The sequence below is a fragment of the Nocardia alba NBRC 108234 genome, assembly GCF_001612665.1.
Classification (GTDB): domain Bacteria; phylum Actinomycetota; class Actinomycetes; order Mycobacteriales; family Mycobacteriaceae; genus Nocardia; species Nocardia alba.
Map to the genome: position 1 here is coordinate 1 of NZ_BDAX01000034.1, position 57,671 is coordinate 57,671.

50 protein-coding genes (1 of these 50 running past the window's edge) are annotated in these 57,671 nt (G+C 68.0%); 16 read left to right on the forward strand and 34 right to left on the reverse strand.

Annotation, left to right across the window (positions count from 1 at the left end; genetic code table 11):
* Positions 1 to 364 precede the first annotated feature (364 nt).
* The 6 genes from NA12_RS28710 to metH all read right to left on the reverse strand — a co-directional run bounded on the left by NA12_RS28710 (position 365) and on the right by metH (position 10,536).
* Positions 365 to 2,176 (reverse strand): choline/carnitine O-acyltransferase, encoded by a 1,812-nt coding sequence (locus NA12_RS28710; protein ID WP_067458377.1) that lies wholly within the window; start codon positions 2,174 to 2,176, stop codon positions 365 to 367.
* A gap of 9 nt (positions 2,177 to 2,185) precedes the next feature.
* Complete coding sequence (locus tag NA12_RS28715; RefSeq protein WP_067458380.1) at positions 2,186 to 3,001, reverse strand: class I SAM-dependent methyltransferase; 816 nt, start codon at positions 2,999 to 3,001, stop codon at positions 2,186 to 2,188.
* 12 nt (positions 3,002 to 3,013) lie between these two features.
* Entirely contained in the window at positions 3,014 to 3,877 is an 864-nt protein-coding gene (locus tag NA12_RS28720; protein ID WP_067458382.1) for a HalD/BesD family halogenase, read from the reverse strand.
* 179 nt (positions 3,878 to 4,056) lie between these two features.
* On the reverse strand, positions 4,057 to 4,728 hold the full coding sequence (locus tag NA12_RS28725) for an HAD family hydrolase (RefSeq protein ID WP_255284110.1): 672 nt from the start codon (positions 4,726 to 4,728) through the stop codon (positions 4,057 to 4,059).
* A gap of 81 nt (positions 4,729 to 4,809) precedes the next feature.
* Entirely contained in the window at positions 4,810 to 6,726 is a 1,917-nt protein-coding gene (locus tag NA12_RS33340; RefSeq protein ID WP_084473185.1) for a serine/threonine-protein kinase, read from the reverse strand.
* A gap of 213 nt (positions 6,727 to 6,939) precedes the next feature.
* Positions 6,940 to 10,536: a methionine synthase gene (gene metH, locus NA12_RS28735; RefSeq protein WP_067458385.1), complete on the reverse strand. Its 3,597-nt coding sequence runs from the start codon at positions 10,534 to 10,536 to the stop codon at positions 6,940 to 6,942.
* 192 nt (positions 10,537 to 10,728) lie between these two features.
* On the opposite strand from metH, the gene NA12_RS28740 reads away from it, so the two are divergent.
* The gene (locus NA12_RS28740) at positions 10,729 to 11,559 is read left to right on the forward strand and encodes a PAC2 family protein (RefSeq protein ID WP_243655026.1); all 831 of its coding nucleotides are present in this window, start codon (positions 10,729 to 10,731) and stop codon (positions 11,557 to 11,559) included.
* A gap of 182 nt (positions 11,560 to 11,741) precedes the next feature.
* Here NA12_RS28740 and NA12_RS28745 read toward each other — a convergent pair whose 3' ends face one another.
* Positions 11,742 to 12,047, reverse strand: a complete 306-nt coding sequence (locus NA12_RS28745; protein ID WP_067458654.1) for a recombinase family protein — start codon at positions 12,045 to 12,047, stop codon at positions 11,742 to 11,744.
* Between the two features lie 346 nt (positions 12,048 to 12,393).
* On the opposite strand from NA12_RS28745, the gene NA12_RS28750 reads away from it, so the two are divergent.
* The 4 genes from NA12_RS28750 (at position 12,394) to NA12_RS28765 (ending at position 21,021) form a co-directional block, all read left to right on the forward strand.
* Positions 12,394 to 13,533 (forward strand): NsdA family TPR-like regulatory protein, encoded by a 1,140-nt coding sequence (locus NA12_RS28750; protein ID WP_067458657.1) that lies wholly within the window; start codon positions 12,394 to 12,396, stop codon positions 13,531 to 13,533.
* A 75-nt stretch (positions 13,534 to 13,608) separates the two neighbouring features.
* Positions 13,609 to 15,168, forward strand: coding sequence for a TIGR02677 family protein (locus tag NA12_RS28755; protein WP_243654993.1), 1,560 nt, complete (start codon positions 13,609 to 13,611; stop codon positions 15,166 to 15,168).
* Positions 15,169 to 15,241: 73 nt separating this feature from the next.
* The gene (locus tag NA12_RS28760; protein ID WP_067458391.1) at positions 15,242 to 16,621 is read left to right on the forward strand and encodes a TIGR02678 family protein; all 1,380 of its coding nucleotides are present in this window, start codon (positions 15,242 to 15,244) and stop codon (positions 16,619 to 16,621) included.
* Between the two features lie 2 nt (positions 16,622 to 16,623).
* Entirely contained in the window at positions 16,624 to 21,021 is a 4,398-nt protein-coding gene (locus tag NA12_RS28765) for an SbcC/MukB-like Walker B domain-containing protein (protein ID WP_067458394.1), read from the forward strand.
* A gap of 25 nt (positions 21,022 to 21,046) precedes the next feature.
* Here the strand turns inward: NA12_RS28765 and NA12_RS28770 are convergent, their stop codons facing one another.
* The gene (locus tag NA12_RS28770) at positions 21,047 to 22,024 is read right to left on the reverse strand and encodes a helix-turn-helix transcriptional regulator (protein WP_067458397.1); all 978 of its coding nucleotides are present in this window, start codon (positions 22,022 to 22,024) and stop codon (positions 21,047 to 21,049) included.
* A 62-nt stretch (positions 22,025 to 22,086) separates the two neighbouring features.
* On the opposite strand from NA12_RS28770, the gene NA12_RS28775 reads away from it, so the two are divergent.
* The gene (locus NA12_RS28775) at positions 22,087 to 22,506 is read left to right on the forward strand and encodes a RidA family protein (protein WP_067458400.1); all 420 of its coding nucleotides are present in this window, start codon (positions 22,087 to 22,089) and stop codon (positions 22,504 to 22,506) included.
* Between the two features lie 279 nt (positions 22,507 to 22,785).
* Here the strand turns inward: NA12_RS28775 and NA12_RS33935 are convergent, their stop codons facing one another.
* From NA12_RS33935 to NA12_RS28800, 6 genes are all read right to left on the reverse strand, one after another.
* A complete protein-coding gene (locus NA12_RS33935; RefSeq protein WP_132370021.1) occupies positions 22,786 to 23,532 on the reverse strand; it encodes a hypothetical protein in 747 nt (248 codons plus the stop codon).
* Positions 23,533 to 23,750: 218 nt separating this feature from the next.
* Positions 23,751 to 24,389 carry a Fic/DOC family protein gene (locus NA12_RS28780; protein WP_067458403.1) on the reverse strand — a complete coding sequence of 213 codons (639 nt, stop codon included), beginning with the start codon at positions 24,387 to 24,389 and terminating at the stop codon, positions 23,751 to 23,753.
* 11 nt (positions 24,390 to 24,400) lie between these two features.
* Positions 24,401 to 24,583, reverse strand: coding sequence for an antitoxin VbhA family protein (locus tag NA12_RS28785; protein ID WP_067458406.1), 183 nt, complete (start codon positions 24,581 to 24,583; stop codon positions 24,401 to 24,403).
* A 134-nt stretch (positions 24,584 to 24,717) separates the two neighbouring features.
* Positions 24,718 to 25,227 (reverse strand): M15 family metallopeptidase, encoded by a 510-nt coding sequence (locus NA12_RS28790; protein WP_067458409.1) that lies wholly within the window; start codon positions 25,225 to 25,227, stop codon positions 24,718 to 24,720.
* A 9-nt stretch (positions 25,228 to 25,236) separates the two neighbouring features.
* A complete protein-coding gene (locus NA12_RS28795; RefSeq protein WP_067458412.1) occupies positions 25,237 to 26,634 on the reverse strand; it encodes an ABC1 kinase family protein in 1,398 nt (465 codons plus the stop codon).
* Between the two features lie 126 nt (positions 26,635 to 26,760).
* A complete protein-coding gene (locus NA12_RS28800) occupies positions 26,761 to 28,437 on the reverse strand; it encodes a fumarate hydratase (RefSeq protein ID WP_067458414.1) in 1,677 nt (558 codons plus the stop codon).
* Positions 28,438 to 28,694: 257 nt separating this feature from the next.
* Between NA12_RS28800 and NA12_RS28805 the strand changes: the two genes are divergently transcribed.
* A complete protein-coding gene (locus tag NA12_RS28805) occupies positions 28,695 to 29,204 on the forward strand; it encodes a MarR family winged helix-turn-helix transcriptional regulator (RefSeq protein ID WP_067458417.1) in 510 nt (169 codons plus the stop codon).
* Here NA12_RS28805 and NA12_RS33940 read toward each other — a convergent pair.
* Positions 29,201 to 29,470 (reverse strand): hypothetical protein, encoded by a 270-nt coding sequence (locus NA12_RS33940; protein WP_132370019.1) that lies wholly within the window; start codon positions 29,468 to 29,470, stop codon positions 29,201 to 29,203. The genes NA12_RS28805 and NA12_RS33940 overlap by 4 nt on opposite strands.
* Here NA12_RS33940 and NA12_RS33945 point away from each other — a divergent pair.
* Positions 29,463 to 29,654, forward strand: a complete 192-nt coding sequence (locus tag NA12_RS33945) for a hypothetical protein (protein ID WP_132370017.1) — start codon at positions 29,463 to 29,465, stop codon at positions 29,652 to 29,654. The genes NA12_RS33940 and NA12_RS33945 overlap by 8 nt on opposite strands.
* Positions 29,655 to 29,754: 100 nt before the next feature.
* Here the strand turns inward: NA12_RS33945 and mftD are convergent, their stop codons facing one another.
* Both mftD and mftE read right to left on the reverse strand, forming a co-directional pair.
* Positions 29,755 to 30,999, reverse strand: coding sequence for a pre-mycofactocin synthase MftD (mftD, locus tag NA12_RS28815; protein ID WP_243654992.1), 1,245 nt, complete (start codon positions 30,997 to 30,999; stop codon positions 29,755 to 29,757).
* Positions 30,996 to 31,697: a mycofactocin biosynthesis peptidyl-dipeptidase MftE gene (gene mftE, locus NA12_RS28820; protein WP_067458423.1), complete on the reverse strand. Its 702-nt coding sequence runs from the start codon at positions 31,695 to 31,697 to the stop codon at positions 30,996 to 30,998. Before mftE ends, mftD begins: the two co-directional genes overlap by 4 nt.
* A 76-nt stretch (positions 31,698 to 31,773) precedes the next feature.
* Between mftE and mftR the strand changes: the two genes are divergently transcribed.
* From mftR to NA12_RS28850, 6 genes are all read left to right on the forward strand, one after another.
* Positions 31,774 to 32,400: a mycofactocin system transcriptional regulator MftR gene (gene mftR, locus NA12_RS28825; protein ID WP_243654991.1), complete on the forward strand. Its 627-nt coding sequence runs from the start codon at positions 31,774 to 31,776 to the stop codon at positions 32,398 to 32,400.
* Between the two features lie 110 nt (positions 32,401 to 32,510).
* Entirely contained in the window at positions 32,511 to 33,416 is a 906-nt protein-coding gene (locus NA12_RS28830) for an STAS domain-containing protein (RefSeq protein ID WP_056809988.1), read from the forward strand.
* A gap of 10 nt (positions 33,417 to 33,426) precedes the next feature.
* Positions 33,427 to 33,807, forward strand: coding sequence for an STAS domain-containing protein (locus NA12_RS28835; protein WP_056809990.1), 381 nt, complete (start codon positions 33,427 to 33,429; stop codon positions 33,805 to 33,807).
* Positions 33,797 to 34,210, forward strand: coding sequence for an ATP-binding protein (locus tag NA12_RS28840; RefSeq protein WP_067458427.1), 414 nt, complete (start codon positions 33,797 to 33,799; stop codon positions 34,208 to 34,210). Before NA12_RS28835 ends, NA12_RS28840 begins: the two co-directional genes overlap by 11 nt.
* Positions 34,211 to 34,229: 19 nt before the next feature.
* Positions 34,230 to 34,823 carry a SpoIIE family protein phosphatase gene (locus NA12_RS28845; protein ID WP_165914833.1) on the forward strand — a complete coding sequence of 198 codons (594 nt, stop codon included), beginning with the start codon at positions 34,230 to 34,232 and terminating at the stop codon, positions 34,821 to 34,823.
* A gap of 52 nt (positions 34,824 to 34,875) precedes the next feature.
* Positions 34,876 to 37,233: a SpoIIE family protein phosphatase gene (locus NA12_RS28850; protein WP_067458666.1), complete on the forward strand. Its 2,358-nt coding sequence runs from the start codon at positions 34,876 to 34,878 to the stop codon at positions 37,231 to 37,233.
* Here the strand turns inward: NA12_RS28850 and NA12_RS28855 are convergent.
* The 14 genes from NA12_RS28855 to NA12_RS28920 form a co-directional block, all read right to left on the reverse strand.
* Positions 37,208 to 38,704 (reverse strand): flavin-containing monooxygenase, encoded by a 1,497-nt coding sequence (locus tag NA12_RS28855; RefSeq protein WP_067458433.1) that lies wholly within the window; start codon positions 38,702 to 38,704, stop codon positions 37,208 to 37,210. The genes NA12_RS28850 and NA12_RS28855 overlap by 26 nt on opposite strands.
* The gene (locus NA12_RS28860) at positions 38,701 to 40,182 is read right to left on the reverse strand and encodes a flavin-containing monooxygenase (RefSeq protein WP_067458436.1); all 1,482 of its coding nucleotides are present in this window, start codon (positions 40,180 to 40,182) and stop codon (positions 38,701 to 38,703) included. The genes NA12_RS28855 and NA12_RS28860 overlap by 4 nt, the downstream gene beginning before the upstream one ends.
* An 8-nt stretch (positions 40,183 to 40,190) precedes the next feature.
* Complete coding sequence (locus tag NA12_RS28865) at positions 40,191 to 41,363, reverse strand: hydroxymethylglutaryl-CoA synthase (RefSeq protein ID WP_067458440.1); 1,173 nt, start codon at positions 41,361 to 41,363, stop codon at positions 40,191 to 40,193.
* Complete coding sequence (locus NA12_RS28870; protein ID WP_084473186.1) at positions 41,360 to 42,418, reverse strand: hydroxymethylglutaryl-coenzyme A reductase family protein; 1,059 nt, start codon at positions 42,416 to 42,418, stop codon at positions 41,360 to 41,362. The genes NA12_RS28865 and NA12_RS28870 overlap by 4 nt, the downstream gene beginning before the upstream one ends.
* Positions 42,411 to 43,508 (reverse strand): type 2 isopentenyl-diphosphate Delta-isomerase, encoded by a 1,098-nt coding sequence (gene fni / locus NA12_RS28875; RefSeq protein WP_067458443.1) that lies wholly within the window; start codon positions 43,506 to 43,508, stop codon positions 42,411 to 42,413. The genes NA12_RS28870 and fni overlap by 8 nt, the downstream gene beginning before the upstream one ends.
* The gene (locus NA12_RS28880) at positions 43,505 to 44,587 is read right to left on the reverse strand and encodes a phosphomevalonate kinase (protein WP_067458446.1); all 1,083 of its coding nucleotides are present in this window, start codon (positions 44,585 to 44,587) and stop codon (positions 43,505 to 43,507) included. Before NA12_RS28880 ends, fni begins: the two co-directional genes overlap by 4 nt.
* A complete protein-coding gene (mvaD, locus tag NA12_RS28885; protein ID WP_067458449.1) occupies positions 44,584 to 45,720 on the reverse strand; it encodes a diphosphomevalonate decarboxylase in 1,137 nt (378 codons plus the stop codon). Before mvaD ends, NA12_RS28880 begins: the two co-directional genes overlap by 4 nt.
* A complete protein-coding gene (gene mvk / locus NA12_RS28890; RefSeq protein ID WP_067458452.1) occupies positions 45,717 to 46,763 on the reverse strand; it encodes a mevalonate kinase in 1,047 nt (348 codons plus the stop codon). Before mvk ends, mvaD begins: the two co-directional genes overlap by 4 nt.
* 36 nt (positions 46,764 to 46,799) lie before the next feature.
* Entirely contained in the window at positions 46,800 to 47,597 is a 798-nt protein-coding gene (locus tag NA12_RS28895; protein WP_067458455.1) for a methyltransferase family protein, read from the reverse strand.
* Entirely contained in the window at positions 47,588 to 48,583 is a 996-nt protein-coding gene (locus tag NA12_RS28900; protein WP_067458458.1) for a fatty acid desaturase, read from the reverse strand. The genes NA12_RS28895 and NA12_RS28900 overlap by 10 nt, the downstream gene beginning before the upstream one ends.
* A 50-nt stretch (positions 48,584 to 48,633) precedes the next feature.
* The gene (locus NA12_RS28905) at positions 48,634 to 49,896 is read right to left on the reverse strand and encodes a hypothetical protein (RefSeq protein WP_067458461.1); all 1,263 of its coding nucleotides are present in this window, start codon (positions 49,894 to 49,896) and stop codon (positions 48,634 to 48,636) included.
* The gene (locus tag NA12_RS28910) at positions 49,893 to 50,942 is read right to left on the reverse strand and encodes a polyprenyl synthetase family protein (protein WP_243654990.1); all 1,050 of its coding nucleotides are present in this window, start codon (positions 50,940 to 50,942) and stop codon (positions 49,893 to 49,895) included. The genes NA12_RS28905 and NA12_RS28910 overlap by 4 nt, the downstream gene beginning before the upstream one ends.
* A gap of 706 nt (positions 50,943 to 51,648) precedes the next feature.
* Complete coding sequence (locus NA12_RS28915; RefSeq protein ID WP_067458466.1) at positions 51,649 to 52,245, reverse strand: hypothetical protein; 597 nt, start codon at positions 52,243 to 52,245, stop codon at positions 51,649 to 51,651.
* 9 nt (positions 52,246 to 52,254) lie between these two features.
* Positions 52,255 to 52,506 (reverse strand): hypothetical protein, encoded by a 252-nt coding sequence (locus NA12_RS28920; RefSeq protein WP_067458469.1) that lies wholly within the window; start codon positions 52,504 to 52,506, stop codon positions 52,255 to 52,257.
* A 714-nt stretch (positions 52,507 to 53,220) separates the two neighbouring features.
* Between NA12_RS28920 and helR the strand changes: the two genes are divergently transcribed.
* Positions 53,221 to 55,413, forward strand: a complete 2,193-nt coding sequence (helR, locus tag NA12_RS28925) for an RNA polymerase recycling motor ATPase HelR (protein ID WP_067458472.1) — start codon at positions 53,221 to 53,223, stop codon at positions 55,411 to 55,413.
* Positions 55,414 to 55,432: 19 nt separating this feature from the next.
* Here helR and NA12_RS28930 read toward each other — a convergent pair whose 3' ends face one another.
* The 3 genes from NA12_RS28930 to NA12_RS28940 are packed head-to-tail and all read right to left on the reverse strand — an operon-like array spanning position 55,433 to position 57,493.
* Positions 55,433 to 56,716, reverse strand: a complete 1,284-nt coding sequence (locus NA12_RS28930; RefSeq protein ID WP_132370015.1) for an ArsB/NhaD family transporter — start codon at positions 56,714 to 56,716, stop codon at positions 55,433 to 55,435.
* A gap of 13 nt (positions 56,717 to 56,729) precedes the next feature.
* Positions 56,730 to 57,221, reverse strand: a complete 492-nt coding sequence (locus NA12_RS28935; RefSeq protein ID WP_243654989.1) for a CBS domain-containing protein — start codon at positions 57,219 to 57,221, stop codon at positions 56,730 to 56,732.
* On the reverse strand, positions 57,218 to 57,493 hold the full coding sequence (locus NA12_RS28940; protein ID WP_067458481.1) for a cation:proton antiporter regulatory subunit: 276 nt from the start codon (positions 57,491 to 57,493) through the stop codon (positions 57,218 to 57,220). Before NA12_RS28940 ends, NA12_RS28935 begins: the two co-directional genes overlap by 4 nt.
* Positions 57,494 to 57,669: 176 nt before the next feature.
* Between NA12_RS28940 and NA12_RS28945 the strand changes: the two genes are divergently transcribed.
* Positions 57,670 to 57,671 carry a 2-nt sliver of a sensor histidine kinase gene (locus tag NA12_RS28945; RefSeq protein ID WP_067458484.1) on the forward strand. The gene runs 1,015 nt beyond the window's last position, so a 2-nt sliver of its 1,017-nt coding sequence is all that appears in the window; only part of the start codon is in view: it crosses the right edge, with 2 bases visible at positions 57,670 to 57,671; the stop codon falls past the right edge of the window.

Below are 57,671 nucleotides of genomic sequence, written 5' to 3' on the forward strand. Positions count from 1 at the left end.
GCCGATCAGGGCTCGAAGCGCACGCGCCGCAGGCGCAAGTCTCGAGCCCTGATCGGCGGCCCCTCAGGGCCGCGGACACGCGCGCGCCAGCGCGCCGAAAACACAGCGTATACAGCCCGGGACTACCAAACCCCAGGCGCGAGCCCACGCACCCAACCCAGCCCCAGGTCCGAGCCCACGCACCCAACCCAGCCCCCAGGCGCACACCACACTCAACCCGGCCGCGAGCCACACCCAACCAAGTCGGCCCGGTCATGCCAGCACAACCAACTAACTCAGCCCGGGTACGCGCCTAACCAGACGCGTACCCGGCACAACCACCCAACTCACCTCGAGCACGCGCCTCACAAGACGCACACCCAACTCAGCCCAACAACTCCCGCAGATCCGCAACAGCCACACGCAAGTGATCAGCAAACGCATACATCTGATCAGCCACCGACTTCGGAGTAGCCAGATAGATGTTCCACCGATCCGGCAACAGCACATACGCGATACCGATGCAGCGCCCACTGGTCGACCCGAACCCGAAGTACCGGATGTACTGCGACGGCGCGGAGCTGGTCGAAAGGTAGTCGTCGCGCATGACAGTCCACCCCGGGCTGTCGAACAGCGCGATCCGCTCATCCGCGACCCCGAGCTGCTCACCGCGACGACGCTGGATCCACTCCAGTTCCCACAGGTGCTGCTCGGGCGCCTGCCCGGCCTGACATTCCTTGGCCCGCGCGACGTGGGCGGACGCGGCGGTACGCGCCGCGGCCAGCTTCGTCTCGGCATCGGTATCCGCGGACACCATCGCGTCGACGAACGCCACCATCTCCGGGGTCACCACACGCATGGCCTCGGTGCGCCCGTTGCGGAACTGCCTGGTGGCGATCGATTCATAGGTCGCGCCGGTCAGGCCCTTGCTGCGCCGGTGGGCGAGCTGGTAGCTCAGCTGCGCGAAGGCATCGGGTGAGATGCCCAGCTTCTTGGCTTCGCCGGTGCCGAAGTCGTCGAACGACACCAGCGAAGTGGCCGTTTCGGCGGCGAAGCGGGCGAAGTCGGCACCTGCCGCGGCGATGTCGGCGCGGGCGGCCGAGTCGAGTACGAACTCGATCGGCTCCACCGGGGGCAGCCCCTGTGACTGCGCGCCGCTGGTGGCCGCGTGGTCCTGGGCGGTCCGCTCGAGCAGCGCGTCGACGAACGACAGCACGGTGGTGCCGTCGAGTCCGCAGTGCTCGATATTGATGCCGGCCTGGCCGTCGGCGAAGACGATGAACGACACCGACTTGTCGAAGTAGCGGTTGCCGCTGTCGCCGTGCAGCAGCTGATCGCTGGCGTGCAGTTCGTCGCGCGGGGCGAAGTCTTCCAGACACACCGCGAACAGCGCCGTCTCCACGGCATCGAAGGCCTCGACATTGGCGGGTTCGGTGCGCAGGACTTCCCGGCTCCGTGCCCATGCCGCGCGGGCTTTGGTGGTGAGGTGGCCGACCGAGGTGTCGGTCGCGGCGGGCTTGGTCCCGCCCTTGATCACCGCGCGCAGCCCGTCGACGATGTCCTCGAACGCGTACGGAGCGCCGTCGGGCCCCACGACGTCCATCCGGAAGATGTTGCCGCGGTAGAAGACCGCGATGTGACGCGCGTCCGAGGGGCCCGGCCATTCCGGGCTGTAGGGCTTGCGGACACTGTCCTGGATCTCGCCCGGAATCCGGGTCTCGGAGAACAGGTACTTGTTCTGCCACATCGACAGCGCCTGGCCGCGCTGGGTCACCGGCGCGATCCGCTCCGCGTCCAGCGCCAGCTTGTAATCGACAGCCGCCCCGATGATCGCGGCCGCCCGCTCGGTCTGCCCGGCGACGGTCGACGCCGCGAGCGGGGTGTCGTCCCGGAACAGGAACATGAAGTTGGCGTTGATCGCGATCCGGTCCCGACGGCCCAGGTACCGGGACGGCCAGAATTCGTCGAGCCAGCTGCCGACGCCGGGGGTGGCGTCGTATTCGGCCAGCGCCGCGTGCAGGGTGCGCCCAGCCCCACCGGGGCGCAGCAGCTCGGCTACCGCGCTCTCGGTGGTGGCGTATTCCTCGGCGCCGAGCAGCGGCTGACACCACTGCAGGAACCGCGCGCCACTGTCTTCCAGACTCGGCAGTGGCGCCCGGGGCAGCGTGTCTTCGGCAGCGAACGTGGGTTGGTTCAATCCAAGTCCTCAGGTCTCGATGGGATGCGGGCGAGACAGGAACAGGTTGGCGTAGAGCCAGCCCTCGGCTTCGTGGTCGGTGGTGTCGATGCCCTTGGCCGCCAACGCATCCAGCACTTGTTCCCGTTCCTGCGCCGAGGCGAACCTCCGCTGCTGAAACATACCGGGACGTTGCTCGCTGCGATACCCCAACGCGGCCAGCTCCTCGGCGATGGGCCCGAAATCGAACATCCGCAACACGAAATGCGCCATCCACGGTCGCTTGCGCGGGTCCGCTTGGGCGACCCTGGACAGGGTTTTCTCGGTGATATAGCCGACACATCCGGTGGAGATCACGAGATCGGCGGAGGCGAGCACCCGGCGCTGCGCCTCGGTGGGCTCGGTGGCCTCGAGGTCGGCGTGCACGTAGTCGTGCAGGAATCCGGCGGCGTGGGCGTAGGTCAGCGCCGGGCGTGCGGCGTCCATCCCGATGAAACGGACGTCGGGCAGCAGATCGCCGCGCAACCGCTCCCGGTCCGCGGCGATCAGCCCGATCTTGTCGGTATCGGCGTGATCGCGGTAGTGCCCGGCCCATTCGTCGACGGTGGTGTCGCTGCGCAGCAGTGCCGCGTTCACCCCGTAGGAGCACCCGAGGTCGAGGACCGTCGGGATCCGATCCGGACGAGCGGCCCGCAGCTGGCGCAGCTGGTCGGCGAAGTGTGGCTTCGCCAGTTCCGGGATTCGATAGTCCAGCTCGTTCATCCGTGCGAAGTACGCACGGGGATCGGGACTTTCGTAGATGTCGTCGAAGGATGCTTTACCGGTGGTATCCAACGGAACGGACATGTTCGGTTCCTCTCAGTCGAGCAGTCGGTCACCTCGGACGGCGTCGGCCGCGGCAGCCACGTGGTCGGGCAGGACACGGCCGAACAATTGCCTGGTGCGCTCGACCGTGCCGATCACCCCTGGACGGTCCGTGTAGGCGAAAATCGCCGAATGTCGTTGTCCCGCACCGGCCACCTCGGTGACCCGATGCAGGGAGAAGCGGCCCTTGAACAGCTGCAGATCGCCGGGGCGCAGTTCCAGCGCGCGGACGAATCGGGTGCCCGCACCGGTGAGCACGGCGCGCACATCGTCGAGGTGCTCGGCGTGCGGGTCGCGGATATTGGGGCAGTACTCGAAGACGCCGCCGGCGTCGGGCTTGCGGGTGAGCATGCTGACGGTGAATTCGTTGGTGTCGAAGTGCCACGGGTGCGACATCCCCGGCTCGACCACGTTCACGCACAAACCGGCCAGCGGGTCGGCGAATTCGTACAGATCCTCGAGCTCGAAGCAATCGGCGACGAAGCGCTGGAACACCGGATCGGTGTAGAGGCGCTGGATCAGCGCCTCGGCGGGGATCCGGTCGCGGGCCACGAACGCGTTGCCTCGGTCGAGCACGATCCGCGCCGGATGGTCGGCGGGCAGATCGGCGTCGAGCGGAATGTTGTAGGCGTTGACCCGCTCCACCTTGTAATGCGCGTGGGGTGCGATCGCCTCGCCCTCGGCGCGCAGCGTCTCGAGCAGCTGCGGGCGGATGAACTCGCGCAGCACCGTGCAGCCGTCCTCGGCCAGCTCGGCGCGGGCGGCGTCGATCGCCGCCTGCCTGCCCGGACCACTGAGATCGGTGAGCGGATACCGTGCGATATCGACGATTTCGTCGAGCCCCCGAGTTCTCGTCATCTACCCATTTTGCGGGAATATCTCGGCCAGCGCCCGTGTTTCGACAAATCGGACCTATCCCGGGATGATCACAATCGGGCGAATTCAACTGTGCGGCAACAGTTTTCGTAGATTCAACCTGGGTTTCGATACTATCACGGTAGGGTACTACGCCCTATCACGTACCGCTGTCGCAAGATTCACGCGCGGGCGTCGAGCGCGGCGCGCAGATCCTCGACCGACAGACCCACCAGCGACTCCCGAAACACCCGGCCCGGTGCCTCGGGAACCGCGATCTCGCACGGAATCACCAGCAGACCGCAGCCCGCGCCCTGAGCGGCGAGCGAACCGGTCGGCGAGTCCTCGATGGCGACACAGTCTTTCGGGTCGACCCCCAGCAGTTGCGCGGCACGACGGTAGATGGCCGGGTCCGGCTTGCCGTGCGCCACCTCGTCTCCGCAGACGGAGGTGTCGAAGAAGTCGCGACCGAGGGTGTCGAGGCCGTATTCGGTGAGCGAGCGCTTGGTATTGGTCACCAGCGCGGACTTCATGCCCGCCGCGCGCACCATCGCCAGCGCGTCCTTGGCACCGGGTCGCCACGGGATCGGTCCGAGCATCAACTCGGTCACCCGGCGCTCCAGGAACTCCCCCGCCTCGACGATCGTGCCCGGCGACGGGTCGACGCCGATGCCGTCGAAGAGCATGCGCAGCGCGTTCGGACCGGAGGCGCCGATCAGGGCGTGGCGAACCTCGTCGGTCAGCTCGCGACCGTGTTCGCGGGCCAGTTCACGAACCGCGATGTCCCACAGCTTCTCCGAATCGAGCAGCGTGCCGTCCATGTCCCACAGCACCGCTGCCGGTCGCGCGCTCACCTGTAACTCGCCTCGTTCTCGTCACACATCACCGAAATCACCCGGCGCTCGCCGGACCCCGTTCAGGGTAACGGGTCCGCCTCAGACCCCCGATTCGGAGATCTGCAGGTTGCCCGCGTCGCCGGAGACTTGAATCCAGCGGTTCTCCGAGGTCACAGTGCCATTGGTGAGCTGATAGGTGAGCATGACGATCGCGCGGTTGGGTCCGCTGGGGGTGATCGAGCCGACAGTCACCGAACGCACCGACCCCCAGAACGACGAATACTGTGCGAACCCGCCGGTCTGTGCCTGGTAACCGGGCGCGAGCTGCGCCCACGCACCGCCGATATTGCCGGGCAGCATGCCGTAGTACCCGGCGATGAACTGGTTGATCCGGTCCGGGGTCGGCGGGCCGAACGGCGTGGTGGTGATGGTCGTGCTGCTCGGTTTCGCGGTGGTGGGGGTGGGCTTGGCCGAGGTACTCGTGGGGGTGGCACCGGCGCTCGACGCACCACTCGGCAGTGCCTGCGGCGGGGCCGACACGGTGATCGTTTCCTGCTCGGGCACGATGACCACGGTGCTCACCTTGCCGTCGACCATGGTGGTGACGGTGACCGGCGATGCCGGGACCTGTGCCTGTTGACCGGCCTCACCGCCTCGATCGCGGGTCACCACGAGCACCAACAGCATGACGGTGAAGGCGGCGACGGCCGCGGCCAGCAGCAGCACGGCACGGCTGTTCTTCGCGCGATCGGTGCGCGAGGGCGGGACGGGGAACGAGGGATGCAGGCCGGACCCGTCCGTCTGTCCGGTAGCGGCTCTGGCACGTGCCACACCGTCCGCGGTCGAGGGATCGGCATCGCGTGGCCGAACGAGGCCGGGATCACCTGCCGCGGCCTGCGCCACCGCTGGACCGACGTCCGGTCGGCCTGGCGCGCCGCTCGTCGGGTGGCCGACAGCGGCCGATCCCGTGCTCCCGCTCGGTGCCTGGGCGGCGCCCGAGGCCGCATCGGTCGCATTTCGACCCGAGATGGCCGAGCGGGCGGCCTTGGCCATCGCGAGACCGCTGCCGAACAACGCCGCCGCACCCGATTTCGCCGCCGCGCCGCCGTTCGCGGGCACGCCTGCCGACGGGATCACCGTCGTGGCCGCCTCACTCATCGGCAGAATCTTCGTGGCCGAACCGGGCAGTGCCGGAACACGGCCCGCCGCCACATCTTCCAGTGCCGCCCTGGCCTGCGCCATCGTCGGCCGGTCCTCGGCGGACGCGGTCAGCAGCCACATCAGGACCGGGGCGAGCGGGCCCGCGTTCTTCGGCTCGGGCACCACCCCGCGCGCGACGGCGTGCAACACCGCGAGGGGGTTGTCACCCTCACCGAACGGCGGCGCGCCTTCGGAGGCCGCGTACAGCGTCGAACCGAGGGCGAACACGTCGGCGGCGGGTTTCGGGCTGTCACCGCGCGCGATCTCGGGCGCCAGGTAGGCGGGAGTGCCTGCCAGGAAACCTGTGGCGGTGACGGTGACATCGCCGGTCGCGTGGGAGATGCCGAAGTCGGTGAGTTTGACCGTGCCGTCGTCACCGACGAGCAGATTGGCCGGTTTCACATCGCGGTGCATGATCCCGGCGTCGTGCGCGGCCGACAGCGCCGCGGCGGCCTGGGCACCGATTCCCGCCACCTCGATCGGCGGCAGTGTCACCCCGCCCGACAACTTCGCCGCCAGGCTCGGCGCGTTCATGTATTCCATGACCAGCCAGGGCTGGCCGTCCTCTTCGGCGACGTCGAAAACGGTGATGGCGTTGGGATGGTGCAGACGGGCCGCGATCCGGCCCTCCCGCATCGCGCGCAGTTTTCCTTCCAGCGCTTGCGTGCCGGTGAGCCCGGGCGCCAGCAGCACCTGCTTCACCGCGACGGTGCGCCGCAACCGAACATCGGTGGCGCGCCACACCACTCCCATCGCCCCGGAGCCGATCGGGTCGGTGAGTCGGTAGCGTCCCGCGATCAACCGATCCGATGTCATAGTGTGTGCCCTCCTGCTTACCGCCGAGTCGTCTCGCCCTCCGCGCCACAGCGGGATGAAACCTGCGAAAATTCTACGTGCTGAACTGCTTCGATCCTGTTGCGGGACAGTTCGGTCCATGGACCGGGCGCTACATCGTGATCAGACTCACACGCGCCGCGACGACCGGACCGGTCCGATCCGGGCGACGCCCGCGTGTGTGCCTGCAGTGTCTCAGGCGTTGAAGTATTTCGCTTCCGGATGCAGCAGCACGAACGCGTCCGTGGACTGTTCCGGGTGCAACTGCAGTTCCTCCGACAGCGTCACCCCGACCCGGCCCGCGTCGAGCAGATCGACCAACTTGGCGCGATCCTCCAGATCAGGGCAGGCGCCGTAGCCGAAGGAGTAACGCGCACCCCGGTAACCGAGCTTGAAGTAGTCCTGGACATCGGCGGGATCGTCGGCGGCGACGGACTTGCCGTCGACGGTCAGTTCCTCGCGCACCCGGCGATGCCAGTACTCGGCCAGTGCCTCGGTGAGCTGCACGCCGATTCCGTGCACCTCCAGATAGTCGCGGTAGTTGTCGGCGGCGAACAACGCGTTCGCGAAATCGGCGATCGGCTGCCCCATCGTCACCAGCTGGAACGGCAACACGTCCACCTGCCCGGTCTCGCGAGCCTGCTCGCGCGAGCGGATGAAGTCCGAGATGCACAGGAACCTGTCGCGTTGCTGTCGCGGGAAGGTGAACCGATACCGCTGCGGCGCATCAGGATTCGGCTCGGTCAACACGATGACGTCGTCGCCTTCCGACACCGCGGGGAAGTACCCGTAGACGAGGGCGGCGTGCTGCAGCACGCCTTCGGTGGCGAGCCGGTCGAGCCAGGCGCGCAACCGCGGTCGGCCCTCGGTCTCCACCAGATCCTCATAGGTCGGCCCGTCCCCGGCGCGCTGTCCGCGCAGACCCCACTGACCGAGGAACAGCGCCCGCTCGTCGAGCAGACCCGAGTACTCGGCCAGCGGCAGACCCTTGATCACCCTGGTCCCCCAGAACGGCGGCGTCGGCACGGGCAGATCAGTGGCCACATCGGAGCGTTCGGGCACCACGATCGGCACCTCGGCGGCCTTGCGCTCGGCCGCGATCCGCTGGGACCGCTCGTGGCGCGCCTTGCGCTCGGCGGCCTTCTCCTTGGCGGCGATCGCGTCCGGGCTGTCCGGGTCGAGCCCACCGCCCCGCTTGACGGTCATGATCTCGTCCATCAACCGCAGGCCCTCGAACGCGTCGCGGGCGTAGTACACGTCGCCGTCGTAGACCGCGGTGAGATCGTTCTCCACGTAGGAGCGGGTCAGCGCGGCGCCGCCGAGCAGCACCGGGAACTGTTCGGCCACACCCTTGGAGTTGAGTTCACCGAGGTTCTCCTTCATCACCACGGTGGACTTCACCAGCAGCCCCGACATGCCGATCACGTCGGCCTTCTTGTCCTGGGCGGCGTCGAGAATGGTCGCGATGGGCTGCTTGATGCCGAGGTTCACCACCTCGTAGCCGTTGTTGGACAGGATGATGTCGACCAGGTTCTTGCCGATGTCGTGGACATCGCCCTTCACCGTGGCCAGCACGATCCGGCCCTTACCCGCGTCGTCGGTGGCTTCCATGTGCGGTTCCAGGTGCGCGACAGCGGTTTTCATCACCTCGGCCGACTGCAACACGAACGGCAGCTGCATCTGACCCGAACCGAACAGCTCACCGACGGTCTTCATGCCCGAGAGCAGGGTCTCGTTGATGATCTGCAGTGGCGGCACCGTCTGCATCGCCTCGTCGAGATCGTCACCGAGGCCGTTGCGCTCACCGTCGACGATGCGCCGTTCCAGACGCTCGAACAGCGGCAGCAGGGCCATCTCCTCGGCGCGCGAGGCCTTCGACGACGCCGTCGAGACGCCCTCGAACAAGGCCATCAGCTTCTGCAGCGGGTCGTAGTCCTCGGTGCGGCGGTCATAGATCAGGTCGAGGGCGACCTGCTGCTGCTCCTCGGGGATCCGGCTCATCGGCAGGATCTTCGACGCGTGCACGATCGCCGAATCCAGCCCCGCTTCGACACATTCGTGCATGAACACCGAGTTGAGCACCTGCCGGGCGGCCGGATTCAAACCGAAGGAGATATTCGACAGGCCGAGGGTGGTCTGCACCTGCGGGCGGCGGCGCTTGAGCTCGCGAATGGCGTTGATCGTCTCCTCGCCGTCCTTGCGCGACTCCTCCTGTCCGGTGCCGAGGGTGAACGTCAGGGTGTCGATGATGATGTCGGACTCGGCCAGGCCCCAGTTGCCGGTGATGTCGTCGATGAGACGCTCGGCGATCGCGACCTTGTGATCGGCGGTGCGCGCCTGGCCCTCTTCGTCGATGGTCAGGGCGACGACGGCGGCGCCGTGCTCGGAAACCAGCCGCATGATCTGCTGGAATCGGGAATCCGGGCCCGCGCCGTCCTCGTAGTTCACCGAGTTCACCGCGCACCGGCCGCCCAGGTGCTGCAGACCCGCCCGCAACACCGGCACCTCGGTGGAGTCGAGCATGATCGGCAGCGTCGAGGCGGTGGCCAGCCGGGAGGCCAGCTCGTTCATGTCGTCGGCGCCGTCGCGACCGACGTAGTCGACGCACAGGTCGAGCATGTGCGCGCCGTCGCGGGTCTGGTCCTTGGCGATCTCGAGGCACCGCTGCCAGTCGGCGGCCAGCATCGCGTCACGAAATGCCTTGGAGCCGTTGGCATTCGTCCGCTCGCCGATCATCATGATCGACGCGTCCTGCTCGAACGGCACAGCCGTGTACATGCTCGACACGGCGGGCTCGTGCTCGGGGTGGCGGCGATCGGTGATCGGGGGCAGCGTCTTCTCCACCTCGCGCACCGCCTCGGCGACCTGACGGATGTGCTCGGGGGTAGTGCCACAGCAACCACCGACCAGCGAGAGGCCGAACTCGGAGACGAACCCGCTCAGCGCGACGGCGAGCTCCTCGGGGTCGAGTGGGTACTCGGCGCCGTTGGCACCGAGCACCGGCAGACCCGCGTTCGGCATCACCGACACCGGGATGTTCGCGTGCCGCGACAGGTGCCGCAGGTGCTCGCTCATCTCCGCGGGTCCGGTCGCGCAGTTCAGACCGATCATGTCGATGCCGAGCGGTTCCAGCGCGGTCAGCGCCGCGCCGATCTCACTACCGACCAGCATGGTGCCGGTGGTCTCCACCGTGACGTGGGTGATGATCGGGATCCGGCGGCCCGCCGCGATCATGGCCCGGCGACTGCCGGTGATCGCGGCCTTGACCTGCAGCAGGTCCTGGCAGGTCTCGATGAGGATGGCGTCGGCACCGCCGTCGAGCATGCCGAGCGCGGCTTCGGTGTAGGCGTCACGCAGCGACACGAACGGCGCGTGGCCCAGGGTCGGCAGCTTCGTGCCGGGGCCCATCGAGCCGAGGACATAGCGCGGGGTGCCGTCGGCGGAGGGACCCATCTCGTCGGCGACATCGCGGGCGATGCGGGTGCCGCGCTCGGACAGATCGCGGATCCGATCCTGGATGTCGTAGTCGGCGAGGTTGGGCAGGTTGCAGCCGAAGGTATTGGTCTCCACCGCGTCCGCGCCCGCGGCGAAGTAGGCGCGATGGATCTCGGCGAGCACGTCGGGACGGGTGTCGTTGAGGATCTCGTTACAGCCCTCGAGGCCGCGGAAGTCGTCGAGCGACAGATCAGCGGCCTGCAACATCGTGCCCATCGCGCCGTCGCCGATGACGACACGCCGCCGCAGCGTGTCGAGGAGCGTGGTATCGAACCCGGTGGGCAAGGACGCAGACATGATTCAAGACTAGTGGGCGCGTCCGACGGACAAGACCACTGCGGGTGAATCCAGTGGTCTGCGCCACTGTTCCCGGCGGAAACACGCAACACCGTCGGTCACCGCAAAACAATTCGCACAAGACACTAGGCTGACCGGGTGGATGCCAGTGAGACCCCCGAGACGGAACTGCCGACGTTGCGCAATCCCGTCATGGTTGCCGCCTTCGAGGGCTGGAACGACGCAGGCGATGCCGCCAGTGGCGCCATCGAGCATCTGGAGTTGATCTGGGATGCCGAGCCGCTGGCCGAACTCGACTCCGAGGACTACTACGACTACCAGGTGAACCGGCCGACAGTCCGGCAGGTCGACGGGGTGACCAGGGAGATCCAGTGGCCCTCGACGATGCTGTCGGTGTGCTCCCCGCCCGGTAGCGACCGCGATGTGGTGCTCCTGCGTGGCATCGAGCCGAACATGAAATGGCGCAGTTTCTGCGACGACCTGCTCGAGTTCATCGAGCAATTGGGCGTGGAGACGGTCGTCATCCTCGGTGCGCTGCTCGCCGACACCCCGCATACCCGGCCGGTGCCGGTGACCGGCTCGGCCTACAGTCCCGAGGCCGCCGAGCGATTCAATCTGGAACAGACCAGGTACGAGGGCCCGACCGGGATCACCGGCGTGCTGCAGGACCAGTGTGTGAAGGCCGGGGTGCCCGCGGTGTCGTTCTGGGCCGCCGTCCCGCACTATGTGTCGCAGCCGCCGAACCCGAAGGCGACGATCGCGTTGCTGCACCGGGTGGAGGACGTCCTCGATATCGAGGTTCCGCTGGGCGAGCTGCCGAAGCAGGCCGAGGAGTGGGAGGGCGCGGTCAACGAGATGACCCTCGGCGACGACGAGATCAGCGAGTACGTGCGCTCGCTCGAGGAGCGTGGCGACGCGGCGATCGATCTCAACGAGACCATGGCCAAGATCGACGGCGACGCCATCGCGGCGGAGTTCGAGAAGTACCTGCGTCGGCGTGGGCCGGGCAGCTTCGGCCTCTAGCGCTCGGCACCGGGCGTTCGCCGCTCCGGTCCTTATCACGCCGATGGCAGCTCGACTACCGCGGCTCGCGGAATACGTTGTTGCTCAACACCATTCCGGGTTCCGGCCGGGCGGTGACTCGCCCGGCCGCCGGAGCGATCGCTACCGAGAGGGTGGATCGGCGCAGGCATCGGATCCCATAGCTAGCGCTCCAGGGTGAGTACCTCGGCGGCCGCCTCGTGCGCCAGCTTCGCGATCAGCAGGTCACGCGGAATCGTCTGGCCGGCAAGGTGATCGAGTGACGGCACCACCACGTGGTGGGCGTCGGCCCGCTTCAATTCCTGGGTGAGTTCGGCGAACGCCGCACCGTCACCCGAGGGTCCTTCGTGGAACGTCGCGGCGAAACACATGCCCGCGGTCCGCGCGAGGCTGCGTAGCGCATCCTCCAATTGGTCGCTCTGACCATCGGCCAGATCGTCCCGCAAGTATCCATAGATCAACGCTTCCACCCGAACCTCCGTTGGATTGGGATCGCTGTTCTGTTGTCGGATCTGTTGTTCCGGTCCCCCCGCGTCGCGCGGGCGCGCCACACGGGGTACTGCGTTGCCCTGCAAGCTCTCTTGCACAGCCGGCGTCCGATTGTCGATCCGGGCACCTGCTTACATCATGAACAATCTTGGCCCCCGGCAGCAGATGTCAATCCGATGACATCTACATGCCCTATCCGTGACGCCGAACATTAACTGGTGGAATACTACCGCCGTGACCGCAACTGATGATCGACCCGTCTGGGCTGTTCGGATGCGCTCGGAACGTGACGCGAGGGGGTGGTCGCAAGGCGATGCCGTTCGCGCGATGCGTACCAAGTCCTCCCACAACCTGCCGACGGACAGTACCCTGCTGCGCAACTGGCGCCGTTGGGAATCCGGGGAATCACGACCTGACGAGTTCTACGCGCCGATCATCGCGGCCGCGTTCGACACCGTCACCGCCGCGTTCTTCCCGAAGTCCCGCCCCAACCGGGATGACGAGCTGTTATCGGCAACCGGTATGGACACACTGGAGTTCATCGGACGACTCAGGATGTCCGACGTCAACAGCGCGACCCTGGACGCGGTGCGGATCACCGCCGAAAGGCTGTGCTGTGAATACGCCTACGCCGAACCGTACGCACTGCACGCCGAGGGGACCGCGTGGCTGCGCCGGATCACCTCGCTGCTCGACGGCAGACTGACGCTGAGCCAGCATCGGGAAATCCTCGTCCTGGCAGGCTGGGTCGCGTTGCTGGTCGGTTGCGTCGATTACGATCTCGGCCGCCGGGGCGGCGCCGAAGCCACTCGCCGGGCCGCCGATTCGCTGGGCCGCGAGGCGGGCAATGCCGAGATCGTCGGCTGGGCCGCGGAGATGTCGGCGTGGTTCGCGTTGACACAGGGCAACTTTCGCGGCGCGATCGATGTCTCGGAGAAGGCCATGGCGGGCACCACCTCGTCGAGCGTGGGAGTGCAGCTGGCGGCGCAGCGCGCCAAGGGCTGGGCCCGGCTCGGCGACCGCCGCAATGTGCAGACCGCCCTCGACGAGGGCAGGGCGATCCTGTCGCGGATGGGCCATCCGGCCGATCTGGACAACCACTTCGTCGTCGACGCCACGAAATTCGACTTCTACGCGATGGACTGCTGCCGGGTGGCGGGCCAGGATCGACTGGCCGAGCGCTACGCCCAGCAGGTGATCCGCGATTCGACCCGACCGGACGGTTCGGTCCGCAATCCCATGCGGGTCTCGGAGGCGCGACTCACCCTGGCCGTCGTGGCCGTGCGCGATCGCGATCTCGAACGCGCGGTCGAGGAGGGCGTCGCGGCTTTCTCCCCGGGGCGCAAGTCGCTGCCGTCGCTGGCGTGGATCGCGGGCGAGGCGGCCAGGGAGATCATCGAACGGTACCCAGGAGATCAGCGCACGCAAACGTTCCTCGAGCAGCTGCGTACCCTCAATGTCGGGTGAGCTCGCGCGGCGCTGCCACGCCGATCCGGGACGGGTCCGGCGAAGCGCCCGGAGGCCACCACTAACCTGTCTACGGTGACCGACTCCGCCGACGGCCTGCCCAGCGCCGTACCCGCCCTGTGGGACGAGCGTCTGCGGTTGTTCTCGTTCGCGACCGCCGAGAAGCGCGCCGACTACCTACGCGTCCTGCGCGCCTTCGACAGCGCGCGGGCCGCCTACGTGGTGTTGTTGCACGCCGACGATGTCGCCGAGTGGATATTCCGGGTCGAGGCGGGCGGCCGGGTCGAGGCGGCCGCGGGTGTCCCCCTGCCCGCGGTCGAGATCGGCCCACTGCTCGAGCAGCTGCATCGCTGGGGTGTGCTCGAACGCAGCTACGACGGCACCCGCGCGGCCACCCTGGCCGAGTACCGCAACCGGCACTACGTCTACCAGTTCGCGCAGGCCGGGTTCGGGGCCTACCGAGCGGTGGCGGGAGTGCTCGCGGCCAGGATGGAGGACGCGTCACTCTCGCGCCTGGTGCTGCCGGAGCTGCTCGCCGATCTGCACACCCTCGCCGCCGCAAACCGCGACGGCGACGCCGAGCGGGTCTACACCACCTTGCGCAGGCTCGACGCCGCGCTCACCGATCTGGCCGCGCGGGCCGCGCACTTCTACCTGTCACTGGGCGATCTGGTGCGCACCACCGAGATCACGCCGGAATCCTTTCTCGCACACAAGGACGCGCTGCTGGCGCACATGCGCGAGTTCAGCATGGATCTGGCCCGGTTCGCCCCGCGGCTGGCCGCGGCGATCGGCGACGTCGAGGAGACCGGGATCGAGCAGTTGATCGGCCGCGCGGCCGGATGCGACGAACGGGTGTTGCTGAGCCAGGACGAGCGTGCGGTGGATTGGCGGTCCCGCTGGGACGGATTGCGGACCTGGTTCGTCGCCGCGGGCACCGAATCGTCGGAAACCTGTGAGGCCGATCGGCTCCGGGAGGCGACGATGAGCGCGATCGCGGCGGTGCTGTCGCTGTTGCGCCGGGTGACCGAGACCCGCCGCGGTGGCGTCAGCCGGGAGTCGGCGTTGCGACACCTGGCCGAATGGTTCGTCGCCACCCCCACCACGGGCAGTGCGCACGCCCTCTACGACGCGGTGTTCGGACTGGGCAAGCCGCGCCACCTCGCGCTCGAGCATCCCGACGCCGAACTCGTCCCGACCAGCCGAACCTGGTGGGCAGCGCCACCGTTGGAGATCTCACGCACCCTCGCCGAAACCGGTCGCGCACCGACCGCGGGCGCACCGGCCCGGATCGCGCGCAACGACGCGGGCGTGCGACGACTTCGCGAGGCGCAGCTGGCCGCGCAGCGCGAGCGGGCCGCGGCCGCTGCCTCGCTGTCGCAGGGCAGTGTGCACGAACGAGTGCTGGATCGACGGGAGACCGAGGTGCTGTTGCGCCTGCTCGACGCGGCCTCGACCGCGTGGGTACCGGTGAGCGGAAAGGTCGACGGCACAACAGGTTCCGATAACGGCGTCACCTTGACGGTGCGACCCTGCGACGGGTCGACGGTGATCCGCACCGCGGCGGGGCTGCTGCATCTGAACAACCGCCGCCTGGAAGTACGCGAGTCGAGTCGCCGTGGAGGTGCGCGATGAGAGGGCACATCGACTCGCTCGATGTCGGCGTCCACCGCTCGACGCGACGTCGGCCGGCGCGAGGGGCGAGACTGTGAAGCGACAACGCGTCGATGGGCTCGCTCTCGACAGCTATCAGCGAGCGGCGCGGGTGATGCTGGCCAATCACCTGGTCACCCGCGTGTATCCCGACCGGATCGCGCTGCCGTTGGTGCGGCGGTGGGCGACCGAATTGCGCGAGGATCTGGCCGAATTGTTCGGTTACCGATTGGAGGTCACCGAGACCACGGCCCGGCTGTACCCGGTGCACGACCGGCTCGACGACGCCCGGCCCGCCCGCAGCGTCAACGATCGGGTCTTCGACCGCCGCCGCTACGCCTATCTGTCATTGGCGCTGGCCACCCTCGGCCGGGCGGGCGACCAGATCACCCTGTCGGAATTGGCCGAGCACGTCGCCGATCACGCGAGCCGGATCGAGGGCCTCGACCTGTCGACCGAGCGGGCAGCCGACCGCGACGCCTTCGTCGACGCGATCGGCTGGCTGGGCGCGCGCGGTGCGCTGACGCTGGCCGACGGCGATGCGGGCGGCTGGGCCAGCGACCCGGAGGCGGGTGAGGCGCTCTACGACATCGATCGGCCGGTGGTGTTCGCCCTGTTCCGGCCCCCACGCGCGCTGCAACATCTGCACAGCGTGCGCGGACTGCTCGCCGACGACGCCGACCAGGTCTCGCCCGATCAAGCCCGCCGGGTTCGCCGGGCACTCGTGGAACGCCCGGTGGTGTATCTCGATGAGCTGTCGCAGGCCGAGCGGGCGCTGCTCGGCCAGGACCGGCTGGTCGGCGAGGTCGAGTACTGCACCGGCTTGCGGGCCGAACGCCGGGCCGAAGGGGTGGCGCTGATCGACACCTCGGGTCGGCTGTCGGACACCCGCTTCCCCGGCACCGGGACCCTGGCCCAGGTGGCGCTGTTGCTGATCGGCGAGATCGCGGACGTGGTACTCGACCTCGACAACCCGATCCCCCAGCGGCCCGGCGCGCTCGCCGCCGATACCGCGCTGCTCGATCAGCTCGATGCGTCCATTCCCACGGCGGGCGTGTTCACCCCGCTCGCCGATCACGTCGAAATCGTCACCGCTGGAACAGATTTCGTCGAGGAAGAGACCGAGACCACCGAACAGGCGACCTACCCGTTCCTCGACGATGCCTGGGTGCGCGCCACCCTCGTCGCGCTCACCGACCGCTACGGCGCGACTTTCGCCGCCCAATGGCAGGCCGATGTCGGCGGGCTCACCACCGAGGTGCTCGCGCTGCTCACCAAACTGCGGCTGGTCCGGCCGGTCCAGGACGGGCTGCTGATCCTGCCCGCGCTGGCCCGATATCGGGGCGCGGTGGTCACCGTGCGAGTGCGCAAGGCCGAGGAATTGTTCGTCACCGCCGCCGATACCGACGGCAGCACCGGAGAGGGAGGGGTCTGAGCATGTCACTCATCCACGGCGGAGTGCGGTTCGTCCCGACCCGGGCCGGCATCGTCAACCTGTGGGACTACCGCGACCAGGAGTTCAGTTTCGCCGACGGACGCCTGGTGCTGCGCGGACCCAACGGTTCCGGTAAAACGAAGGCGCTGGAGGTGCTGTTCCCGTTCGTGCTGGACGGGCGGATCGAACCGCGCAGGCTGAACCCGTTCGCCGGTGAAGAACGCACCATGAAGTCGAACCTGCTGTACCGCAAACAGGAATCGGCCTACTCGTATGTGTGGATGGAATTCGCGCGCGGGAGCTGGGACGACCCGGAGACCGTCACCGTCGGCATCGGCATGCGCGCCACCCGCTCCGCCGACAAGGTGACGCGCTGGTACTTCGTCGCCGACGGCCGCGCCGGGGTCGACTTCTCCCTCATCGGTCCCGACGACCGCCCGCTCACCCGCAGGCAACTGGCCGAGCAGATCGGCAGCGACGCCATCGTGGACCGACCCGTCGAGTACCGGGCGGCGATCGACGCGCGCATGTTCGGGCTCGGCGCGCAACGCTACGACCAGCTGATCAACCTGATTCTCACACTGCGAAGGCCCCAGCTCGCCAAGAACCTGGACCCGCGCGGCCTGTCCCAGGCACTCACCGACGGCCTTCGCCCGCTCGACGAGCAGTTGATCCTCGACGCCGCTCGCTCGTTCAGCGATATGGAGGAGGTCGGGCGCACGCTCGACGGTCTCGTCCAGGCCGACACCGCCACCCGCCGTTTCGTCGACGTGTACCGCAAATACCTGGCGGTGCAGGCGAAAACCGACGTCGACCAGCTCCGCACCCGCCTCGACGCCGCCACCTTCGCCGCCACCGCGCTCTTCGCCGCGACGGCCCTGCGCACCCGCCGCGAGACCGACCGCACCGAAGCCGAGACCAGCGCCGACAACGCCGACCAGGCCTATGAGCAGGCCATCGCCGACCGCGAGAACCTCCAGCGCTCCGGCGCCTACGAGGGCAAACAGCAACTCGACGACCTGGCCGACGCCGTGCGCCGCCTCGAAACCTCCGCCGCCGCCCACCGTGACAAGGCCGCCGAAGCCACGCACACACTGCAACGTCGTGCCGAAGAAGCCTCGCGCGCCACCGAAGCGGTCCGCACCGCGGCGGCCGCCCTCGTCCGGGGTGAGGACGCGGTCCGCGCCGCCGCCGAGGGGGCAGGCATCGAATGGACCCCGCCGAGCACCGAAGGCCGCGGCGACCAGTTCACCGCGACGATCCACAGTCACGCGGCCGAACGTGACGCCGATGTCCGTGCCGTGCGCCAAGCGGTGGGCAAGTGGGAAACCGCCGCCGCCGAACGCACCCGCTCCGAACGCCTGGCGCAACGCGCCGTCGAACTGCGCGACGCGGCCGCCGCCGAAGTCGCCCATGCCGAGGCCGCGGTCGCCTTGGCGCGCGGCGAATCCGCCGCCGCCCTGCGCACCTGGTGGACCGCGCACCACGAGCTCTTCGGGACCGTCACCGAACCCGTAGCTCACGATGGCGGCTCGGACGCCGACGGACGAGACGGGGTGGGTGACCGTTCACCCGAGGCGACCACCGTCGGCTTGTTCGCCGCGCTCGACGCCGCGATGGCGGGTGCGGGTGCGGCGGATGTTCCCTCCGCCACCGAGGTTTTGGCCGAGTGGTGCGAACCGCTGCAAGAGCAGATCCGCACGGGCCGCCAGGAGGCACGATCCCGAGCCACCGCGGCCGCCGCGCGCCGCGATGGCCTGGTCGCCGAGCGTCAGCAGATCGCCGCTCAGCGCGACGATGCCCCGTCGACGCACCCCGCGAGAAGTGTTGTACGCGAAGAGCTTTCGGGTGCACCCTTGTGGCGGCTGGTGCGGTTCGCCGACGCGGTGTCCGCGCGGGATGCGGCCGGTATCGAAGCGGCACTGGAGTCCAGCGGTCTGCTCGACAGCTGGATCTGCGGCCCGACGCTGCCCGCCGACATCGACTCCGACCACTTCCTCCTGCCCTTGCCGATCGACCAGCGTCCGTCCGGCCGCACTCTCGCCGATGTCCTTGTCGTCGAAGAGGATTCGTCCGACCTCACCGTGCCCGCCGAGACCGTTGCCGCGGTGCTGGCCTCCATCGCTGTCCACGACACCTCCGCACAGCCGGATCCGAACGCCGACCACACCGAGGGCTCGGACCGGTCCGAGCCGTCCCGGTCCAGCGATGCGCCGTCGGTGATCACCGGCGCCGCCCTCACCGCGCTGACCACCGCCGCGCCGCAGGTCGTGGTCGGCCTCGCCGGAACTTTCCGGCAGGGCGTTCTCGTCGGCCGCCACCACAAGCCCGACGCCGAGTTCATCGGAACCACCGCGCGTGCCCGCAGGCGCGAGGCCCGGCTCGCCGAGATCGACGCCGCGATCGAGGCCGCCGCTACCGAGCACGAGGCGGCGCGGGCCGACGATCGTCGCGCCACCGCCGAATTGGCCACGCTGTCGACCGCCGCCAAGGCGCTGCCGCGTCCCTCGGCGGTGACCTCCGCCCTGCGCGCCGTGGCCGAGGCCGCCGGTCTGATGCGGTCGAGAGTCGAGGCCGCCACCCAGGCCGAGCGCGAACTCGACCAGACCGTCGCCGAGGTCGCGGCCATGGACAAGAAGGCACGCGCCGCCGCCCAGGCGCACCGAACCCCGCGTGAGGCACGCGAACTCGACGCGCTGGCCGCCGCGATCCGCCATTTCGAGAACACCGGTACGGGACTGCTACGCCTGCGCGCCGAACACGAACGGGAGCGCGAACGCGAACGCGAGGGCGTCGACCGGCACGACGAAGCGCGCGCACTGGCCGAGGCGTTCGCCGAGGAGGCCGAGGCCGCTCGACTGGGCTACACCGAGCAGCAGCGCAAACTCGAAACACTGCGAGAAGCGCTGGGCGCCGGTGCCGCCGACATCGACCGCGATCTCGACCTGGCCCGCGCGGCTATCGAGGCGGCCAAGGCCGAGCAGCGGGCCGCGCGTAAGGCCGCCAATGCCGCCATCGAAGCGGTCGGCGATGCCGAGGCCGCCTATCGCACCGCCAACGAAGCGCTCGCCACCGCGCTCACCGAGGTGCTCGCCGAGGTGCGTTCGCTGGCCCCCTACGCCCGACCCGACCTGTTGAGCTTGCTCGGCGCCTCGGTCGAACACCGGTGGCCCACTAGCGACGCCGCGTGGTCCACCCCCGAGCAACTGCACTACCGCATCGTCGCGGCAGGCCCCGACACCGACCCGGTGGTGCTGCCCGATGAGGTCGCCGCCTTGTTCGCCGACCTCGATGCCGCCACCACACAGGTCCGCACGACCGAGGCCGGTCGCAAGTCCACTCGCTCCGCGGTCACCGGCGCCCTGCAGGAGTTCGATGCCGCGCTCACCGCGTCCGGCCGCGACTACCGGCTGAACTGGGATGCCGCCGACGGACTCACCGTCGTCGCCGTCCACGACGAGAACGGCCAGGCCGCCCTCGCCGACTTCGCCGCCCGCATCGACGCCGCCCGCCGCGACCAGGAACTGCTCCTCACCGACGCCGAGCGCCGCATCCTCGAAGACGCGCTGCTCACCGGCCTGGCCCAGCAGATCCACGAACGCACCACCGACGCACGCGAACTGATCTCCCGGATGGGCGCGGAGATGAAGCAGCGGCGGATGTCGTCGGGCAACACCATCGGGGTGCACTGGATCCTCGCCGACGGCCTGTCGGAGTCCGCGCGCTCGGTGTGCAAGATCCTCGACCGCGACACCACCGCCCTGAGCCCGGAGGATCTCGGCTCGGTGCGCGCCCACTTCGCCGCCGAGATCCGCGCCGCCCGCACCGCGCACCCGGAACGTTCCTACCCCGAGATCCTCGCCGCCACCCTCGATTACCGCACCTGGCGGGTGTTCTCGTTCACGCTCATCTCCGGGGACGGCACCGAGGACAAGCTCACCGTCGCCCGCCACAGCGCTCTCTCCGGTGGCGAACAGTCCGTCTCCCTGCACCTGCCGCTGTTCGCCGCCGCGCACGTGATGCTCGACTCCGCCGACCCGCAGGCTCCTCGCCTGCTCGCCCTCGACGAGGCGTTCGCCGGCGTCGACGACAACGGTCGTAGTGAATTGCTCGGTCTCAGTGTGCAATTCGACCTCGATCTGTTCATGACCGGTTACGACCTGTGGATCACCTACGCCCACGTGCCCGGCTGCGCGCACTACGATCTGGCCCACTCCACCGCCGAGAACACCGTCAGCGCGACCCTGCTCGTCTGGGACAGCGGTGCGCTGCTCGCCGAGCACGACGGCGGCGATCTCACCGCGGCGCTGGGTTCCCCCGATCGCCGCCGGGTACCGAACACGATCGAGGGCGGATTGACCCTGGAAGGCATGCCGGGCGAACCCGCGACGGTGGGCTGATCAGCGGCTCGGCACGGGCGGTTCATCATTGTGGTGGCATCTCGTACCAGGCCACGATCGCCGCGGCACGGTCGCGCAGGGCGGTGCGTAACCACTGCGGGGCAATGACTTCGGCGTTCGTGGCGAGCTGCCACATCGCCCATTCGGCATGCCTGCGATCCTGGAAGGCCACCTCCAGCCGCAGTCGTCCGTCGTCGTCGACCTCTTCGCTGTGGACAGCCACCGCGGTGGCGACCAACTCCGCATGTCGCGCCGGTTCGACCAGCACCCGCACGGTGACGAGGTCGCGGCCCGCGCGAAAACGAGCGCTACGCTCCCGCCATGCCCGGTCCAGGTCGACCCGGTCCGGTCGCTGGGCCGGTTCGGACAGCGTCTCGGCGGCCACGACCCGCGACAGTCGGTAGGTGCGGTCCACGCCGGATCTCGTGGCGAGCAAGTAGCCCTGGCCGCGAACGGTGACCAGCCCGATCGGGTCCACCGTGCGCCAGTCGGGGTTCTGGTCGACGGCCGCGTAGTGGATGCGCAGTTTGTGTCCGGCGAGCACCGCGCGCCGGACCTCGGTGACGATCGAGTCGGGCAACTCCTCAGCGGCCGACCGGCGCGCGAGCAGATCGGTCTCGGGATCGATGAGCAACCGCGCGGCCGCGTCGCTCGCGGTCTCCCGGTAGCTGTCAGGCAGCGCGTCGACGACCTTGAGCATCGCCGACGCGAGGGCCGAGCCGAGCCCGAATGCCTGTGCGCCACGCCGTGATCCGGCGATCAGCAAGGCCAGCGCCTCCTCGTGGTTCAGTCCGGTCAGCTCGGTCCGGAACCCGGGCAACAACGCGAATCCACCATGCCTGCCGCGTTCGGCGTAGACCGGGACACCCGCCGTGGACAGCGCCTCGATATCGCGCAGCACGGTCCGGGTGGACACTTCCAGCTCGCGGGCCAGGGTGTCGGCCGACAGCCGACCGTGCCGCCGCAACAGCAGCACCAGGGAGACCAACCGGTCAGCGCGCATACGAAAACTATGCCAGCAATACCTGACAGAGGATGTCGTGTATTCCTGGCAGGTTCATCGCCATGACCAACATCGAGCGCGCTCCCCACACCCTCGTCAACCCGGACGGCCTGCACGACCCGACCCCCTTCGGCTACAGCCACACCGCCGTCATCCCCGCGGGTACCGAGCTGGTTCTCGTCTCGGGACAGTACGGATCCGGACCCGACGGCGCCGTCGTCTCCCCCGACTTCACCGACCAGGTGGACCGGACCTTCCGCAACATCGCCACCGCCCTGGCCGCCCACGGCCTCGACCTCGGCCACGTCGTCCAACTCCGGACCTACATCGTGAATCACGACATCAGCAAGCTCGGCCCCATCGCCGCCGCCGTCCGGGCGCACTGGGGCACCACCCCACCAGCCCAAACTCTCCTCGGCGTGGCGAGCCTGGCCACCCCCGACATGTTGTTCGAGGTCGAAGCCGTCGCTGCCCGGCCCTGATCGTCGCGCCCACCTGCATCGGGGGTCGAACCGGATGCAGGTGGTTCAGATCGACCCCGGTTCGAATCCCGGACCCGGCGAATGGCGCAGGGCCGGGACCCGGCCTCTAGCGCTGACTCGCGTCCGGCACCCGGGCAGGACACGGTGCGCCGGGCGCGGTGGCCAGCTCGAAATGCCACCATTCGTTGTCAAGGTGGACGGACCCACAAAACCGACGTACCCGCTCGACTGACACCTTTACGCACTCGCGTATCTGGATCCACCTGTCGCGCTGGACGATTAGGCGACGCGATGCAATGCCCTACCACCCCAAAACTCAACACCATGGTAGCGGTCAGAGGTTGCTACTGCGCCGAACCAGTCGGCTGGGAGCCGGAATGGAGCTGGGTCCCATCCGTGATCGGCAGCCACAGCAACCAAAGTTGTGTCGATCAGCTGCAACCACAAGGCAGTGGCGCCGCGCACGTATCCACTTTGTAGTGTGTCGCTCGCCGCATCAGAGTCCCACGGATGCCCGCCGTACTCCTTCCACTCGCCAGCAATCGCGTTAGCGGTCTGAGCCAGCGCAAAGTGCGCGGCTGCGTTCCTCGCACCAATGGCTGCGCGCACATACCGCAGGAAAACCTGACGGTCAGCATCGTTGGACTCTGAGGTGACGGTGATCCACCGTGTCGGCATGGCGCCATGCCAGCCTTGTGCGTACGCAGCCTCCCAACGACTGGTGACGGGCATGCGGATAACTTGCCGCTTCCGTAGATAGCCATCGACCGTGTCTGGATACTGCATACCCTTGTCACTCTTGTGGTGCCCCGGCTTCGCCAGCTCAGATTGACTGGCACCAACGAGGTCAGCAATCAGACGTTCCCATGCACCGCCCGCCGACATAACCGTGAACGGATTGAGCGAGGCGCGCGGCTGCGTACCTCGCACGGGCTGCTCAGAATGGATAGCGATCAGGTCCAGCGGCTTCTTGAAGTTGTTCGCTGCGGCCGTGGAGACGTCGAGCAGACGTTCAGGAGTAAGCACATTGGGAGCTTATCCACAGAAAGCGGTGCGCCGCATATTTCAAGAAGATCGCGCCTTCCTTTGCGGTGCAACGTTATTGAGATCCTAACGGTGATGTCCCACCTTGATTGGCGGCGTGCTAGCTCGGGCACTCGACAGCCGCCCGCGGGTTGGCAGGCTCGCGTGCGGCACCCCCCCAAGCACACGTGACGCGGTCGAGTGCCTGCCGACACCGAACGTCAGAAGTCGTATGCGGGTTCAGCATCGAGAATCTTGGCAAACATTGCGATCAGCCCTCCTAGGTCGTATTCGGATCGCGCGACATGGCAGGCACTGTGCAGTTCAACGAGATCGGTCTTTTCCCAGTCGAGGCCAGCACCGCGTTCGGAGAGGAGAAGGTCGAAGAACTCACGGGTCGTGCGGCCGTTGCCTTCCCGAAAGGGGTGAGCGAAGTTCACGTAGTCATACAGATAAGCAACAGTGCGCGCGAGATCTGCTAGAGGAACGGCCTTCAGCTGCTTGAGCCTGTGAATCTTCGCAGCGACATGATCCATCGGCTGGCTGATGTTGTTTGGTGGGCAAAAGGACTCGGCGCCCTTCTCGATGCCGACGGTCCGAATTTCTCCTGCCCAGACGTAGACATCTTGGAAGAGCTGGCGATGGATGCAACGTAGGTACGCGAGATCATATGTGCGGACACCTACAAGATCGGGAGCTTCGCGAAGCTGGATCAGCCGTGTCTCGACGAGATCGTTCTCCGCGTTTTGCAGCGCGTCGTCCGTCCGAGCACCGACTCGATTCCTCAAGATGTTGGTGCCAGGGACGAAATAGCCCAGCCAATTCTGTTCGAGATCGCCGACGTCCCAAGGATGCGGCATTCCTGCCCCGGCTACTGGACGTTGTACCGGCTGCGGACGCGATCGCTTAGCTCAGCCGCAGTGATCTTCCCGCGGGCATATTCGAGCTGGTCGGCACGTGTGGCGTTGGTGCTGCGTGAACCTTCGAGTTCAGTGCTGTGACGAATCGCCCGCACCACCTTGACTCGCCGCTTGGCCTTCTGCGCCTCTGTCACCTGAACACCACCTTCAGTCGGGTTCCTCCACTCCAGGATAGTCTACGGAGCTATCGTCACGTCGATACGCTGCCCGAATCGGTCAACACACTTCCCGTGGTTCGGGTTCGGGGCGGACCCGGTAAGCCCACCGGTCACCGATAGCTGGCATCCGGCACGCGCGGCGGGCACGGCATGCCAGGCGTGGTCTCTATGGAGAAATGCCACCATTCGTTGTCGAACGTCCGGCACAGCCCCCATCGGTTGCCGTTGTCCTCGAGCCACCGCGCCCCCACCTGCGGGCCCACATCGATGGCGCGGCCGGACACGTGGGTGGATTCCTCCGGCGGAAGCACCCAGCGACGGGCCTCCTCTGGGCTGCCGTAGGTGGCCAAGCCGTCCTGCCAGAGCCACAGCTGCTGCTCGTAGGTGCGGCGGCCGGAGGTAATCGACAACGGCACGTTCTCGGCGTGCGCCTGCTGTTCGGCGAGGGTGTAGGCGGCGGCGAGCGGCGGGTCGAGGCCTTCGGTGCCCGCTGCCGATCCGAACTGTTCGCGCGGCTCGGGTTGGGCGTCGGCGACGCCGACGCCGATCGCGGTCACGGCCGCGGCGGCCGTGATGGTCACCAGGATCCGGTCGGTCACGCGGCCACGCACAGTACTCATCGCTCGATCCTATCGAGCGGGCCGGTCGTCGAGACCACGACGCCACTGCTCGATCGCCCGGCCGATCTCGGTCCGCGGGGGTTCGTCGTAGAGCCATTCGCGGGCGAGCTGATGCCAGTTGGCGGTGACGCGCAGCTGACCGAGGGTGGCGAAGGTGAACAGGTCGGCGCGGCGGGAGAACACGTGCTCGGGCGGCAACATCTGTTTGTGCATGCCCTGGAAGTCCGACGAACGCGGGTCGACGGCGAGCAACAGTGCGCCGGTGGCCAGTTCGGGAGTGATCGTGACCTGTTCGTCGAGCAGGTGCCAGCCGGCGGCGGCCCACACGTAGGCCAGGCTCTCGTCCACGGTGACCGTGGATTCGGGATCGATGATCCCGCGCCCCGACCACGCCGCGAACAGGTCCTCGCCGCGTCCCTCCGCCGCCGCGCGCAGCACGGAGCGCTCGAACTCGACGTGTGCCGGGTCCATTTCCTTGTAGAGACCGAAATCGACGAAGGCGAGTTTGCCGTCGGTGGCCAGCAGCACATTGCCCGGATGCGGGTCGCCACAGAACTCGTTGTCGGCGAACAGCCCGGTGATGTAGAAGCGGTAGATCAATTCACCGAGACGGTCCCGTTCGGCGGCGGGCAGGGTCTGGATGTGCGAAAAGGGATGCCCCTCGACGAAATCGGTCACCAGCACGTTGTGTGTGCAGAATTGCTCGACGCTGTCGGGCACGGTGATGAAGGGGTGGCCGCGATAGCGGCGCGCGACCCGATGTTGGGTGCGGGCCTCGCGCTCGTAGTCGAGTTCGCTACGCAGATTGCCGGCCACCTCCTCCAGCACACCGGTGTCGGCCAGGCTCGGCAGCGCCGTTCTGGCCATCCTGCCGAGAAACTCGAGATTGCTGATATCGGCCTGGACGGCGCGCTCCACCCCGGGATATTTCACCTTGACCGCCACGACGCGCCCGTCGTGCAGTCGGGCTCGGTGCACCTGACCGATCGACGCCGCCGCGATCGCTGTCTCGCCGAACTCGGCGAAGATGTGCGTCAAGGGACCGAGATCGTCCTCGATCACCTGTCGCATCGTCGAGAACGGCATCGCGGGCGCCCGGTCCTGCAGCGCCGCGAGCTGAGCCCGGAACTGCTCGCGATGCGCTTCGGGAACGAAGCCGAGATCGAGCACCGAGCCCATCTGCCCGAGCTTCATCGCCGAGCCCTTCATGCTCCCCAGCACGGCGACGATCTGTTGCGCCTTCATCATCGCCGACCGCTCGGCGAGCACCTCGCGCGCCTCGTCGGTGCGCCCCACCATCGACAGCCGACGCCCGACCTCCCGCACCGCCTGACCGGCGGCGAACTGACCCAGCTTCGCGCTGCGCGTCGCCCGGCCTTTCGGCACTCCACCGCTCGCCAACTCCATACCCCTGTCCACGCCTATGCCGTGCGTCACATTACACCGGGCGCGGCAGCCGTCATCTGGGCCTCGGAACAGCCGAAACCCCGGCGCCCGCCGCAGCAGGGACCGGGGTATCGGAGAGCCGGATGCTTACACGCGTTCCTTGGAACGGGTGCGCACGCGCAGGGCGATCGGTTTGGCGGTCTCGGCGAAGAAGTCGTTGCCCTTGTCGTCGACGACGATGAAGGCGGGGAAGTCCTCGACGTCGATCTTCCAGACGGCTTCCATGCCGAGCTCGGCGTATTCCAGGACCTCGACGTTCTTGATGCAGTCCAGCGCGAGGCGGGCGGCGGGACCACCGATGGAGCCCAGGTAGAAGCCGCCGTGTTCGTTGCACGCCTTGGTGACCTGCGCGGAGCGATTGCCCTTGGCCAGCATCACCATGGAGCCGCCCGCGGCCTGGAACTGGTCGACGTAGGAGTCCATGCGACCCGCGGTCGTCGGACCGAAGGAGCCCGACGCGTAACCCTCCGGCGTCTTCGCCGGACCGGCGTAGTAGACGGCCATATCGCGCAGATACTGCGGCATGGGTTCGCCCGCGTCGAGCCGCTCCTTGATCTTGGCGTGCGCGATATCGCGGGCCACGACCAGCGGCCCGGTGAGCGAAAGGCGGGTCTTCACCGGGTATTTCGACAACTCGGCGCGGATCTCGGCCATCGGGCGGTTCAGGTCGATCCGCACCACATCGCCGCCGAGGATGTCGGCGGTCTGCTCCGGAAGATACTGGGCCGGTTCGGTTTCCAGCTGTTCCAGGAAGATGCCGTCCTTGGTGATCTTCGCCAGCGCCTGCCGGTCGGCCGAGCAGGAGACGGCGATCGCGACCGGGCAGGAGGCGCCGTGCCGGGGCAGGCGGACCACGCGCACGTCGTGGCAGAAGTACTTGCCGCCGAACTGCGCGCCGATGCCGAATTCGCGGGTGAGCTGGAAGACCTCCTCCTCCAGCTCGACATCGCGGAACGCGTGACCGGCGATCGAGCCCTCGGTGGGCAGGTTGTCGAGGTAGTGCGCGGACGCGTATTTCGCTGTCTTCAAGGCGAATTCGGCGCTGGTGCCGCCGATGACCACCGCGAGGTGATACGGCGGGCAGGCCGCGGTGCCCAGCGAGCGGATCTTCTCGTCGAGGAACTCGAGCATGCGCTCGGGGTTCAGGACGGCCTTGGTCTCCTGGTACAGGAACGACTTGTTGGCCGAACCGCCGCCCTTGGCCATGAACAGGAACTTGTACACCGGGTTGTCGGCGTCACCCTCGGTCGAGTACAGCTCGATCTGGGCGGGCAGGTTGGTGCCGGTGTTCTTCTCGTCCCACATGGTGATCGGGGCGAGCTGGGAGTAGCGCAGGTTCAGCTTGGTGTAGGCGTCGAAGATGCCACGACTGAGCCATTCGGCGTCGTCGACACCGGTGAGCACGCCCTCGCTCTTCTTGCCCATTACGATCGCGGTGCCGGTGTCCTGACACATCGGCAGCACACCGCCTGCCGAGATGTTGAGGTTCTTGAGCAGGTCGAGCGCGACGAAGCGGTCGTTGCCCGAGGACTCGGGGTCGTCGATGATCTTGCGCAGCTGCCGCAGGTGCGCGGGGCGCAGGTAGTGGCTGATGTCGTGGATCGCCGTCTCGGTCAGCAGCCGCAGCGCCTCGGGCTCGACCTGCAAGAAGGTGCGCCCGTTGAGCTCGACGGTGCTGACCCCCTCGCTGGTGAGCAGGCGGTAGGGCGTCTCGTCGGCGCCGATGGGCAGCAGATCGGAATAGCGGAACTCCGGCGCGGTCACGGATCGCACTCCTTCGGGCAGGGCGGGCACCGCAGGCACTGCGGAGCACCAGGCAGGGCTGGTCACAAAGCAATCCGCAGCCTATCGACCACCCACACCCGCACGGCGGTTAGGCAACCCTATGTGAGGTTGCCGACCGACCTCGACCATCATCGAGGTTGCACGTTCAACCCAAACGGTGCTACCCATTCTCCGGGCGGTGGCGGGAGCGCACCGTTCAATCCGAAGCCTGCACCTTCAGAATCTGGAGCTCGATCGTGACCGATCCACAGTGGCTCGATGATGTCGAAATGCGTGCCTGGCTGGGCTATGTCCGCACCCGCGACCTGATCGCCGCGGCGATCGGGCGCGATGCCGGCCGGGCGGCGAACCTGAGCTACGTCGAGTATTCCGTCCTGGTCTATCTCGCCGACGCGCCGGGACAACGACTCACCTTCGCCGACCTCGCCGGGGCGCTCGAATGGTCGCAGAGCCGCCTTTCCCACCAGATCACCCGCATGCAGAAGCGTGGTCTGGTCTCGCGCGAAACGATGCCGCACGACCAGCGCCGGACCGTGGCCAAACTGACCCCGGCCGGCGGACAATTGCTCATCACCGCCGCGCCCGCCCATGTGCGCAGCGTGCGCGAGCACATGATCGATGTGCTCGATCGCGACCAGCTCGCGACGCTCGCGGAGATCTACGACGTACTCGTCGATCATCATCGCGGCACGAAGCCGACCGCACCGGTCGGCCGACTGCAGACCGCGGCGCCCGGCGAGGACTAGGAGCCCGCGCTGCCGCCCCCGCCGGAGGAGTCGGGGCGGGCCTTGCCCAATCCACCGCGCGCGACGGTGCCGCCATCGGTGGGTGCGCCGCGATCGAACACCTCGCCGGTGGTCGGCCGCAGAAAACTACCCGCCGCGAGGGCGACCGCGACGCCGATCGCCGGGTACACGAAGGTGTCGGTGTGCTGATACCAGAAGCGCGAGTGCGTGCTCGAGCCGGTGTCGCACCGGTCGTCGGCCACCCGGACATTGGTCGTCTTGTCCACACAGACGCCCACCGCGGCCGACTTGGCGGCGGTCGTGGTGGGCGTGGCCGACCGCGATGTCGTCAACGGGGGTTTCGACGTGGTCGTGAGCGTGGCCGACGCCGCGCGCGGTGCGGGTTTCGGTGTGGCGCTGCCACATCCGGCCGAGACCAGCGCCACCGCCACCACGGCGGGCAGCGTGTAGGACACGCTGCGCGACATCATGATTCGCCGTCGCGAACCCTCGATCTCCGAAACCACACCCACGGAACTCCCCCTCGGACGACGCTGACCAACCCTCGATATTAACCAGTCGCGGCGCCGCTCACGACTGTTCCATTGGTCGTGAAATCTTTGTTGCCGGAATCCCGTTGACCCGAATCGACGCCCAACGCGCGTTCGAAGCCGGCGGGCACGATGATGTCGTCGCGGGTCAGGTCGGTGATCGAGGTCTTGCGCAGACCCAGCAACGCGGAATCGATGCCGCCACGCAGGATGTCGAGAACGTTCTCGACACCGGCCTGGCCGTTGGCCGCCAGGCCCCACAGGGAGGCGCGCCCGATCAGCACCGCGCGCGCACCGAGCGCCACGGCCTTGACGACATCACTGCCACGCCGGATGCCGCCGTCGAGCAGTACCTCGACCTGGTCACCGACCGCGTCGGCGAGCACCGGCAGGGCGCGGATGGCGGCGGGGGTGCCGTCCAGATTGTTGCCGCCGTGATTGGACACCGAGATGCCGGCGACGCCCGCGTCGACGGCGCGCAGGGCGTCGTCGACCCGCATCACGCCCTTGAGCAGCACCGGGCCGTCCCACTGCGCACAGATCCAGGCGACATCGTCCCAATCCGGTGCCGGTGTCTGCATCCATTCGCCGTAGGCGCCGAAGAATCCGGGGGCCGCGCCGCCGCCGATCGACATATTGGGCGCGGTGAGGTCGGGAATGCTGCCCGAGCGCAGGTAGGTCGCCAGCCAGCGGGGCCGCGCGAGGGTCTGCGGCGCGAATTTCAGCATCGTGCGCAGGTTCAGCGATTCCGGGATCACCGGGCTGCCCCAGTCGCGACCGTGCGAGAACGACCAGTCCAGGGTGAGGATCAGGCCCACCGCGCCTGCCTTCTTCGCCCTGGCCATCCGCTCGAGGATCTGATCCTTGTTGCCGCACCAGTACAGCTGGAACAGCGTGGCCGGGTTGGCCGCGATGACATCCTCGACGGGCTTGCTCGCGAAGGAGCTGAGCCCCATGGCGATACCGCGGGCCGCCGCGGCGCGGGCGACGGCGACCTCGCCGTCGGGGTGCACCGCCTGCACGCCGGTCGGCGAGATGAGCACCGGCATGGACACGTGCTGCCCGAGCACCGTGGTCGCTTGGTCACGGTCACCGATCGGGCCCGCGCAGTGCGGGGCGAAACCGAGTTCGGTGAACGCGGTCTGGTTGTCTTCGATGGTCTGTCCGCGTTCCGATCCGGCGATCAGCGCGCCGTACACCGACTTCGGCAGGCGCTTGCGGGCGCGCCGCTGCGCCTCGGCGACGGTTTCGAACCAGGTATTCATCGGGGTCCTTCCTCACGATCCTGCGGCCACCATCGGCGCAGGTCTTCCAGCAATGCGGTAGTGGCGGCTGTCACCAGGTCGGCGCCTTCCTCGGCGCTGGATCCGGTGGGGTCGCCGAGAATTCCGTTGGGGCTGACCGCGCGCACGCCGCCCGCGCGCAGCAGTGGCAGCAGTTCGGTCAGCGGGCGGCGGTCCCCCGGTTCGGCCAGCTCCGCGCGGACCAGGGCCGGGTTCAGCGCGAGCTGGATCGAGGTCTCCGTGCGCCCGGCGTGCGGGTCGCCGCCGTAGCCGGGCGAGAAGAGCCGCACATCGCGCGACTCCGTGCGCAGCAGCGCGACGGCTCGGCGCAGCGCTTCCATGTTGCCGCCGTGCCCGTTGACCAGCACGATCCGCGCGAAGGTATCCGTGGCGGAACGGCACAGTTCGACGACGAGCAGTTCCAGCGCCGCCTGCCCGATCGACAAGGTGCCGGCGAATCCCGCGTGCTCGCCGCTGGCCCCGTAGGCCACGGTCGGCGCGATGAGGAGCTCGCCACACTCGGCCGCGGCCCGACGGCACACCGCCGCCGCGATATCGCTGTCGGTCGACAGCGGCAGGTGGGGGCCGTGCTGCTCGGTCGCGCCGAGCGGGATGAGCAGGATCACTCCCGCGGCGGCGCGCACACCCGCCTCGGGCGATGTGAGGTGCGCCACGAACATGGCGCCAACATTAACGTCAGTCACTGACATAATCAATAGTTCGTTCGGGTCGAATACCCCTCTCTATCCTGTATCCATGTCCGCCCCGCCTTCGCGCGCACCGATGTCGACCCCGAAGCAGCCGGGGCACCGCGGGCGTCCGCCGCGCACCACGCGACGCCAGCTCGAGGTGATCGCGATGAAACTGTTCGCCGAGCACGGGTTCGACGACGTCACCGTCGAACGCATCGCCGCCGAGGCCGGGGTGAGCGAGCGCACCTTCTTCCGCTACTTCCCCACCAAGGCCGAGGTGCTGTGGCACCAGTTCGACAACGAGGTCGACGACCTGCGCGCCGCGTTCGCCGCCGTCCCCGCCGACGAGCCGATGATGGCGGCGGTGCGCCGAATCGTGGTGACGGCCAACAGATATCGCCCCGAGGACATTCCCGAACTGCGCACCAGAATGCGGCTCGTCTCCGGGGTTCCCGCCCTGTCGGCGGGCGCGGGGGCGCACTACGACGCGTGGGAACACGCCGTCGGCGAGTTCGCCGCGAGCCGCCTCGGCGCGGATGCGGGCGAGCTGATTCCCCTCGCCATCGGGCGCACCACCCTGGCCGCCGCGCGGGCCGCGTTCGATGCCTGGCTCGAGCGTGGCGACACCGACCTGACCGTGTATCTCGACCGGGCCCTGCGCGCGCTGGAACGCGGGTTCGCCCCGGAATAGCCGGGAGCGCCACGTTTGGGCAGCACCGGGGAGGGGGTATGAGTAGGCTCAGGCTCAGCGCGCGCTGTGCGCACCGAAAACGTCCGTCGTCGAAAGGGGCAGGGGTTTCCATGTCCGAGGTGTCCACGAGTCTTTCGGCGGATTCGCTGCCGGCGCAACCGCTCGACAATCTGCTCCCGCAGCTGGTCGAGCACCTGCGGCAGAACCGCACCGGGCTGCGGGAAGAGTGGGCACGGCGCATCACCGAAGCCGAACTGCTGACCGCGATGACCCCGGAGGAGATCTTCTCCGAGGCGACGTCGATGTACGACAACTATGTCGAGGTGCTCGTCACCGGTAGCGTCGAGGCGCTGCAGGCCTACGCTCGCGACCTGTCCGAGCGCATCATTCCGCGAGGCGTCGAGACCGACGAGGTCATCGGCATCGTGCTGCTGCTGCGCGATGTGCTGGCCCGCAGCCTCTTCGAGAAGTACCAGTCCAACTTCGAGCTGCTCAATCGTGTGCTCGACGCCTACGAGCCTGCCGCCAACCGCATCGCCAACACCGTGGCCGTGTCGTTCGTGCAGGAGCGCGAGCGCGTCATCAGCCGTCAGCAAGAGGCCATCCGCGAGCTGTCCACCCCGGTGCTGCAGGTCCGCGAGCAGCTGCTCATCCTGCCGATCATCGGCGTACTCGACTCCCAGCGCGCCCGCCAGCTCACCGAGCAGCTGCTGCGCGCCATTCGCGCCAACCGCGCCAAGGTGGTCGTCATCGACATCACCGGTGTGCCCGCGATCGACTCCGTGGTGGCCAACCACCTCGTGCAGACCGTCGACGCGTCCGGCCTGATGGGCGCCAGCGTGATCATCACCGGCCTGTCCTCGGAGATCGCGCTGACCCTGGTGACCATCGGCCTCGATCTGTCCAAGATGAACGCGGTCGGCGACCTCCAGGGCGGTATCGAAGAGGCCGAGCGGCTGCTCGGGTACGAGGTCTCCCGGGTCACCGAGCGCTTGAGCGAGCGGGACGGGCGCTGACCAAGCCACCATGCCGGTACCTATTCTCAAGCAGGGCACCTACCTGATCGCCTCGGTGCAGTCGGCCCTGACCGACGCCGACACCGAGCGGCTACAGGACGACCTGATGAAGCAGGTCAGTCGCTACCGCGCGACCGGCATCATCGTCGACGTCACGGCCATCGATGTGATGGACTCCTTCGCCGCGCGCTCGTTGCGCACCATCGCGCACATGACCCAGTTGCGCGGTGCCGAGACCGTCATCGTCGGACTGCAACCCGAAGTCGCCTTCGCCATGGTGCAACTCGGCCTGACATTCGAAGACATGCACACCGCGCTGGACCTCGAGGAAGGCCTCTCCTGGCTGAATCGGCACCCGCGGCGACGAGACGGTCGCGACAGTGGCCGCTGATCAAGTGGCGATCGCGGTCAAGGTCTCCGAGGACATCGTCACCGCCCGGCAGGCCGGTAGCGAGTTGGCCGGTGACCTCGGTTTCACCCTCACCGACCGCACCATGATCTCCACCGCCATCTCCGAAATCGCTCGCAACATCACCAGTTACGCGGGAAGCGGCGAGATCAGGCTGCTCATCGACTTGCGCGAGGGTCGCCGCGCGCTCGTCATCCAAGCCGAGGACCAGGGTCCCGGCATCCGCGATATTCCCCGCGCGCTGGAAGACGGCTATTCCACCGGCCGCGGACTCGGACTCGGACTGCCCGGCGCGCGCAGGCTGATGGACCGGCTCACCATCGATTCCGCCCCGGGCCGCGGGACGTTGATCGAGATGTGGAAGTGGGTACCCGACGTTGCATGAGGACGGGATCATCGGGCGCATGGAGTGGTCGACGGCCGGCCGGGCACTGCCCGGTCAGGACGTCTCCGGTGACCGCGCGCTCGTGCTCGACACCGGCGCCGGTGTGCTGTTCGCGGTGCTCGACGGGCTCGGCCACGGTGCGCCCGCGGCCGAGGCGGCCCAACGCGCGACAGCCATCCTCACCGAGAACTGCGGCGAACCGCTGGATGTGCTGATGGTGCTCTGCCATCGCGCGATGGTCGAAACTCGCGGCGCCGCGGTGTCTTTGGCACTGATCGAGCCGGGAGAGACGCTGCAGTGGCTCGGCGTCGGCAATGTCGACTCACGACTGCTCACCCTCGGCCCCGCCGGTACCGAACTGCGGGCGACGATGTTGCTCACCGGCGGCATCGTCGGATACCGGCTGCCTTCGCACCTGCAGCCACAGACGCTGCCGATCCGCCCCGGCGATCTGCTGCTGATGGCGACCGACGGCATCGTCGCGGTCGGGCCGGAATCGCTGGATCTGGCCAAATCGGCCACCGCCATCGCGGGCGATCTGCTCGCCCGCGACGCGAAGGACACCGACGACGCGCTGGTACTCGCGGCGCGTTTCCGTGGGCCGTGCCCGTGAGGCCCCGACACCGTGGCGTGTTCGCGCGGACCCGGCCGATGAGAGGTTGCCGATGAGCGCTGTTCTGGTCGCATTTCTCGACGACTATTCCGCGGCCATGCGCCGCCACGTCGCCGCACCGGGCCAGGCAGGCCTCTCGGAGGGTTACGACCTCGGCAGGCGGGCCCTCGTGGAAGACATCAGCCTGCTCGATCTCACCGAGCATCACTTCCGTGCCGTCGCCGAGGACACCGACACCCACGCCGATCCGCGCCGCGCCGAAGTGGCGCTGGAATTCCTGCTGCAGACCATGGCGGCGCTCGATATCGCCACCCGCGGCTACCTCGACGGCACCCGCCGCTACGAGCAACAGCGTTCCCGCGCCGACGATCTCGAGGGCCGCGACGCGTTTCGCACCGCGCTGGTCGAATCGTTGCAGGACGGGTTCTTCGTCGCCGACGACCACGGCACCATCGTCGAGGTGAACTCCGCGTTCGGAGTGCTCACCGGCTACGGCGCCAACGAGGTGCCGTTCTCCCTACCCCATCCGTGGGCGCTGGGCGATGGCAGCGGTTACCCACAGATCGGCACGGAGGCAGCGCGATTCGTGATGCCGGTGCGTCATCGCGACGGCCGGGAACGGTGGCTGGCGGTGAGCGCGAGCTCGCTGGTGAAGCAGGAGAACGACGAGCGGATCTTCGTCGGCACCGTGCGCGATGTGACCGCCGAACACGACGCGCAGGCCCGGGACCAGGCCGCCTCCCGCCTGGCCACCGCCGTCGGCGCGGCGACGAGCATGGTGGAGGTGCTCGCGGTCGGACTCGACGAGCTGCGCCGCACCATGGGCGCCGAGACCGCGCTGGTCGCGATCTGGCCGAGCCGGACCGGACGCCCCGATGTCTACTCGTGCGGGGTGCCGCCGTCGAGCGGCCGACCGCAGCCCGCGCCCGAAACCATCAGCACCACACTACAATTCACCGCGGCACCGATCAGCCAGAGCGGTCCGCGCGCGAACGCGCCCGTCGTGCTCGACGACGACACCCAGGCCCTGCTCGATCGCTCACGCCGACAATCCGCCCGCGGACTCGCGGCCATCACCGGCGACGAGGGCGGCGTGGACGCGGTCGTCGCGCCGCTCGGCGAGACCGGTGACGCGGCGCTGTGGGTGCGCTTCGGCGCGCCGCGCGCGGTGAGCGCCGCCGACTGGGCCCTGTACTCGCTGCTCGTCGGGCATCTCAGCGTGGCACTCCAGCGCGCCCGCAACTTCGATCAGGCGCGCGCCACCTCGCTCACCCTGCAGCGGGCGATGCTCGGACCGATCGAATTGCCGCCCCGGTTCTCGGTGCACTACGAACCCGCCCTGCCACCGCTCGAGATCGGCGGCGACTGGTACGACGTGGTGCCGCTGCGCGACGGCACCATCGGCGTGGTCGTCGGCGACTGCGTCGGTCGTGGTCTGTCCGCCGCCGTGGTGATGGGCCAATTGCGTACCGCGGCACGGGCACTGCTGCTGCGCGGCGCCGGACCGGCGCAGTTGCTCGCCGAACTCGACGCCGTGGCCTCCCGGATCCCGGGCGCCATGTGCACGACAGTGTGCGCGGCGGTGCTCGATCCCGAACGCGGGATGGTGCGGTATTCGAACGCGGGCCACATGCCGCCCGTGCTCGCACCGCCCGGCGGGCCGGGCCGCATCCTCGAGGGTGGCCGCGCGGTCCCCCTGGCCACCTTCGACACCCCGCGCAGACCGGAGGCCACGACGGCACTACCTCCGGGTGCCACCCTGGTGCTGTTCACCGACGGCCTGGTCGAGCAGCGCGGGTACGACATCGCCGAGGGCTTCGTCAAGATCGCTGACGTACTCAGCGAAACCGGCACCGCGCTCCCCCGCGATGTCGCCGACGCGGTGCTGTCGCGGCTGTGCCCGCCCGCGGGCTACGACGACGACGTCGCCATGGTCGTCTACCGCCAGCCCCCGGAGCCGTTGAGCCTGGACTTCCCCGCTGCCGCAGCCGAATTGGCCGGTGTGCGCCGCGGTCTCTATCGCTGGTTCGCCACCGCCGCGGTCCCGCACGACCTGGCCGCCGACCTCGTCGCCGCGGCCAACGAGGCGTGTAGCAACAGCGTCGAACATGCCTACCGTGACACCGAACCGGGCCGCGTGCGCCTCACGGCTCGCTGCGACGGCGACCGGGTGGTCCTGGAGATCGCCGACACCGGCCACTGGATCCCCACCCCCACCGATCCCGGCTATCGCGGTCGTGGCGTGGAGATGATGCGGATTCTCACCGAAGACCTCACCTTCGACCACGACGAGACCGGCACCCGGGTTCGCATGTGGGTGACCCTGCCCTCGATCACCTTCCCCACCGCGAACCCGCTGCGTGCCTCCTCACGACCACCGACCGTCAGCTCCCGGCAGAACTCGTTCTGACCGGAGTGGTCTCGTAGGCCCGCACGTCGAAGCTCTTCAGCTGCCGGTGGAACCGGAAACTGAAATCCGGCCACAGGGTGGCGTTGTGGCCGTTCTCGTCGACGAACCAGCTGGTGCAATCGCCGGTGTTCCAGACGGTGCCGTCGAATTTCTTCTGCAGGTCCCGGTTGTAGGCGGCCTGCACGTCCGCACGGACCTCGACCGCGCCCAAGCCACCGGCGGTCATGGTCGTGACAGCGTCGATGACGTAGTTGATCTGGGATTCGATGGTGAACACCGCCGAGGTGTAGCTCAACGCGGAGTTCGGCCCGATCATCACGAACAGATTCGGGAAGTTCGCGAAGGTCGTGCCCTTGTACGCGCTCATGCCCTCGGCGTCGAACACCTCGGACAGGGTGCGCCCGTCACGCCCACTGATCAGGTCGTAGGTCGGCGAGTCGGTGATCCGGAAACCCGTGGCCAGCACGACGGCGTCGACTTCGCGTTCGGTGCCGTCGTCGGCGACGATCGATTGTTCGCGGAATTCGGCGATGCCGTCGACGACGACCTCGACATTGTCACGAGCCAGCGCGGGGTAGTAGACGTTCGAGATCAGCATGCGCTTGCACCCGAGACGGTAGCCGGGGGTGAGCTTGCGGCGCAGCTCCCGATCCCGGAGGACCGACCACATCTTGATGCGCGCGCCGAACGAGAAGAAGTCGGCGAGCGGTGGGTATTTCGACTGCCAGAACACGAAGGACTCACGCACCCAGTACACCCCGAACCGGGCCAGCCGCTGCGCACCTGGAACTCGACGGTAGTACAGGCGTTCCAGCCGGGTGTACTTGCGGCCGATGCGCGGCAGCACCCAGGGCGCGCTGCGCTGATAGAGGTCGAGCCGGGCGACCTCGCCCGCGATGGACGGCACGATCTGGATCGCGGACGCGCCCGTACCGACGACCGCGACTCGCTTGCCCGCGAGTTCGACATCGTGATCCCAGCGCGCGGAGTGGAAGATCGGACCACGAAAAGTGTTGATGCCCTTGATGTCGGGCAGATTCGGGGCGCTCAGCGGGCCGGCCGCCGACACCAGGATGTCGGCGGTGTGGGCACCGTCGCTGGTCTGGATCTCCCACCGCGCGGCGGCGTCGTTCCACCGCGCGTCGGTCACCTCGCACTCGAAGACGATCGAATCGCGGACCCCGTGCCGGTCGACCACGTCCTGGATGTACCGCTGAATTTGGGGCTGCGTCGAGAACGAGTGCGTCCAGTGCGGATTGCGGGCGAACGAATACGAATACAGCTGCGACGGCACATCGCATCCGGCGCCGGGATAGGTGTTGTCCCGCCAGGTACCGCCGAGATCGCTCGCGCGCTCGAAGACGACGAAGTCGGTGATACCCAACTGGCGCAGCCGAATAGCCACACCCAACCCGGCGAACCCGGCGCCGATGATCGCCACGCGGGTGTGGCGCGCTCGTGATGTGGTCACAGTGTCTTCGTGGTGGTGTCGTAGGCGTCGATGTCGAATTCGCGAACCATTCGCCGGTATCTGAAGCTGAAGTCGGGCCACAGCGCGGAGTTGTTGCCGTGCTTGTCGAGGAACCAGCTGGTGCAGCCGCCGTTGACCCACACGGTGCGGGCCATCTTCGGCTGGAGCTTCTCGTTGTATTCGACCTGCGCGTCGAGACGGACCTCGAAGGACTGCAGGTTGCGCTGCTCCATCGTGGTGATCGCGTCGACGATGTAGTTGATCTGGGATTCGATGACGTAGATCAGCGAGGTGTAGTTCAACCCGGAGTTGGCCCCGAGCATGAAGAAGATGTTCGGGAAGTTCGCGACGGTCGTGCCCTTGTACATCTGATAGCCCTCGGCGTCTGCCGCCTCGGACACGGTCCGGCCGTCGCGACCGGTGTAGAGGTTGAATGTCGGCGAATCGGCGACATGGAAGCCGGTGGCCAGCACGATGGCGTCCACCTCACGCTCCGTTCCGTCCTCGGACACGATCGAACCGCTGCGAACCTCGGCGATGCCATCGGTGACGAGGTCGACGTTGTCGCGATCGAGCGCGCCGTAGAACTTGTTCGACACGAGCATGCGCTTACAACCGATCCGGTGCTTCGGCAGCACTTTTCGGCGCAGCTCCGGGTCGCGGATCTCGAAGCGCATCTTGAATCGCCCGACCGCTTCCAGCGCGATGCCGGTCCACGGATACTTCACCTGGGTGATCACGAACAGCTCACGCGTGGTGTAGATCAGCGCCCGGATCAACCGCTGCAGACCCGGAACGCGCTTGAAGGCGAAGCGTTCCAGCCGCAGGTACGGCCGCGAGAGCTGCGGCATCACCCAGGTGGCGGTGCGCTGGTACACGTCCAGGTGTGCCACCTCGGGCGCGATCGACGGGACGATCTGCACCGCCGAGGATCCGGTGCCGATGACGGCGACCTTCTTCCCGGTCAGGGTGGCGTCGTGGTTCCAGCGCGCGGAGTGGAAGATCTCGCCCTCGAAGCTCGAGATGCCCTTGATATCGGGAAGATTCGGTTCGGCGAGCACGCCCGCCGCCGAGACGATGAAGTCGGCGGTGAAGCTGCCCCTGCTGGTCTCGATATCCCACCGGCCGCCGGCCTCGTTCCAGCGGGCCGCGGTCAGCGCGCAATCGAAGATGTGCTTGTCGCGAACGCCGAAGCGTTCGGACACGGTGCGCAGGTACTGCTCGATCTCCGGCTGCGGCGAGAACGACCGGGACCACTCGGGATTGAGCGCGAACGAATACGAGTACAGATGCGAGGGCACATCGCAGCCCGCACCCGGGTAAGTGTTGTCGCGCCAGGTCCCGCCGACATCGGGGCCGCGTTCGATGACCACGAAGTCGGACAGGCCACGCTGGCTCAGCCGGATGGCGGTGCCGAGGCCGGACAGCCCGCTGCCCACGATCATGACCTGGACGTGGCGTGTGTCGTTACTGCTCATGGTGGACCTCAGCGGGATTCGTAGATGCGTTTGTGACCGGAGACGGCGGCCAGCCGGTACGGGCGGCGAGTCTCCTCGACCATGGCGTGGTAGGCGCCGTCGCTGGGCGAGGTGGCCTCGTGCAGCTCCCGGTAGCGCTCGTAACCGAGCAGCTCACGCGAGCTGATAGCCGCCAGGTTCGCCTCGGTCCGCAGATGCTCGCGATAGCCGGACTGGACTGTGCCGCTGAAGAATTCGGCGACGCTGCCCGACCCGTAGCTGATCATGGCCAGCGCCTTGCCGGTGAGGTCGTCGCCGTGATCGAGCAGCGAGGCGAGCCCGAGGTAGAGCGAGGCGGTGTAGCTGTTGCCGACCGTGCGGTTGTAGGTGGTCGTGGCGCCGATCGCCGCCTCGATGGCGTCGGTGTCGGCGGTGTGGCCCTGGCTCTCCAGCAGGTGGCGGTGCGCCTTGTAGGCCATCTTGGTGAAGGGCTGGTGGTAGCAGAACGCGGCGAACTCACCGAGCTCCCGACCGCCCTGGCGACGGTAGTCGGTCCACGCCTCCTGGGCTGCCTTCTGGTAGGCGTTGACCGAGGTCTTGCCGTCCACGATGGCCTCGGTGCGGTAGTTCGGCCGCCAGAAGTCCATGATGTCGGCGCTGTAGAGGCCAGAGACCGGGTCCAATGCCAGGATCGCCGGGTCGGCGGTGACGAGCATCGCGACAGCGGCCGCGCCCTGGGTCGGCTCGCCCGGGGTGTCGAGTTCGTATTTCGCGATGTCGGCCGCGATGACCAGCACCCGCTGCGACGGGTCACGCGCGATCAGACCCGCCGCGAACTGCAGCCCGGCAGTACCGCCGTAGCACGCCTGCTTGAGCTCCACGACGCGGGCGGCGTTGGGCAACCCGATCAGCGAATGCAGGTACAGCGCAGCCGCTTTGGACTGGTCGACCCCGGTTTCGGTGGCCAGCAGCACGGTGCGGATGTTGTCGGTGCCGTGCCGTTCCAGGATCGGCTTCGCGGCGGCCGCGGCGATGGTGACGATGTCCTCGTCGGCGGCGGCGACGCTCATCTTCTCCTGGCCGATGCCGAGGTAGAACTTGTCGCGATCCACGCCGAGTCGCTGCGCGAGAACGGCGTGATCGAGGGCGTAGTGGGTGGTGGCGAACGAGAGGTCGTGGATTCCGACCGGCGTAGTTGTCATCGTGGGCTTCCGTTGCTCGTGGTGGATCGCTCGAATTGGGTATGGGCACGCATCAATTCACCGCGATTGGTCTGTGCCGCCATCAGCGACAGCTCCCCGCACAGCACGGTGGCCGCCCCGATCACCGCGAGGCGTCGGGCGTTCTCGCCGGGCTGCCGGTCTTCGCGGCAACCGAGGCGTTCCAGGTTCTCGTCGACGAAACTCGCGTGCTTGCCGTTGCCGACCGTGCCCACGATCAGGTTGGGCAGGGTGCACGAGAAGTAGAGATCACCGTCGCGATCCTCGGCATGGGTGATGCCCTGGGATCCCTCGACGATATTGGCGGCGTCCTGGCCGGTCGCCAGATAGTAGGCGAGCAGCATATTGGCGTAATGCGCGTTGGCGGAACGGATTCCACCCGCCAGCAGGGTGCCGATCAGGTTCTTGCGGATATTGAGCTGCGCCACCTGCGCCGCGGTGGTGTGCAAACGCTGCTCGACCACCTCACGCGGGACGAGCAGTTCGGTGATCACGTTCTTGCCGCGTCCGAGGATGCCGTTGACCGCGGTGGCCTTCTTGTCGGTGCAGTAGTTGCCCGAGATCGAGCCGTAGCGCACCCCCGGCATGGTCGACAGGATGTGGTCCATCAGGTGATCGCTGGCCAGGGTCGCCATATTGTGGCCCGAGGCGTCACCGGTGGTGAACTCGAAACGCAGGAACAGCAGGTTGCCCGCGATCTGGTGGTGCAGGTCGATGAGGCGAGCGAAACGGCTACTGCCCGCCACCACCTCCTGGAGCTCGGCCATGCGGCCGGTCAAGGCCTGGACCGTGGTGTACGCGGTGTACGCGTCGTCGGCTTCGAGCAGGATCGAGCGGGTCATCCGCTCGTCGATCAGCGTCGCGACGATGCCCTTCTCGGCCAGGGTGCTGATCCGCGCGCCGCGTCCGACCGAGGGCCACAGCGGAGTTTCGTAGGTAGCCAGGGGCACGTCGACGGCGTCGTCGACGACATTTCCCGTGATCCGCACAGGCCCCACCCATTGCAGCGGCACCGCCGCGTACGACTGGTCATTCATGGGTGACTCCTTCTCGATGTTCGGATTCACGCCACCAGGGGCTCCGGTGGGCAAGTGCGGCGGCGTCGATCCCGCGTAGCCGGCAGAAGTTCGCGACATCGCCGGTGATGAGCAGGTCGGCGCCGACCAGATCGGCCGGGGTGCGGGCGCCGAGGACGGTGAGGATGGTGCGCAACTGGTCGAGCCAGGTCCCGATCTTGTCGATCAGGGCGGCGGTGTCGTGGCTGACGAGGGTTTCCAGGAACGCGCCCGCGACACCGGTCGCGTCGGCACCCAGCGCCAGTGCGCGCGCGATGTCCAGTGGCGAGCGAATGCCGCCCGAGGCGGCGATGCCGATGCCGGGGATATCGGCGCAGTCGAGCAGGCAGTTCGGGGTGGACTGGCCCCAGCTCTCGATGAAGCCGAAGTCGCCGCCGACGCGCCGGTCGTTCTCGATGCGCGCGAAATTGGTGCCGCCGCGCCCGCCCACGTCGGCCACGGACACCCCCGCCTCGCGCAACCAGGTGACGGTCTGCCTGCTCAGGCCGAAACCGACTTCCTTGACGAAGACCGGCACGGCGGTATCGGCGACGATGCGTTCGATCTGGCGCGGCCATGCCCCGAACGAGCGGTCGCCTTCGGGCATCACCACTTCCTGCACGGCGTTGAGGTGGATCTGCAACGCGTCGGCTTCGAGCAGGTCGATGGCACTGCGTACTTGGTCGAGGGTCGCGTTCGCGTTGACATTGGCCATCACGAATCCGTGCGGATTCTCCTGGCGCAGCACACGATAGGTGCCCGCGACCGACGGATCACGAAAATAGGCGCTCATCGAGCCGGAGGCGAGGGGAATGCCGGTCTCGTGCGCGGCGATGGCGAGCTGACGGTTGATCTCGCCGGTCTTGATACTGCCGCCGGTCATCGCGTTCACGAAAAGCGGTGTGTTCCATTGCTTTCCGGCCACTTCGACGGCCAGCGACACGTCCTCGGCATCGATGCCGGCGAGGGCGTGGTGGACGAAGGTGACCGAATCGAAGTCACTGACGCCGGTGGCCTGGCGTTGGTGGTTCACCGCGTGGCGAACGTGGTCGTCCTTGCGATCGGCGATCATCGGAGGTCTCCTTCCACAAGGTAGGTCCGCAGGGGCAGCGGGCGGATTCCGGCGCGGAGCCAGCGGCCGGTGAGTTCGGCGATCGCCGCGGGGCGGGTGCGTTCGATGAGTGCGATTCCGCAGTCGCCGCCACCGGCGCCCGAGGGTTTCGCCGCCGCGCCCACCGCGGCGCCCTCGGCGCACAGCGCGTGCAGGCGCGGCGTCATGATGCCCAGGCCCGACATCGCGTCGAGACCGACGAGTAGTGTTCGCGCGCTGTCGATTTCGTCACGAATGGCAGGGGAGTCGTTGAACTCGACGGCGGCGACGAGTCGTTCGACACAGGCGTCGCTGGAGGTCTGGAAGGTGGTGCGATCGCCGCCGAGACCGGCGACCAGGGCCGGCGTCGAGGCGGGGTTTCCGGTCCAGCCGACCTGCACGGTGAGCTCGGTCGGGGTGGGCAGCGGCCGCACCGACAGGCCCGGCCACGGTGCGCGCAGCGTCGCTTCCACACCGTCACGGGCGAGCGCGGCCGCCACCTGTGTGCGGTCCGGGGATCGGTAGGCGAGCCAGCCGCCCCAGGTGCTCACGGCGACATCGCCACCCGAGGCACGGGGGTTGACCGCCATCGTGGCGAGCATGGCCAGCCGGTATCGCCGCATGGGATCGAGCCCGAGGCCGAAGTACCGCCCGAGGGCGTCCACGGTCGCCACTGTGACGGCCGCGCTCGACCCCAAGCCGAACTTTCGACCGTCGGTGTCGCCGAGATCGGCGGTGACATCCAGCCGGAACGCGGACACGGGGACCGCCCGTTCCAGCAGCAGCCGGTGAACCACGGAGACGGCCGCGAAAACATAGGAAAAGGCCGCTGGCACACCAGCACCGGAAGTGGGCGCCAATTCGTCACCGTGACGCCCGCAGGACAGCGTGATGCCGCCGTCCAGGTCCGAGTGCACGGTGATGCCGTCGGCGGGATCGGCCGCCGCGATCGTGGCGGTCGCGAAGCGGTCGACTGCCGTGAGCACGGCGAGGTGTCCCGGCTCGACCACGGCGTACTCGCCGGCGATGAAGAGCTTGCCCGGTGCGCGACAACTGATCATCGATCGTCACCGACCGCCGGGGTCGCACCGAGTGACCGGGCGATAGTGCCCGGCGCGTGGAGATTCGCCGCCGCGTCGGGCGTCGTCGGTGCTGGGCTGGTTGTCGTCAGCGACGCCGCGGGACCGATGTGCGCGGTTCGGGTGGTGACGAAATCTCCGAGACCGGCCAGTGTGGCGTCGACGTGCGGTGCGTCGGCGCGCGAGCACAGCACCTTGACGTTCGGGCCCGCGTCGATTGTCGCGTACGCCATGATCCCGTCGGCGCGCAGCGCGAGCACGGTATCGAGGATGGCGATCGAATGCGGTGACAGATACCGGATTCCGGGGCGAGCGGTGAGCATGGTGGCGTGCATACCCAGGGCATTGCGTTCGGCGATCTCCCCGATCGTGGGAAGGTCTCGCGCCGCGATGGCTTTGCGCATCTCCGCCAGATCGAGCACCGACGATTCGGCCCACGGGCGATAGAACGGCGACGTCGCGGTGGTCGCGCGCATGGCGACCCGACTCGAGACAGCCTTGGTGCCCTGGTTCACCACGGCGACCACCAGCGCCGGGTCGAGCCCGTCGCCGCCGATCGGCTCCGCGAACGAACTCTGGTCCCCCGCTTCGCCTTCCCCTTCACCGGCATGCCAGACGACGAAGCCGCCGAAGATGGAGCGCGAGGCGGAGCCGGAGCCGCGCCGGGCCAGCCGCGACAGGGCGCGAGGGTCGAGGTCGAGCTCATAGGCGGCAGCGGCGGCGGTGGCCAGGGCCGCGAAGCCGCTCGCCGAAGAGGCCAGACCGGCGCCGGTGGGCCCGGCGTTGGACGTCACCACCATCGCCCGCTCACCGCGACCGGCCTTGGCGCGCACCAGATCCAGGAACGTCTCGATGCGGGTTCGTTCGGCACCGCTCGCCGTGACACCGTTGAACTCGACGACATCGGCCGGTCCGTCGATCACCCGCACCGACGTGGTGGTCGGGAAGATATCGAGGGTCATCGACAGGCTTCCCGTGACGGGCAGGAACAGGTCCTCGTCCCGCTTGCCCCAGTACTTCACCAGGGCGATATTCGGGTACGCGACCGACTCGGCGGTCGGCCCGGTCACCGCGGCGCGCGCGGCGACCGCGGGTGATACGGGAGTGAAAGTCATGGATTGACACCGTGTTCCGAGGTCGGGGCGGATGGGGGTTGTGCGCTGGATCGCAGGCCGCGGGTGGGGACCGTCCAGGTCTGGACCGCGCCCGCGCGACGCAACGCGGCACTGACTGTGCGCGCGTCACCGGTCTCGGTGAGCGCGAGGACGCAACCGCCGAGACCGGCGCCGGTGAGCTTGGCGCCGTACGCGCCCGCGTCGAGCGCCGCGGCGACCAGTGTGTCGATGTGCGGGGTGCTGACGCCGAGTTCGGCGAGCAGGTCCTGGAAGTCGAGCATCACCTGGCCCAGCGACGGGGCGTTCCCGGTCGAGAGGTCTGCCGCGGCACCACTGATCAGCTCGCCCGCCCTGCTCAGCACCCGGCGTGCGGCCCGCGGATCGTGGTCGAGGGTGCGCCGCACCCCGGCGACCGCGTGCTGGGTGGACCCGGGCACCCCGGTATCGGCGATCACCAGCGCGGCGTCCAGACCGATATCGAGTGCGGTGGCAGTGCCCTCGTGGAACCGGATCGGACCGTCGGCCAGCACCGCGCTCGCGTCGATGCCGCTGGCTCTGCCGTGCGCGACCTGTTCGCCGCACTGCACGAGTTCGTAGAGCGTGGCGGCATCGACGGTCCGGCCGTGCAGGTCGGCGACCGCGCGCACGGCCGCGCCCGCGCAGGCCGCGCTCGAGCCGAGTCCACGGGCGAGCGGGATGTCGCACTCCATCACCACTTCGGCGATCTGACCGGTCAGGCCCCAGCGCCGCAGTGCCTCCTCGACCGCGACGCGGGGTCCCGACAACGTGTTCTCCGCGGCGTTCGGGTTGCCCGCGACGAACCCGAAGTGTCCTTCGGGGATCTCGAGGACGCCGCCGGGGGCGCCGGGGCGCGCGATCGCCCGCACCGACAGGGTCGGCAGCGGAAACGCGATGGCCGGCGTGCCGTGCACCACGGTGTGCTCACCCAGCAGGATCGCCTTGGCGTGGGCCCGACCCACGCCACGGACCGGGCCGGTCGCGGTGGAGCTGCGTTCAGTACGTTCTCGAACGGGACTGTTCACGACAATTCCTCTCCAGACTCGGCCCGGCCGTGCCGGCTACCGAGACGATCGGCCGAAGACGGCGCGCACGGACGGGAAGAACGCGGGTACCCGCGCGGCGTACGCGCGATAGGACGCACCGAACCGAGCGATGAGATCGCGCTCCTCCAGGTAGGTTCCGAGCAGGATGTATCCGGTCAGTCCGAGCGCCCACACCAGGTGTCCGACGGTGAACTCCCTGGCGAACCAGAACGACACCAGCAGGCCGGTCATCAGCGGATGACGCACCAGCTTGTAGACGCCGTTCACCTGCAGACGGTCGACCGTCGCGTCCGGTACCTGGATCACGTACTGGCGGTAGGCCTGGCTGATGCCGAGCAGGTGAAAGTGGTTCAACAGCAGGGTAGCCGCGTAAACCAAAACGAAACCGATCCAGAATCCGGCGTCGAGCGCCACCCCGAGCGCGCCGTCGGCCGACCACAGCACGTGCGGCACCGGCTGCCAGGCCAGCATGATCACCCACATCACCAGACACACGCCGATGATGTAGACCGTGCGCTCCAGCGCCTCCGGCACCCATCGGGTGATGAACGCCTTGAACGCGGGCCGGGCCATGCCCGAGTGCTGCAGCGCGAACAGCGCGAGCAGCGCCAGGTCGATCGCGACCGCGGGAACCGCGGACAGGTGCGGCCCCTTGTCCACCGTCTTGGGCAGCCACCAGCCGCCGGCGAACAGCAGCATCAGCGGCACCGTGATGCCGGCGAAACCGTAGACGGCGAAGGAGATCAGGAACGGGACGAGCCGCGAGGGGCTGCTCACCACGCCTCGGACCTGTTGCGGTGACATCAGATCCATGCGAACCACGGCAGGTAGCGCGAGCGAACGGTGCCTGCTTCCAGACGCGACTCCAGACGCGCCTTCCATTTGTTGCCGTACCCCTCGTTGAGGAAGCCGCCGGGCACGACCAGCCGCCAACCCGACTGCGCCACCATCCAATACGGCACGATGACGCGAGGGTTCACGTCACGCATGTAGTCGAGCTTGTCGGGGATCTGGCTCCAGTGAATACCCGGGTAGCGGTGGTGCACGCTGTGGTAGCCCTGGTTGAAGATCAGGAAGTTGAGGATGTTGCCCGCGTTGTTCAGCGACGTGCTCGGCTCATCGGTGAATCCGCGGGCGGGAGCGTGGCTCAGCCAGGCGAAGTAGCCGGCGTTGACCTGGGTGATCAGGAACGGCACCCAGTAGAACAGCACGAACCTCTCGAAGCCCGCGGCGTACCAGACGGAACCGATCACGAGGGCGTACACCGCGAGGTCGAAGATGAACTGGTGGCGTGTCTTGCGGCGACGCGGCGCCGGGTTCGCGGCGAAAACCGTACGGACCGTGTGGATCTTGACCACCATGCCGTAGCGAACCCAGTACCAGATGGCGCCGATGCCCTTGTCCATGCCGGTGGTCGCGGTGACGTCACCAGGGCCGTCGTTGAACCGGTGATGGTTGAGGACGTGCACCTCGCGCATCTCGGCCGCGGTCAGATTGCCGGGCAGGCAGCACAGGATGTCGACCACACGGTTGGGAAATTTGGACACGAACAGCGGGCGATGGGTGTGCATGTGCATCACGCCGATGGTCAGCGAGAGGTTCAGCAGCGCGAGCACGATGATCAGCGGCACCGCGATGTACCAGGTGGAGGCGCCGGGCACGAACAGCGCGGCGGCGGTCATCCCCATCCACAACGCGATGTGAACCAGCGGGCCGACGTTGGCCGCGTGCTCGAGTTTGAGCACGCGCCGACTGAACGGCGGTTTCTCGGTGGGCGCGACGGGCGTTCCGGTGCTCATGGGAGAGCTCCTTCGCTAGTAGTGACGATCATCGAGGAGGTGTTCCTCGACTACTGGTGGCTGCTGTTGTCGAGGGCGGCGAGCTGCAGCCGTGTGGCCAGCGCCCGGATCGCGTCGGGTTCGTGGCTCGGCACCCGTTCCATGGCACCGAAAGCCAGATGATCGGCGATCATCATGGTGCGGATCGCCGAGTCGGCGAGTTCCCCGGTCAAGGGGCCTTCGGGCAGCGTGTGCACCAGCGCGAAGGTGGTGTCGACGATCAGCGGCATCAACGACGTTTCCGTCGAAGCGAGGTCGCCCGCCCCGAGGACCTGCGCCGAGGATGCCGAACCGGTGGTGAAATCCGGTGAGGCGTCGAGCATTCGATGGATCGCGGCGTCGCCGCTGCGTCGCACCCGCTCCAGCATCGTGGTCCAGTACACCGACGAGGCGGCGGCCAGCGTCGCCGCCGCGATCGGACGACGGAACGGCGCGGGCGCGCCCACCGCGCCGCACAGAAACGCCGAGGTCGTGATAGTCATGTACGCCATCGCCGCCCGCGCACCGACGCTGGGCGTGCCGGGACCGAGCTTGGCCAGCAGCGCGAAACCGCCGAGGGCGGGGGTGAGCTGGCGCAGCATCACCATCCGGGTGAGTTCCTCATGGTCGGTGGCGCCGTAGATCGCGAGTTCGTTGTCGCGGAGGTCGTTGGCCGACTGGGCGATGACGGCGACGCAACCGGTCAGTTCACGCAGATCCGCTTCCGGCAGTACATCTTCGGCGACCAGGGCGCACGCGTAGTGGGTGATCCGGCCGAGCACGCCCTCGCTGTAGGCGACGCGCGACAGTGGCGCGTCGATATTGCGCGCCATGACCCAGCCGACATCGGTGAGTACCTGGCCGACCCGCTCGCGACCCTGCTCGGACAGCGCCGCGAGCAATGCCCTGATGTCGGCGATGCGCTCGGCGAGCACCCGGTCGACGGCTTCGCTGTCGCGGATCTTGCCCTCGAGCGCGGGCAGCGGTGCCGGCAGAATGTCGCTGGCGCCGTTGAGGTAATCCACCGCCGCCAGCACGGCACCGCCGGCGACCGCGCGGTCGCTGAGATCCTCGAACGCGTCGAGCACTCGACAGGCGAGCAACGCAGCGGTGGCCTCGGCGCGCAAGGTCGCGGGCAGTAGACCGACCGCGATGCCCAGGTTGCGACCGGCGGGGATCAGCGCGAGCGCGGCCAGTTCGCTCGGTGACCGCGCGGCGCGCAAGGCGTCCAGGTCCGGTGCGCGACGAAGGTTGCGCAGTCCGCGGATCAGGAGGGGAAGTCGTGCTGAGCTCATCGGGAGATCACCTGCTCGAGAAGTTCGCGCAGGTCATCGCGCGCGAGGGAGGGGGCGAAGACGTCCAGTGCGCGGGTCGCCTTCTCGGTGGCGTCCATGGCGACCAGGCGGGCGGCTTTGGTCGCGCCGCTCTCGACCAGGTCTTCGCGCAGGGTGTCGCTGGAAATCTCCGCGTCCAGCCACATCTCCCGGGCGCCGGGGCGCGCGCCGAGCCATTCGATGACCGGCCAGGTCGGCACCCGACGTTCGAGGTCGCCGCCTGCGTCCTTGCCGAGGCCCGGTCCGCCCTCGATATCGCGCACGTCGTCCATGATCTGAAAGGCGAGCGCGAGCTGGTCGGCGTATTCCATCAGCGCGTAGAGCCGGTCGAGATCGACTCCGCCCGCGGTGCCGCCGTAGGCGCACGACAGCCGGAACAGCGTGCCGGTCTTGGCCCCGGCCACGAGTTCGTAGTGGCGACGCAGCGCGACCTCGTCGATCGAGGGCGGCAAGGTCTCGATGAGCTGACCGTAGGACAGGTCGGAGAGCCGGTCGGCGTAGGTGATACCGGGCGCCTCGCCGACCCGCGCGAAGACCTCGGGGTTGTCGCTCAGCACCCGGGCGACGACCTGCATCGACGCGCCGGCCAGGTGAAATCCGGCGCGGGCACTGGTGCGCACGCCGAACGCGGCGGGCACCGACGGCGCATCGCGGCGCAGCAGTGATCCGTCACAGATGTCGTCGTGGACCAGCGAGGATTCGTGCAGCATCTCCATCGCGCAGGCCAGGTCGACCGCGTCACCCAACGGGGCGGCGGTGTCGGCGGCATCGGGAAGCAACCCGGCACAGGCCAGGACGAGCCTGGCCCGGACTCGCTTGCCGGGAGCGGCCAGGATGTGGGTGTAGATCGCGTCGAAATCCTCACCGGTGATGAGCAGTTCCCGCAGTCGTGCGGTGACCAGCGTCAGTTGCTCGGTCGGGCCGGTCGGTCTGGGCAGGACCAGCACTTGGTCGCCTTGGTGCTGGTCACCCGAAGGCTGTGCTGCGGGTAGCGCGGGATTATCCATAGCGCTGAGCTCCTTTGGTGTGGTCACGATGCGGAGAGGTTCACCGGCGACCGCCGGACACGGGTTCATGGATCTTCCGGCGGGGCGGTCGTCGAATCACCCCTCGCAGCTGACGGGATCACGCTTCCCGTTCGCTTGCTACCGACGGGTAGTTTTGTGGAGGAACCTCGAGTTGTCAAGCATTCCAACATGTTCCATGTTTGAAGCCGGTAATTGTGCTGTACCACAATGTCTTACAGATTTACTAGGCGTGGAACACAGCAGCGGTTATCGACACGCTGAATCCGCGCATGCGACGTAATCGCCTGCGCAGCAAGTACTTCCGCGTCATCGCGGGCACCAAACAGTCGCCGGTCTCCACCCGAGAGGAAACCTCGGGGGTCATACGGCGATACGTGAGGGCCGACCGCCGCCCGGTCGAGTCGAAGTTACAACGTCAATGTTGTTGACACACAGACGATTCGAGAAACAGTGACATGAACCAGCAGATCGTCAACAGCTCCGGCGGCGAGTACGGTCCTGCCGAAACCATACAATCCGAATCCGGCTGCCGCGAGTCGAGTCGCGCCATCGGAAACCGACCCGAGGGTCGGCAATGATCCGATGCGGCGTTCGATGTCACAGTGAAACACGTTGTCACACCGTTAGTTTCGCTAGCGACACGGCAGGCGGTGCAGTGGCGAAGCGAAAAGACGAGACCGGTCGGTCAACGGGCGGCGGTGCTACCGAGACCGCCGCGGACGAAGAGGTCCGGCGTCGGGTGATCGACGAGCGGCGCCGTGGACCGAGTCGGGGGACGAATGACCGTGCAGCGGCGGGCCAGCACGGTGCCGCACGCGTGAACGGTCGTGGTGATCAGATCCTCGGCCAGCGGAAGGTCGTCTTCACGGTAGGCGTAGACCGAGAAGCGCACGGTGTGCTGGTCGTTGTGCGGGTCGGCCTGGCGAACCGCTTCGGCGGGGCAGCTCGACAGGAGCATGATCGCCGCGGCCAGGTCCACGCAGGGATCACCACCGACCAGCGAGCCGGCCGCGAAGGCAGTGAAAAACGTACGCAGACAAGGCTGTTCAGGTCGCTGCTGGGAGTCCTGGATCTGCGACCAGCGGCGCAAGGCCGGGTGGTCGGCGATATCGGGCCTACCCTGCCACCGTCGGCGGGCGCAGTCGAAGAGTCGGGCGGCCGTCGAGTCCCACCGGTGGGGCGCCTCGATCCGGGCGACGATCCGCAGCAGGCGACATTCGTCGGCAGCGGTGACCACGGGCGATTCGATGAGCGGCGCCGCCGCCTGTCGGTGCGTCTGCATGTCGACCTCCTACCGCGCGAGAGAAGAACCGAACGGGGGCCGCGCGGCGGCCGAACCTCGCCGCCAAGCCAGGCGGAATGCCAACGCCGAGGCCAGCACCGACATGACGACGACGGCCGCGATCACCCCGAAAACCACCCCACCGGACCACCCGACGCCGTCGTACCGCGCGATCAACGCCGTCGCGAGAATCGGGCCCGCCGTGATGAACACGGGAATCAGCAAGAGCAACCCGAGAGTCACCAGACTCGACGGCGTCATCACTGTTTTCGCTGCGGAGAAATCATGTCGGGACATCATTGCGTGCGGCCCCGACGGCTGCGTGACTGTAGCCATTTCCGCCCTCTCCGTTACCTGAATGGAACCCAGCGAAACTATCGAGTCCCAAACGTACAGCCCCGATCCGGCCACCCGCGCACTTCGTCACGAAACAGTGATAACTGAAAAATGAACCGATACCGAGACGTCGATATATACCCAGGTCAAGCTATTTTTCTTGGCTAGCCTCCAGTTTGCTGACCCCGTAGTTTGTTCAGATCGGATAACGATTTTTCGGGTGGATCGCACAGGGCAACACCCGTCCTGGATGAGCAGGATTGCCCACACCCTTCCAGCTAGGACACAGTTCGATAATCAGCCTGATCGGATTCTCGCCACGCAATCGTCGAGCGGAGACGGCCGTTTCGAGTCGAGGCCATTATTCGGCTCGGCGCGACGCGCCGTCGGCTCGGTGTCATCGAATCGCGGTGGCGAGCCGGGGCCACATCGGACACAGGCGGGGATCGTCGACGGCACCGACCCGGTCACGCGAAAGATGGTGTCTCGCGCGGGCTGACAGCCGGAAAAAAAATAGCCCCGGCATCGGCCGGGGCTCTTTCCACTTTCAATATATAGCGTAAACGGGGCCTTGCGGCAAGGCCCCGTGGTTGCTGCACAATCATCCGGTCGCACCGGAAAGAGCACAGTTAGGGGCCTATGTCAGCGCAGGGGTACGAAGAGGAACGCCGATCCGAGCAACGCTATGTCGCCGGGTTGTACTCACGCCTCGATGCCGAGCGGGCACGGGTGAAGGGCCGCTACAGCGCGGCGCTGCGCGCCGAGGGCGACTCCCCCATGGAGCGCGACAACGAGGTGCGGGCGCTGGGCAAAGAGGTACAGCGCCTCGACGTGGCCGACAACGGGCTGTGCTTCGGGCGGCTCGACGCCGAGTCGGGCGAGCGGTCCTATATCGGCCGGATCGGCTTGTTCGACGAGTCGAACGATCTGCGACAGCTGCTCCTGGACTGGCGGGCCCCCGCCGCGCGCGCGTTCTACGTCGCCACCGCAGCCAACCCGGAGGGCATGCGCCGGCGTCGCCAGTTCCAGACCCGCGGCCGTCGGGTCGTCGATTTCACCGATGAGGTGCTCGGCCGCCCGGACGGGAGCGAGAGCGGCACCGACGCGGCGCTGCTCGCCGCGGTCGACGCGCCGCGCGGGGACGGAATGGGTGACATCGTCGCGACGATCCAGGCCGAGCAGGACGAGATCATCCGCCTCGAGCACCCGGGCGTGACCGTGATCGAGGGCGGTCCCGGCACCGGGAAGACCGTGGTGGCGCTGCACCGCGTCGCGTACCTGCTCTACACCCAGCGCAGGCGGATGGAACGCCAGGGTGTGCTCGTGGTCGGGCCGAACCCCGCTTTCCTGAACCACATCGCCCACGTGCTGCCCTCGCTCGGCGAGACGAATGTCGTGTTCGCCACCACCGCCGATCTGATGCCAGGTCTGCGCGCGAGGGCGCAGGACTGCCCGCAGGCCACCCGACACAAAGGGTCGCTGCGCATTCTCGACGTCCTCGCGGCGGCGATCGCCGACCGCCGACGCCTGCCCGAGGCGCCGCTGACGATCACGCTGACCGATGTGACGGTGCGCATCGATGCCGCGACCGCGGAGTGGGCCGGACAGGAAGCGCGAGACAGCGGGCGCCCGCACAACGCGGCGCGCGCGGTGTTCGCCGAGATCGTCACCTATGTCCTCACCGAGCGCGCGATCGCCCGGATCGGTGAGGGCTGGCTGACGCGCGAGGACACCGAGGCGTGGGAACAACTGCGCGCCGACCTGGTTCGCGAGCTCGCCGACAGCGCCGAGTTCACCGCGGCGCTGGATTACTGCTGGCCGATCCTGGAGCCGGAAACCGTGCTGTCGCAGCTGTATTCGTCGCATGATCGGTTGCGCGCGGCGGGCGCGGATCCTTCGCTGTGGCGGGCCGCCGGTAGTGCGTGGACGGTCTCGGATGTGCCGCTGCTCGACGAACTCGTCGAACTGCTCGGCCGTGACAACACCGTCGACGATTCCGCCGAGCGTGCGCGCAAGGCCGAGACCGAGTACGCGGCCGGCGTGCTGGACACCCTGATCAGCCGCGAAGACCTGATGGACGACGAGGACCATCTGCTGGCCCAGGACATGCTCTACGGCGAGGACCTGGCGCAACGTTTCCTCGAGCGCGACACCCGCGAACTCGCCGAACGCGCCGCGGCCGACCGCGAGTGGGCCTACGGGCATGTGGTGGTCGACGAGGCCCAGGAGTTGTCGGAGATGGACTGGCGGGTGCTGATGCGGCGCTGCCCGAGCCGCTCCTTCACGATCGTCGGCGATCTCGCGCAGCGCCGGTCGGCGGCCGGTGCGAGCTCCTGGGCCACGATGCTGGAGCCCTATGTTCCCGGTCGTTGGATCTATCGCTCGCTGACCGTGAACTATCGCACCCCCGCGGAGATCATGGCGGTGGCCGCCGATGTGCTCGCCGAGTTCGCGCCCGAGGTTCGACCGCCGGATTCGGTCCGGTCCTGCGGCCTCGCCCCGTGGTCACGTCGGCTCGCCGCCGGCGAATTGCCTTCCGCGATCGAGGAATTCGTTCGGGACGAGGCGGGTCGCGAGGGGACCAGCATCGTGATCGGCCCACCGGGCGTCCCCGGCACGGTGCCCGCCTCGGAAACGAAAGGCCTCGAGTTCGACGCGGTACTGCTCGTGGATCCGCAGCGAATCCTCGCCGACGGGCCACGCGGCGCCGCCGACCTCTACGTCGCGCTGACCCGCGCCACCCAGCGTCTCGGCGTCGTGCACCAGAGCCCGTTGCCCGATGCACTGCGCGGACTCACCGAGGTCGGACCGGCACGACAGCTGCAAGGGTAGCGATTCACCGACGCCGGACTCAGAAGTAGCGGATCCAGACATAGATCCAGGCGATGACGCTACTGAGCATCGTGACCAACATGCCGTACTTGGTGAACTGCCAGAAGGTGATCCGCTGCCCCGCGCGGGCGGCGATCCCGAGGGCGACCACATTGGCGCTGGCCGCCACCGCCGTGCCGTTTCCGCCGAAGTCGGCGCCCAGCGCGAACGCCCACCACAGGGCTTGCCCGGTACCCGGATCCGGTGCGCCGGCGACGATGTCCTCGACCACCGGCGCCATGGTCGCGGTGTAGGGAATGTTGTCGACGAACGCGCCGAGGATCGCCGATCCGAACACCAGCGCGGTCGCGGCGAGGAAGTAGTCGTCGCCGACCCAGCCGATCGCGGCGTCACCGATCGCGGCGATCACCCCGGTGTGCACCAAGCCCGCGACCATCACGAACAGGCCCATGAAGAACACCAGCGTCGGCCATTCCACCTCGTGCAGGACCTCGCCGATGTCGAGACCGGAGACCAGCACCATGATGCCGGCGCCGACCAGCGCGATCACCGATGGCGCGACATGCAGCACGCTGTGCAGGCAGAAGCCGACGACCACACCGGTCAGCACGATCATCGAGCGCACCAGCAGTCGCGGATCGCGGATCGCGCGCCGTTCCTGCAGCGCCATCACCGCGTCGACCGAGGTGGGATCGGTACGCAACGCCGAGCGGAACAACACCCGGGTCAGCGCGACGAACAGCACGAAGGTGATCACCACGATCGGCGCCATGTGCACGAGGAAGTCGTTGAACGTCAGCCCGGCCCGGCTGGCGATGATGATGTTGGGCGGGTCGCCGATCAGCGTCGCCGCTCCGCCGATATTGGACGCGAGGACCTCGGCGATCAGGAACGGTTGCGCGGCGATGCCGAGCCGACGGCACACCACCAGCGTCACCGGGGCGACCAGCATGATGATGGTGACATTGTCGAGAAACGGCGACGCGACCGCGGTGATCAGCATCAGCATCACCATCAGGCGGTACGGATTGCCGCGCGAGCGCTTGGCCGACCAGATCGCCAGATAGTCGAACAGGCCGGTCTGCTTGATGACACCGACGATGATCATCATCCCCAGCAGCAGGAAGATGACGTTCCAGTCGATGCCCTCATGCGCCGAGTAGAAGACTTCGTCACCGGGGATCAGGCCGAGCACGGCCATCGCACCCGCGGCGATCAGGACGGTTTTGACCTTGTCGGCTTTCTCCGTGGCGATGAAGAAGAAGGCGACCACGAAGATGAGGACGGCGAGCGCGGCGGCCATGCGCGACGGCCGTTCAGTCGCCGGGGCCGACGACAGCCAGGCTCGTCAGCAACCGTTCCAGGGTGATCGCGCCGCGCAGGGTGCGCGAGCGGTCGACCACGGCGATGAGCGGACTGTGCTTGCGGGCCATCAGGATCGCGATCTCGAGCAGGGTCGCGTCGGGGGTGACGGTGGCCGGTTTGCTCGCGCCGTCGGGTAGACAGTCACCGACGGTGAGGCTGCCCGGTTCCTGCCAGAACAGGTCGGCGTGCACCTCGTCGATCGTGCGAACCAGGCTCGGATCGTCGTGATAGGAGGCGGGAATCGCCAGCCGCAACACTTGGGTGCCCGGCAGCACCGCGACCGGCCGGTCCAGCTCGTCGACGACGATCAGACCGGGCAGTCGGTTCACGACCATCAGTCGCACCGCGCGGGCGACAGGATCGTCGGTCCGAACGGTCGGCAGGTTCATCGCGATATCGCGTGCGCGCATGGCGTGGCTCCGGGGGGATTCGACTGTGCTCACGGGTGTGCCTTCCCGTCGGTCAGGAGGTCGAGGCGGTGTTCGAGGCGAGCGAGCCGGTCGCCGAACGTCCGCGAACGCATCAGCTCGGCGACCTGGTCGGCTTCATCGGGCTCCAGCTCGATATCGATCGTGGGTTCATCGCTGTCCCCGACGTAGGCGAGCAGGCGACGCGCGCCCGACGATTGCGTCAGCAGGGCGAAGCGGGTGCCGTGGCGCGGCAGGAAGCTGTGCAGCACACCGGCTCCCGGGATCGTCGTCCGGTCGATATCCATGGCCGGCGGTCCTTCCTCGGCTCGTCGAAAGCATCTGATCCGAGTCTGGTTCGCGCGGGTCGCGGGCACTATCGGCGCTGACACCCATCTCGCGCACCGGTCCGGCCGGGGATCGGGCGGCGGGATGGGTGCCGGGCACCATGGACAGAACGCGAGGCCGCCAGCATGCTGGTGTCAT

Coding starts and splice junctions, on each gene's coding strand:
- NA12_RS28715 (WP_067458380.1), bottom strand. CDS start 3,001: ATGTCCGTTCCGTTGGATACCACCGGTAAAGCATCCTTCGACGACATC.
- NA12_RS28720 (WP_067458382.1), bottom strand. CDS start 3,877: ATGACGAGAACTCGGGGGCTCGACGAAATCGTCGATATCGCACGGTAT.
- NA12_RS33340 (WP_084473185.1), bottom strand. CDS start 6,726: ATGACATCGGATCGGTTGATCGCGGGACGCTACCGACTCACCGACCCG.
- metH (WP_067458385.1), bottom strand. CDS start 10,536: ATGTCTGCGTCCTTGCCCACCGGGTTCGATACCACGCTCCTCGACACG.
- NA12_RS28740 (WP_243655026.1), top strand. CDS start 10,729: ATGGTTGCCGCCTTCGAGGGCTGGAACGACGCAGGCGATGCCGCCAGT.
- NA12_RS28750 (WP_067458657.1), top strand. CDS start 12,394: ATGCGTACCAAGTCCTCCCACAACCTGCCGACGGACAGTACCCTGCTG.
- NA12_RS28765 (WP_067458394.1), top strand. CDS start 16,624: ATGTCACTCATCCACGGCGGAGTGCGGTTCGTCCCGACCCGGGCCGGC.
- NA12_RS28770 (WP_067458397.1), bottom strand. CDS start 22,024: ATGCGCGCTGACCGGTTGGTCTCCCTGGTGCTGCTGTTGCGGCGGCAC.
- NA12_RS28775 (WP_067458400.1), top strand. CDS start 22,087: ATGACCAACATCGAGCGCGCTCCCCACACCCTCGTCAACCCGGACGGC.
- NA12_RS28780 (WP_067458403.1), bottom strand. CDS start 24,389: ATGCCGCATCCTTGGGACGTCGGCGATCTCGAACAGAATTGGCTGGGC.
- NA12_RS28790 (WP_067458409.1), bottom strand. CDS start 25,227: ATGAGTACTGTGCGTGGCCGCGTGACCGACCGGATCCTGGTGACCATC.
- NA12_RS28795 (WP_067458412.1), bottom strand. CDS start 26,634: ATGGAGTTGGCGAGCGGTGGAGTGCCGAAAGGCCGGGCGACGCGCAGC.
- mftD (WP_243654992.1), bottom strand. CDS start 30,999: ATGAATACCTGGTTCGAAACCGTCGCCGAGGCGCAGCGGCGCGCCCGC.
- mftE (WP_067458423.1), bottom strand. CDS start 31,697: ATGTTCGTGGCGCACCTCACATCGCCCGAGGCGGGTGTGCGCGCCGCC.
- mftR (WP_243654991.1), top strand. CDS start 31,774: ATGTCCGCCCCGCCTTCGCGCGCACCGATGTCGACCCCGAAGCAGCCG.
- NA12_RS28830 (WP_056809988.1), top strand. CDS start 32,511: ATGTCCGAGGTGTCCACGAGTCTTTCGGCGGATTCGCTGCCGGCGCAA.
- NA12_RS28835 (WP_056809990.1), top strand. CDS start 33,427: ATGCCGGTACCTATTCTCAAGCAGGGCACCTACCTGATCGCCTCGGTG.
- NA12_RS28845 (WP_165914833.1), top strand. CDS start 34,230: ATGGAGTGGTCGACGGCCGGCCGGGCACTGCCCGGTCAGGACGTCTCC.
- NA12_RS28850 (WP_067458666.1), top strand. CDS start 34,876: ATGAGCGCTGTTCTGGTCGCATTTCTCGACGACTATTCCGCGGCCATG.
- NA12_RS28860 (WP_067458436.1), bottom strand. CDS start 40,182: ATGAGCAGTAACGACACACGCCACGTCCAGGTCATGATCGTGGGCAGC.
- NA12_RS28865 (WP_067458440.1), bottom strand. CDS start 41,363: ATGACAACTACGCCGGTCGGAATCCACGACCTCTCGTTCGCCACCACC.
- NA12_RS28870 (WP_084473186.1), bottom strand. CDS start 42,418: ATGAATGACCAGTCGTACGCGGCGGTGCCGCTGCAATGGGTGGGGCCT.
- fni (WP_067458443.1), bottom strand. CDS start 43,508: ATGATCGCCGATCGCAAGGACGACCACGTTCGCCACGCGGTGAACCAC.
- NA12_RS28880 (WP_067458446.1), bottom strand. CDS start 44,587: ATGATCAGTTGTCGCGCACCGGGCAAGCTCTTCATCGCCGGCGAGTAC.
- mvaD (WP_067458449.1), bottom strand. CDS start 45,720: ATGACTTTCACTCCCGTATCACCCGCGGTCGCCGCGCGCGCCGCGGTG.
- NA12_RS28895 (WP_067458455.1), bottom strand. CDS start 47,597: ATGGATCTGATGTCACCGCAACAGGTCCGAGGCGTGGTGAGCAGCCCC.
- NA12_RS28900 (WP_067458458.1), bottom strand. CDS start 48,583: ATGAGCACCGGAACGCCCGTCGCGCCCACCGAGAAACCGCCGTTCAGT.
- NA12_RS28905 (WP_067458461.1), bottom strand. CDS start 49,896: ATGAGCTCAGCACGACTTCCCCTCCTGATCCGCGGACTGCGCAACCTT.
- NA12_RS28910 (WP_243654990.1), bottom strand. CDS start 50,942: ATGGATAATCCCGCGCTACCCGCAGCACAGCCTTCGGGTGACCAGCAC.
- NA12_RS28915 (WP_067458466.1), bottom strand. CDS start 52,245: ATGCAGACGCACCGACAGGCGGCGGCGCCGCTCATCGAATCGCCCGTG.
- NA12_RS28920 (WP_067458469.1), bottom strand. CDS start 52,506: ATGACGCCGTCGAGTCTGGTGACTCTCGGGTTGCTCTTGCTGATTCCC.
- helR (WP_067458472.1), top strand. CDS start 53,221: ATGTCAGCGCAGGGGTACGAAGAGGAACGCCGATCCGAGCAACGCTAT.
- NA12_RS28930 (WP_132370015.1), bottom strand. CDS start 56,716: ATGGCCGCCGCGCTCGCCGTCCTCATCTTCGTGGTCGCCTTCTTCTTC.
- NA12_RS28940 (WP_067458481.1), bottom strand. CDS start 57,493: ATGGATATCGACCGGACGACGATCCCGGGAGCCGGTGTGCTGCACAGC.